Annotated in this window: 40 protein-coding genes and 2 pseudogenes (1 of these 42 only partly in view); 35 read left to right on the plus strand and 7 right to left on the minus strand. The window is 71.8% G+C overall.

What is annotated here, in order from left to right:
* From AC3EQ1_RS17365 to AC3EQ1_RS17400, 8 genes and pseudogenes are all read left to right on the plus strand, one after another.
* Window positions 1–583: the 3' portion of a UbiX family flavin prenyltransferase gene (locus tag AC3EQ1_RS17365; RefSeq protein ID WP_432095216.1), read on the plus strand. The gene continues 125 nt to the left of window position 1, outside the view; only the last 583 of its 708 coding nucleotides appear in the window; its start codon lies off the left edge, out of view; its stop codon occupies window positions 581–583.
* Window positions 584–799: 216 nt separating this feature from the next.
* Window positions 800–1,252 carry an Lrp/AsnC family transcriptional regulator gene (locus AC3EQ1_RS17370; protein ID WP_351507913.1) on the plus strand — a complete coding sequence of 151 codons (453 nt, stop codon included), beginning with the start codon at window positions 800–802 and terminating at the stop codon, window positions 1,250–1,252.
* Between the two features lie 163 nt (window positions 1,253–1,415).
* Window positions 1,416–2,579 carry an aminofutalosine synthase MqnE gene (mqnE, locus tag AC3EQ1_RS17375; protein ID WP_351507805.1) on the plus strand — a complete coding sequence of 388 codons (1,164 nt, stop codon included), beginning with the start codon at window positions 1,416–1,418 and terminating at the stop codon, window positions 2,577–2,579.
* A gap of 91 nt (window positions 2,580–2,670) precedes the next feature.
* The gene (locus AC3EQ1_RS17380; RefSeq protein WP_432095217.1) at window positions 2,671–3,198 is read left to right on the plus strand and encodes a GNAT family N-acetyltransferase; all 528 of its coding nucleotides are present in this window, start codon (window positions 2,671–2,673) and stop codon (window positions 3,196–3,198) included.
* A 158-nt stretch (window positions 3,199–3,356) separates the two neighbouring features.
* Window positions 3,357–3,641 (plus strand): DUF4229 domain-containing protein, encoded by a 285-nt coding sequence (locus tag AC3EQ1_RS17385; RefSeq protein ID WP_432095218.1) that lies wholly within the window; start codon window positions 3,357–3,359, stop codon window positions 3,639–3,641.
* Between the two features lie 395 nt (window positions 3,642–4,036).
* Window positions 4,037–4,135, plus strand: a pseudogene (locus tag AC3EQ1_RS17390) (transposase); the annotation flags it as partial.
* 431 nt (window positions 4,136–4,566) lie between these two features.
* Window positions 4,567–5,904 carry a dicarboxylate/amino acid:cation symporter gene (locus AC3EQ1_RS17395; protein WP_432095219.1) on the plus strand — a complete coding sequence of 446 codons (1,338 nt, stop codon included), beginning with the start codon at window positions 4,567–4,569 and terminating at the stop codon, window positions 5,902–5,904.
* A gap of 149 nt (window positions 5,905–6,053) precedes the next feature.
* Window positions 6,054–6,677 carry a TetR/AcrR family transcriptional regulator gene (locus AC3EQ1_RS17400; RefSeq protein WP_432095220.1) on the plus strand — a complete coding sequence of 208 codons (624 nt, stop codon included), beginning with the start codon at window positions 6,054–6,056 and terminating at the stop codon, window positions 6,675–6,677.
* 96 nt (window positions 6,678–6,773) lie between these two features.
* Here the strand turns inward: AC3EQ1_RS17400 and AC3EQ1_RS17405 are convergent, their stop codons facing one another.
* A complete protein-coding gene (locus AC3EQ1_RS17405) occupies window positions 6,774–8,006 on the minus strand; it encodes an FAD-dependent oxidoreductase (protein WP_432095221.1) in 1,233 nt (410 codons plus the stop codon).
* 421 nt (window positions 8,007–8,427) lie between these two features.
* Here AC3EQ1_RS17405 and AC3EQ1_RS17410 point away from each other — a divergent pair, with 421 nt between their 5' ends.
* Window positions 8,428–9,054 (plus strand): TetR/AcrR family transcriptional regulator, encoded by a 627-nt coding sequence (locus AC3EQ1_RS17410; RefSeq protein WP_432095246.1) that lies wholly within the window; start codon window positions 8,428–8,430, stop codon window positions 9,052–9,054.
* Between the two features lie 183 nt (window positions 9,055–9,237).
* Here the strand turns inward: AC3EQ1_RS17410 and AC3EQ1_RS17415 are convergent, their stop codons facing one another.
* On the minus strand, window positions 9,238–10,185 hold the full coding sequence (locus AC3EQ1_RS17415) for a MaoC family dehydratase (protein ID WP_432095222.1): 948 nt from the start codon (window positions 10,183–10,185) through the stop codon (window positions 9,238–9,240).
* 392 nt (window positions 10,186–10,577) lie between these two features.
* Window positions 10,578–10,781 (minus strand): cold-shock protein, encoded by a 204-nt coding sequence (locus AC3EQ1_RS17420; protein WP_351507791.1) that lies wholly within the window; start codon window positions 10,779–10,781, stop codon window positions 10,578–10,580.
* A gap of 370 nt (window positions 10,782–11,151) precedes the next feature.
* On the opposite strand from AC3EQ1_RS17420, the gene AC3EQ1_RS17425 reads away from it, so the two are divergent.
* From AC3EQ1_RS17425 to AC3EQ1_RS17455, 7 genes and pseudogenes are all read left to right on the plus strand, one after another.
* Window positions 11,152–12,048 (plus strand): menaquinone biosynthetic enzyme MqnA/MqnD family protein, encoded by an 897-nt coding sequence (locus AC3EQ1_RS17425; RefSeq protein WP_432095223.1) that lies wholly within the window; start codon window positions 11,152–11,154, stop codon window positions 12,046–12,048.
* 390 nt (window positions 12,049–12,438) lie between these two features.
* Window positions 12,439–13,635, plus strand: a complete 1,197-nt coding sequence (gene mqnC / locus AC3EQ1_RS17430; protein WP_432095224.1) for a cyclic dehypoxanthinyl futalosine synthase — start codon at window positions 12,439–12,441, stop codon at window positions 13,633–13,635.
* Window positions 13,636–13,642: 7 nt separating this feature from the next.
* Window positions 13,643–14,437, plus strand: coding sequence for an amidohydrolase family protein (locus AC3EQ1_RS17435; RefSeq protein ID WP_432095225.1), 795 nt, complete (start codon window positions 13,643–13,645; stop codon window positions 14,435–14,437).
* A 235-nt stretch (window positions 14,438–14,672) separates the two neighbouring features.
* A pseudogene (locus AC3EQ1_RS17440) lies at window positions 14,673–14,741 on the plus strand (zinc-ribbon domain-containing protein); the annotation flags it as partial.
* Between the two features lie 147 nt (window positions 14,742–14,888).
* Complete coding sequence (locus tag AC3EQ1_RS17445; protein ID WP_432095249.1) at window positions 14,889–15,935, plus strand: hypothetical protein; 1,047 nt, start codon at window positions 14,889–14,891, stop codon at window positions 15,933–15,935.
* 270 nt (window positions 15,936–16,205) lie between these two features.
* On the plus strand, window positions 16,206–16,898 hold the full coding sequence (locus tag AC3EQ1_RS17450; RefSeq protein ID WP_432095226.1) for a demethylmenaquinone methyltransferase: 693 nt from the start codon (window positions 16,206–16,208) through the stop codon (window positions 16,896–16,898).
* Complete coding sequence (locus tag AC3EQ1_RS17455) at window positions 16,898–17,815, plus strand: glutaminase (protein WP_432095247.1); 918 nt, start codon at window positions 16,898–16,900, stop codon at window positions 17,813–17,815. The genes AC3EQ1_RS17450 and AC3EQ1_RS17455 overlap by 1 nt, the downstream gene beginning before the upstream one ends.
* A 248-nt stretch (window positions 17,816–18,063) precedes the next feature.
* On the opposite strand, the gene AC3EQ1_RS17460 is transcribed toward AC3EQ1_RS17455, so the two are convergent.
* Window positions 18,064–18,519, minus strand: coding sequence for an Lrp/AsnC family transcriptional regulator (locus tag AC3EQ1_RS17460; RefSeq protein WP_432095227.1), 456 nt, complete (start codon window positions 18,517–18,519; stop codon window positions 18,064–18,066).
* A 129-nt stretch (window positions 18,520–18,648) separates the two neighbouring features.
* Between AC3EQ1_RS17460 and AC3EQ1_RS17465 the strand changes: the two genes are divergently transcribed.
* Together AC3EQ1_RS17465 and AC3EQ1_RS17470 are read left to right on the plus strand one after the other, a co-directional pair.
* A complete protein-coding gene (locus AC3EQ1_RS17465; protein WP_432095228.1) occupies window positions 18,649–19,659 on the plus strand; it encodes an asparaginase in 1,011 nt (336 codons plus the stop codon).
* A 482-nt stretch (window positions 19,660–20,141) separates the two neighbouring features.
* Complete coding sequence (locus AC3EQ1_RS17470) at window positions 20,142–21,428, plus strand: geranylgeranyl reductase family protein (protein WP_432095229.1); 1,287 nt, start codon at window positions 20,142–20,144, stop codon at window positions 21,426–21,428.
* A 150-nt stretch (window positions 21,429–21,578) separates the two neighbouring features.
* On the opposite strand, the gene AC3EQ1_RS17475 is transcribed toward AC3EQ1_RS17470, so the two are convergent.
* Entirely contained in the window at window positions 21,579–22,367 is a 789-nt protein-coding gene (locus AC3EQ1_RS17475) for a C40 family peptidase (RefSeq protein ID WP_432095230.1), read from the minus strand.
* A gap of 806 nt (window positions 22,368–23,173) precedes the next feature.
* Here AC3EQ1_RS17475 and AC3EQ1_RS17480 point away from each other — a divergent pair.
* The 15 genes from AC3EQ1_RS17480 to AC3EQ1_RS17550 all read left to right on the plus strand — a co-directional run bounded on the left by AC3EQ1_RS17480 (window position 23,174) and on the right by AC3EQ1_RS17550 (window position 40,523).
* The gene (locus AC3EQ1_RS17480; RefSeq protein ID WP_351507769.1) at window positions 23,174–23,533 is read left to right on the plus strand and encodes an NADH-quinone oxidoreductase subunit A; all 360 of its coding nucleotides are present in this window, start codon (window positions 23,174–23,176) and stop codon (window positions 23,531–23,533) included.
* Between the two features lie 10 nt (window positions 23,534–23,543).
* On the plus strand, window positions 23,544–24,098 hold the full coding sequence (locus AC3EQ1_RS17485; protein WP_351507767.1) for a NuoB/complex I 20 kDa subunit family protein: 555 nt from the start codon (window positions 23,544–23,546) through the stop codon (window positions 24,096–24,098).
* Window positions 24,095–24,853, plus strand: coding sequence for an NADH-quinone oxidoreductase subunit C (locus AC3EQ1_RS17490; protein WP_432095231.1), 759 nt, complete (start codon window positions 24,095–24,097; stop codon window positions 24,851–24,853). The genes AC3EQ1_RS17485 and AC3EQ1_RS17490 overlap by 4 nt, the downstream gene beginning before the upstream one ends.
* On the plus strand, window positions 24,853–26,187 hold the full coding sequence (locus AC3EQ1_RS17495; RefSeq protein WP_432095232.1) for an NADH-quinone oxidoreductase subunit D: 1,335 nt from the start codon (window positions 24,853–24,855) through the stop codon (window positions 26,185–26,187). The genes AC3EQ1_RS17490 and AC3EQ1_RS17495 overlap by 1 nt, the downstream gene beginning before the upstream one ends.
* Before the next feature lie 26 nt (window positions 26,188–26,213).
* Window positions 26,214–27,041: an NADH-quinone oxidoreductase subunit NuoE gene (nuoE, locus tag AC3EQ1_RS17500; RefSeq protein ID WP_432095248.1), complete on the plus strand. Its 828-nt coding sequence runs from the start codon at window positions 26,214–26,216 to the stop codon at window positions 27,039–27,041.
* Entirely contained in the window at window positions 27,041–28,441 is a 1,401-nt protein-coding gene (nuoF, locus tag AC3EQ1_RS17505; protein ID WP_432095233.1) for an NADH-quinone oxidoreductase subunit NuoF, read from the plus strand. Before nuoE ends, nuoF begins: the two co-directional genes overlap by 1 nt.
* Window positions 28,442–31,000 carry an NADH-quinone oxidoreductase subunit G gene (locus AC3EQ1_RS17510; protein ID WP_432095234.1) on the plus strand — a complete coding sequence of 853 codons (2,559 nt, stop codon included), beginning with the start codon at window positions 28,442–28,444 and terminating at the stop codon, window positions 30,998–31,000.
* A complete protein-coding gene (nuoH, locus tag AC3EQ1_RS17515; protein ID WP_432095235.1) occupies window positions 30,997–32,382 on the plus strand; it encodes an NADH-quinone oxidoreductase subunit NuoH in 1,386 nt (461 codons plus the stop codon). Before AC3EQ1_RS17510 ends, nuoH begins: the two co-directional genes overlap by 4 nt.
* A gap of 92 nt (window positions 32,383–32,474) precedes the next feature.
* The gene (gene nuoI, locus AC3EQ1_RS17520) at window positions 32,475–33,089 is read left to right on the plus strand and encodes an NADH-quinone oxidoreductase subunit NuoI (RefSeq protein ID WP_432095236.1); all 615 of its coding nucleotides are present in this window, start codon (window positions 32,475–32,477) and stop codon (window positions 33,087–33,089) included.
* Window positions 33,086–33,913 carry an NADH-quinone oxidoreductase subunit J gene (locus tag AC3EQ1_RS17525; protein WP_388849541.1) on the plus strand — a complete coding sequence of 276 codons (828 nt, stop codon included), beginning with the start codon at window positions 33,086–33,088 and terminating at the stop codon, window positions 33,911–33,913. Before nuoI ends, AC3EQ1_RS17525 begins: the two co-directional genes overlap by 4 nt.
* On the plus strand, window positions 33,910–34,209 hold the full coding sequence (gene nuoK, locus AC3EQ1_RS17530) for an NADH-quinone oxidoreductase subunit NuoK (RefSeq protein ID WP_351507750.1): 300 nt from the start codon (window positions 33,910–33,912) through the stop codon (window positions 34,207–34,209). Before AC3EQ1_RS17525 ends, nuoK begins: the two co-directional genes overlap by 4 nt.
* 12 nt (window positions 34,210–34,221) lie before the next feature.
* A complete protein-coding gene (nuoL, locus tag AC3EQ1_RS17535; protein WP_432095237.1) occupies window positions 34,222–36,117 on the plus strand; it encodes an NADH-quinone oxidoreductase subunit L in 1,896 nt (631 codons plus the stop codon).
* 1 nt (window position 36,118) lies between these two features.
* A complete protein-coding gene (locus AC3EQ1_RS17540) occupies window positions 36,119–37,714 on the plus strand; it encodes an NADH-quinone oxidoreductase subunit M (protein WP_432095238.1) in 1,596 nt (531 codons plus the stop codon).
* 56 nt (window positions 37,715–37,770) lie between these two features.
* The gene (gene nuoN / locus AC3EQ1_RS17545) at window positions 37,771–39,381 is read left to right on the plus strand and encodes an NADH-quinone oxidoreductase subunit NuoN (RefSeq protein WP_432095239.1); all 1,611 of its coding nucleotides are present in this window, start codon (window positions 37,771–37,773) and stop codon (window positions 39,379–39,381) included.
* 323 nt (window positions 39,382–39,704) lie between these two features.
* A complete protein-coding gene (locus tag AC3EQ1_RS17550; RefSeq protein ID WP_432095240.1) occupies window positions 39,705–40,523 on the plus strand; it encodes a glycerophosphodiester phosphodiesterase in 819 nt (272 codons plus the stop codon).
* 53 nt (window positions 40,524–40,576) lie between these two features.
* On the opposite strand, the gene AC3EQ1_RS17555 is transcribed toward AC3EQ1_RS17550, so the two are convergent.
* Together AC3EQ1_RS17555 and fahA are read right to left on the minus strand one after the other, a co-directional pair.
* On the minus strand, window positions 40,577–41,209 hold the full coding sequence (locus AC3EQ1_RS17555) for a Uma2 family endonuclease (RefSeq protein ID WP_388849553.1): 633 nt from the start codon (window positions 41,207–41,209) through the stop codon (window positions 40,577–40,579).
* A gap of 351 nt (window positions 41,210–41,560) precedes the next feature.
* Window positions 41,561–42,772 (minus strand): fumarylacetoacetase, encoded by a 1,212-nt coding sequence (gene fahA / locus AC3EQ1_RS17560; RefSeq protein ID WP_432095241.1) that lies wholly within the window; start codon window positions 42,770–42,772, stop codon window positions 41,561–41,563.
* A 636-nt stretch (window positions 42,773–43,408) separates the two neighbouring features.
* Here fahA and AC3EQ1_RS17565 point away from each other — a divergent pair.
* A complete protein-coding gene (locus AC3EQ1_RS17565) occupies window positions 43,409–44,419 on the plus strand; it encodes a polyprenyl synthetase family protein (protein WP_432095242.1) in 1,011 nt (336 codons plus the stop codon).
* 551 nt (window positions 44,420–44,970) lie between these two features.
* On the plus strand, window positions 44,971–46,257 hold the full coding sequence (locus AC3EQ1_RS17570) for a LolA family protein (RefSeq protein WP_432095243.1): 1,287 nt from the start codon (window positions 44,971–44,973) through the stop codon (window positions 46,255–46,257).
* Window positions 46,258–46,334: the final 77 nt, after the last annotated feature.

Here is a 46,334-nt window from a genome sequence, read left to right on the forward strand (position 1 = left end):
CGCGGGCGAGCCCGTGGACCTGGTGATCAGCCGGGCCTCCCGGCTCACCCTGCTGGACGAGACGGGCATCTCCTTCCGCGACGCCCACTGGCGCGCGGACCTCCGTACCTGGCTGGCGCGCGGCGCGGACGGCACCCCCGACTTCTTCGCGGCGGCGCTGCCGGACCTGGACGACGTGCGGTACTGGTCCGCGGGCGATCTGGCGGCCGGGCCCTCGTCGGGCTCGTACCCCGCCCGGGGCATGCTGATCGTCCCGGCGAGCACGGCCTGTGTGGCCGGGGTGGCGCTGGGGCTGTCGAAGGACCTGCTCCAGCGGACCGCGAGCGTGACCCTCAAGGAGCGCCGGAAGCTGGTGGTCGCGGTGCGCGAGACACCGCTGAGCGGTCAGACGCTGAAGCAGTTGGTGGCGCTGGACGAGGCGGGGGCCGTGGTGCTGCCGGCCTCCCCGGCGTTCTACGCGGGGGCGACCCACATCCAGGAACTGGTGGACTTCGTCGCGGGCCGGGCCCTGGACGCGGCCGGGGTGCCGCACACGCTGTACCGCCGGTGGCAGGGCGAAATCGGAGGCTCCCGGGCGGAGTAGTCGCTCCGCTCCACGAGGGAGGATGGGCGCTTCCCGCGCCGGGGGAAGCGAGGCCCGGCGGTCGTTGTACCCCTGCCCCGGTGCGGCCCCGGGCGGGACGACACCCGTACCGTGTCTTCAGGTATTGGCTGAAAGATTCACAGGCGAGTGGGGTTCCGCGCCTTAAATTTTATATATTGAACCTGAAATGACTGAATAATGGAAGGCTCCAGTTACATGGACGCGGTGGACAGGCAGCTCATCCAGGCCCTCCGGGAGAACGGCAGGGCCTCGTACGCCGAGCTCGGGAGGCTCGTCGGGCTCTCCGGGCCCAGCGTCACGGACCGGATCAACCGTCTCGAGGCGGCCGGCGTGATCACCGGCTACCGGGCGACCGTCGACTCCGCCTCCCTGGGCCTCGGGGTCACCGCCCTGATCGGCATTTCGCTGACCGACGCCACCGACCACGAGGACGTCGCGTACCGGCTGCGCGACCTGGAGGAGATCGAGGACTGTTGGTTCATCGCCGGCGACGACTCCTACATGCTCAAGGTGCGGGTCGGCAACGTCGACGGCCTGGAGAAGACCATCCGCCGGCTCTCCGGCACCAAGGGCGTCTCCCGGACCCGGACCACCATCGTGCTCTCCACCAAGTGGGAGAACCGGGTCGGCGAACTCCCCGAGGAGTGACCCCCGCTGTCCGGGACCGGGCAGCCGTCCGGGGCCGTCCGTCCACGGCCCCGGGCGCCGCGCGGGCCGGGAACGGCGGGGTCCGGGAGTGGTGCGGGCCGGTGACAGAGGGGTGGCGTACGCTCGGGTGAGCCCGATCGGAAGACGTATGGGAGGCGGCCGCATGGACGCGGGGCTCAAGCGTGAGCTGGAGGAGAAGGTCCACGCGGGGGAGCGACTGACCCGTGAGGACGGCATCGCCCTCTACGAGTCCGACGACCTCGCCTGGCTGGGCGGCCTCGCCCACGAGGTGCGGACCCGCAAGAACGGCGACGTGGTCCACTTCAACGTCAACCGTCACCTCAACATGACGAACGTGTGCACCGCGTCGTGCGCCTACTGCTCGTTCCAGCGCAAGCCGGGCGAGAAGGACGCGTACACGATGCGCATCGAGGAAGCAGTGCGCCTCGCCAAGGCGATGGAGGGCGAGAACCTCACCGAGCTGCACATCGTCAACGGTCTCCACCCGACGCTGCCCTGGCGCTACTACCCGCGCTCCCTGAAGGCCCTCAAGGAAGCCCTCCCCGAGGTCTCGCTGAAGGCGTTCACCGCCACCGAGATCCACCACTTCGAGACGATCTCCGGGCTGACGGCCTCCGAGATCCTCGACGAACTGATCGACGCCGGGCTGGAGTCGCTGACCGGCGGCGGCGCCGAGATCTTCGACTGGGAGGTGCGGCAGCACATCGTCGACCACCGCACCCACTGGGAGGACTGGTCGCGCATCCACCGCCTGGCGCACGAGAAGGGGCTCAAGACCCCTTCCACCATGCTGTACGGGCACATCGAGGAGCCCCGGCACCGCGTCGACCACGTGCTGCGGCTGCGGGAACTCCAGGACGAGACCGGCGGTTTCCAGGTCTTCATCCCGCTGCGCTACCAGCACGACTTCGTCGACATGCAGGACGGCAAGGTCCGCAACCGGCTCCAGGCCCGCACCACGATGGCCACCGGGGCGGAGGCGCTCAAGACCTTCGCGGTCTCCCGGCTGCTCTTCGACAACGTGCCGCACGTCAAGGTCTTCTGGGTGATGCACGGCGTGCAGACCGCGCAGCTCGCCCTCCAGCACGGCGCGGACGACATGGACGGCTCGGTCGTCGAGTACAAGATCACGCACGACGCCGACAACTACGGCACCCCGAACAAGCTGACCCGGGACGACCTGCTCGATCTGATCCGCGACGCCGGCTTCCGCCCGGTCGAGCGGAACACCCGGTACGAGGTCATCCGCGAGTACCCGGGGCCGGACCCGGAGCGCCGCGAGACCCCGCAGCCGATGCGCCTCTGAGGCCCGCCGCGGTCACCGCACCGGGCCGGCGGCTCCGACCGGATCCGGGAGCGGGGCCCGGTCCGCACGGGAGGCCGTAGGCTCCGTGGCCATGCCGCTCACGTTCGACCCGGACCCCGCCCTCACCCCCGGTCTGCGCGACGGCATCTGTGCCCTGTGGGCGGAGGTCTCGAACGCCGGGGGCGCCGTCGGCTTCGTTCCGCCGGTGACGCCCCAGGACGTACGGCCCGAGCTGCTCACCCATCTCGCGTCCATGGCCCGGGGTCGCACCCGGCTCGTCGTCGGCCGCGACGGGGGCGGCGCGGTCGTGGCGGCCGCCTTCCTCGCGCTCAACACCGCCGCGGTCTCCCGCCACTGGTGCTGGGCCCATACCGTCCTGGTCCACCCGTCTCAGCAGCGTCGAGGCCATGGACGGGCCCTGATGGCCGCCGTCGGACGCACCGCCCGCGCACTGGACGGCATCCACGGCATCCGGCTGACCTGCCGGAGCGGCCTGGGCCTGGAGGAGTTCTACGGTGCCTGCGGCTACCGGGAGGTCGGCCGCGTGCCGGACGGGATCCGGGTCGCGGACGGCGGCTTCCGCGACGACGTGACGTTCTGGCTCCGGCTCCGCCGGTGACCTGCGCCGGAGAGTCGCCGCCCACTGCCGCCGAATCGCCGGCACAGGCCCTGCGCCGCCTGCCCGAGGGCCGGGCGGTCCCCCTCATTTGATCCGGATCCGGACATGCTTCACTGGAGTCGGCCCCGTACCGCCACCGCAGAGAAGAAGGTCCCTCCGTGAGCAGCAAGCAGCACGCCACTCTCCGCTACACCGCGATGCGCTTCGGCATCTTCGCCGGCTGCTTCCTCGTCGTCTGGGGCCTGACCCGCCTGCAGGTTCTGCCGAGCGGCATCGGCGACTCCCACATCATCTGGGTGCTGCTGCTCGCCCTCATCCTGTCGGCGCCGCTCAGCTTCATACTCCTGCGCAAGCAGCGCGACCGCATGTCCGAGCAGGTCGCGCCGCGCGTGGAGCGGGTCAAGGAGCGGCTGACCGCCAACCAGGCCCAGGAAGACGCTTGACGTGCTCCCTGGCCTGAAGTCCAGGGATTCCGGCCTGGGTCGGTTGACCCTTCCGGGGCCTGCTTCACCGCGCTGTGCGGGCACAGGTGCCCGCCTTACCGGCGCTCCACAGGCGTTTGACGTCTCCACCCGCCCGGCGGCGACGATACGGCGTCCTTCGGTCAGGACGTTGGACGCTGCGTTGTGGTCACGCTCATGCACGGCCCCACACCGGCCGCAGGTCCACTCCCGGGTGTGCAGGGGTTTGGGGCCGTCCCGGAATCCGCACGTTGAGCAGAGCTGGGAAGAGTCTTGTAGGCAACGTCCAGGTCCCGCAGGGACTGTTGCAGGACGACTGCCGACACCTCGGCAAGCCAGGCGCGCTCGGCGGTGTGCTTGGCCTGGGTGATGCGACGGGGCACCTGTGGTCACCCTCGTACCTCTCCGCATCGTGCGGCGGAGCGCCGTTGGCGATCATCCGCCAGTACATCGAGCAGCAACAACGCCCACGCTGACGTGCACCTCAGAGCAGCCTTGGGATGCATTCATCCCTGACGTGAACGCGGGGGCCTTCTGCAAGAGCCCAGGTAACGCTCGTCACAGCACCGGGCCCTCTCCGGCACCGTCCGGCCACACCCCATCGCGGAGCAACCGCTCCACGGTGGGGTGTTCACGTTTTCCGCCGTGGTGCGCGCCGCCCCGTCATCTCAAAGAAGATCTTTGAATAGCTCAAAGTTCAAGTGTTACCGTGATGGGCATGACGACAGCAGCAGCGCACCGCATGGCCATGGGGCATCCGCTCATGGCGCGCCTGCCCGTCGATCTCTGCCGCTGTCTGCCCGCGGCCTGTTGCCGCAGCTGAGCGACAAGCATCGTCGGCGCTGCCGTCACCTCACGGCCCGCCGCACCCCGTGTCCCCCTGTTTGTTCCTTGCCGGAGTGTGCCCGTGTCCACCGAAGCCCCCGCCCCGCAGCCGGCTGCCGAGAAGAGACTCGGCAGCCTCATACCGAAGGTGCCGTTCTGGGCGCAGATCCTGCTGGGTCTCGTCCTCGGCGTCGTGCTCGGCTGGATCGCCCGCAGCGGCGACGTCGGCTGGCTGCTCACCACCCTCGACAAGACCGGCTCGATCTTCGTCCAGCTGCTGAAGCTGGCGGTGGCGCCGCTCGTCTTCTTCGCGATCCTGGTGTCCATCACCAATCTGCGGAACGTCAACAACGCCGCCCGGCTGGCGACCCGCACCCTGCTGTGGTTCATGGTCACCTCGCTGATCGCGGTCGCCATCGGGCTCGCCATCGGCCTGATCACCGACCCGGGCTCCGGCACCGGCCTCACCCCGAAGGACGGCGCCAAGCCCGATGAGGCGGGCACCTGGCTGGACTTCCTGACGGGCATCGTCCCGGAGAACGTCATCACGCCGTTCACCGAACTCAACGTGCTGCAGATCGTCTTCATGGCCGCCGTCGCCGGTGTCGCGGCTCTCCAGCTCGGCGAGAAGGCCCAGCCGATCCTGGACCTCAGCCGGTCCGTACTGGAGCTGCTGCAGAAGGCCCTCTGGTGGGTCATCCGGCTCGCCCCGGTCGGCACCCTCGGCCTGATCGGCTACGCCATCGCCACCTACGGCTGGAACCTGATCGGCAAGTACGCGACCTTCACCGCCGACGTCTACATCGGCTGCGCGCTGGTGATGTTCGGCGTCTACCCGCTGCTGCTGACGACGGTCGCCAAGGTCAACCCGCTGCAGTTCTTCCGGGGCGCCTGGCCCGCCATCCAGCTGGCCTTCGTCTCCCGCTCCTCGGTCGGCACCATGCCGGTCACCCAGCAGGTCACCGAGCGCCTCGGCGTGCCGAAGGAGTACGCCTCCTTCGCGGTGCCGTTCGGCGCCACCACGAAGATGGACGGCTGCGCGGCGATCTACCCGGCGCTCGCGGCGATCTTCATCGCGGAGATCTTCGGTGTGCACCTGGGCGTCGGCGACTACCTCCTCATCGCCTTCGTCTCCGTCGTCGGCTCGGCCGCGACGGCGGGTCTGACCGGTGCCACGGTGATGCTCACGCTCACCCTGTCCACGCTGGGCCTCCCGCTGGAGGGCGTCGGCCTGCTGCTGGCGATCGACCCGGTCCTGGACATGATGCGCACCGCCACCAACGTCGCCGGCCAGGCGCTGATCCCGGTCCTCGTCGCCGCCCGCGAGAAGATCCTCGACCGGGACGCGTACGCCGCCGCCGGCGGGGACGCCCCGCACGGCGCGGAAGCGGACGCGGAGCCGGCCCCGGTCGCCGCGTAACCTCCCTACCCAGCCGCGGAGCCCCCGATTTCCCCCCGGATCGGGGGCTCCGCTCCGTCCCGGACCACCACCGGGCGGACCGCGGCGGGTCCGGGCGCGGTGTACGGTCTGGTGTCGGCCGAAGTGCGAGGAAAGGGGAGGGCGGCGTCATGACTCCTCGACGGAGCCCCGGCCCCGACGCACCGACCTTCACCGAGCTGGCCCGCCGTCAGCAGATCATCGAGTGCACCATCGACCTGATCTCCACCCGGGGCTTTCCGGCGACGTCGCTGTCCGCGATCGCCGAGGAGGCCGGGATCTCCAAGGCCGCGGTGCTGTACCACTTCGCGTCGAAGGACAACCTCACCCGGGACACGCTGTCCTACGTGCTCCAGCAGTTCACCCGCTATGTGAACGAGTGCCTGGCGCACCAGGCGGACCCGCGTGCCGCCGTCCTGGCCTACGTCCGCGCGATGATCTCCTACCAGCAGGCCAACCGCCGCCACGTCCGGGTGATCACCGAGATGCTGCTGGACGACGCCGGCGGTACGCGGCTGAAGACACCCGGCTCCCATGACACGGCCGGCCGCTGGCAGGCGCTGGCCGATCTGCTGGCCCAGGGGCAGCGGGCCGGCCAGTTCCGGGAGTTCGCTCCGCAGGCCGTGGCGCTGGCGATCGGCGGCGCGATCGACGGCGTGGTCGCCCACTGGCTCTCGGACCCCGGCCTCGATCTCGACGCGGCGGCGGACGAGTTGGAGGTCTTCACCCTGCACGCCATCGAACGCCGCGACTGAGCCTTCCGCCCGGAGCCCCCCTGAGTCCTCCTCCCGTGAGCGGACCGGCTCCCCGCGGCGGCTCGCACCTGAGCGGCGGCCCCTATGTGGTGGCCCCTACGCGTCGGCCCGGGCGAAGTCCGGTGCGTGCTCGGGGCGGACGCCGATGCCGCCGAAGTAGCCGATCACGGTGCGCAGCGCCGGCACGCGCCGCACCAGCCGCATCGGCACCGGCAGCCGGTCCCCGTCGAGGGTGCCGTCCAGGGCGGGCCGCAGCAGCATCTCGTGCTCGCCCGCCTGCGACTTCTGGGTCAGGGCCATCGGCCAGTGGCGACGCCGCTGCACCCGTGCCAGGTCCCGTACGCCGACGGTGCCGCGGCGCAGCGGATCCGCGAGGATCCGGGCGGCCGCCACGGCATCCTGCACCGCGAGGTTCACCCCGACACCGCCGACCGGCGACATGGTGTGCGCCGCGTCCCCGATGCACAGCAGACCGTCGGTGTACCAGCGGCGGAGCCGGCCCACCGTCACCTCCAGCAGCTTGACGTCGTCCCAGGAGCGGATCGCGTTCGTCGCATGGTGGTCCCAGCCGAACAGGGCGCCCAGCCGCTGCCGCAGCCAGTCGATGTCGTTCTTCCGCAGCTGAGCGTCCTGTCCCTTCCTGATGAGGTAGGAGGCCTGGTAGTAGTCGCCGCGGTCCACCGTGACCGCGGCCTCGCCGTCCCCGAACAGCGCGAACACGCGGCCGCGCCCCGCTCCGGCGGCGTCCTGTCGCGGCACCCGTACCCACCAGACGTCCATCGGGACGTCGAACCAGTCCGAGCGCAGGCCGGCCGCCCGGCGCACCACCGAGTCCCGGCCGTCGCAGCCGACCGTCAGAGCCGCGGAGAGCTCACCGGGCGAACCGTCCGCGTCGACGTACGTCACCCCCGTCACCCGCCCGTCCGCGCTGCGCAGCCCGGTGACGGTGGTGCACATCCGCAGGGTGAACGACGGCTCGGCGGCGGCCGCGGTCGCGAGCAGGTCGAGGAAGTCCCACTGCGGGACCATGGCGATGTACTTGTGCCTGCCGGGCAGGCGCCGGAAGTCGGCGAGGGTCACCGGCGTCCCGCCGATCACCATGCGCATCTCCTCCAGCCTGCGCTGCGGCAGTCGGGCGAAGCGCTCGCCGAGGCCGAGCTCGTCCAGCAGCCGGAGCGTCGACGGATGCACGGTGTCCCCGCGGAAGTCGCGCAGGAAGTCCCGGTGCTTCTCCAGGACCGTCACCTCGATCCCCGCCCGGGCGAGCAGCAGCCCGAGCATCATCCCCGCCGGGCCGCCCCCCACCACGCAGCACGTCGTCTTCTCCATGGACCGCCCCTCTCGTCGAAACGCCCGTCCCACGGATCGGGTCGGCTCGTCCGGCCGCCCCGGTGTGACCGTCCGGTCAGCAATCTAACCGATCGGTCAGGAGTGCGAGGGGCGAACTCCGAAATCGACGTTCTGCGCCTGATGGTTCGTCCGACAGGCCGGCGTTTCCTCCTGGGAGCACGTCAACAGGGCGGATCTCGGCCGACATCCGGCACGGGTTCGGGCGCGACAACGACGGAGGCGGACCCGGCCCGACCGCGCCGGAACGCGATGCGCGGACAGGCGCTGAGCCTGCGGCGGATGCCCGCGCAACGGCGGTGTACTGGCCGGTCGGCCCCGGTGCAGCCGGGCGCCACCGTAGGCTTACCCGCGAGTAGGAATTGGTGGGGAGGCGGCCAGGGTGGGCGGGAAGACCAAGCGAATGCCCCGGGCGGTGAGAGAGCGGCAGATGCTGGACGCGGCGGTGACCACGTTCGCGCAGCGGGGGTACCGGGCCGCCTCGATGGACGAGATAGCGGAACTGGCGGGCGTGTCGAAGCCCCTGGTGTACCTGTATCTCAACTCCAAGGAGGAGCTGTTCGGCGCCTGCGTCCGGCGGGAGGCACAGGCGCTGGTGGAGGCCGTGCGGAGCGCGGTCGAGCCGGAGTGCGGGTCGGCGTCCCGGCAACTCTGGAACGGACTGCGGGGCTTCTTCGCGCACACCGCCGACCACCCCGACGGCTGGGCGGTGCTCAACAGCCAGGCGCGCACCCACGGCGAGCCCTTCGCCGACGAGGTGGCCGCCATGCGCGAGCAACTCGTCGCGTACGTGCGGCGGCTCATCGCCGCGGCCGGCTGCGAGGCCCGGGGCGCCCCGGAACCGGCCGAGCGGGAGACCGCCGGACTGGCCCACGCGCTGGTCGGCGCGGCCGAGTCCCTGGCGAGCTGGGCCAACGCCGCTGCCGGTGAACGCCCTTCGGCGCAGGAGACCGCGACCATCGCGATGAACTTCGCCTGGGCGGGGCTGCAGAACCTGATGGACGGCAACCGCTGGTCACCCGCTCCCTGAACGGCCTGCCGACCCGGACCGCTTCGTCGGTGACGACCTCGCCGACGGGGCGGTGCCCCGGATCCCGCCCCGCGGGCGGCTCGTTACGGCCGTCGGCCGGTCAGGAGGGGCAGCAGCGTTCGGCCTCCGCCTCGCCGTCCCCGGCGTTCTCCACCGACGGCCCGCGTCCCGCGGCGCCTTCCGTCAGCGGTCCCCGGGGCGTGCGGCCACCGGTCCGGTGCCCGCCGCCGCCCGCCCGGAGCGGTTCCCGGCGCCGTCCGCTTCGGTGGCGCCCCGGACGACCTGCCCGGCGAGGTGGATCCGCCGGCCGTCCGGACCGCCGCGCAGCTGAAAGGCCTGGCCGGCGGCGGCGTAGGTGACCGTCGAGGGGAGCAGGACCGGCGAGCGGAACTCGGCCCGGACGAAGACCTGTTCCGCCAGGGATGCGCCGGACTCGGCCACACAGCGGGCGAAGCTCCAGATGCCGTGGGCGATGGCCCGGGGGAAGCCGAGCGGCTTGGCGGTCCAGGGGTACAGGTGGATCGGGTGGTAGTCACCGGTCGCCGCGGCGTGCCGGCGCCCGAGGTCGGCGGGGAGCGCCCAGGTGGCGCGGGCCGGCAGCAGCTCCGCCGCGCGGGCGGTGCGGCGGGCCCGGTCCGGCCGGGCGGGATGTCCGCGGCGGGCGAGATAGGTGCAGCGGCCCTGCCAGACCAGCTCGCCGTCGCGCCGCGCCTCGGTCACGATCGTCGCCGTGGTGCCCCGGCGATGGGCCCGGAGCCCCTCCGCGTGCACCCCCAGCTCCAGGACGTCCTCCGTGCTCAGCGGGGCCCACTGCCGGATCTCCGCGGAGGTGTGGACCAGGCCCAGCAGCGGGAGCGGGAAGGCACGGTCGGCGATCAGCCGGGCGGTCAGCGGAAAGCCCAGGACATGCGGATAGGTGAGCGGCAGCGGCCGCGTCTGCGAGAAGCCGCACACCCGGGCGTAGGCACAGAGGCGGCCGAGGTCGATCCGGGCCTCGGGGATGACGAGCCGGGTGCCCGGCAGCGGGGCGTCCGCTCTCGGCCGCTTGCCGATGCCGGTCATGACGCCCTTGCCGAGGGCCGGCATCAGCCGCGGCGGGCGGGGCAGTCGGACAGCGGTCGAATCGGCCATGGGCCAACTCCTCACCATGGCTTGGGTGGCGCCGATTTACTTTCCAGTAAGGCTACTGAAACGGTCATGATCGGGTCGAGGGGCGGGAGCCCCGCGTACCGGGCATCGGGGGCGCCCATGACCGGATCGAGTGATCCGGGGGCCGCCGTCCGGCCGAACCGGGGGTCCGCACGGTTCGCCAGGGGATGTCCGGGAGCCCGCTCCGGGCCGGGCCCGGCGTCCCGTGCAGGCGGGGCGGATCTCGCCAGGGGCCCCCGCGCCGGGGCAGCGGAGATCGCCGGGGGCGCCACGCAAGGCAGGAGCCCCGCTCCACCGCCGAAGCGGTGGAGCGGGGCTCCTTGGGTACTGCTGCGTCGACCGCGATCGGCCGACCCCGGGGGAGATCCGAAGGATCAGACCGGGGTGACGTTCTCCGCCTGCGGGCCCTTCGGGCCCTGGGTGACGTCGAAGTTCACGGTCTGGTTCTCTTCCAGGGAGCGGAAGCCAGTCGCGTTGATCGCGGAGTAGTGGACGAAGACATCGGGGCCGCCGCCGTCCTGGGCGATGAAGCCGAAGCCCTTCTCGGCGTTGAACCACTTGACGGTTCCGGTAGCCATAAGCCCTCCTTGGGCCAAAGGGTTGCCCTGCTCCAGAACCTGCAAGAAGTCTGAAAACTACAAAAGCCTGCGGCGTCACATGCTCCGCAGGCTCTGTACTGCAAGGGAAACCAAACTGCAACTTGCCGTGAGCGTAGCACGGGGCGCTCAGCCGGAGAAAGAGGCGAAGATCACCCGAGGGTGGGGTTTCGTGCTGAGACTGCCCCCGTGGCCCGCTGTGGCATGGATTTCCCTGGTTTCAGGTGATCTGTGGTGACGTGTCCCGACCCTTTGTGTCCCGGCGTGTCGGGCGTGTCCCGCTCGCGCCCCCGCCACGCGCACCGGGGCCCCGGGTCCGGTGCCGCACGGCCCCTGGGGCTAGCCTCGCGCTGTGGACCATCCTGAGCGAGCTGCTGCCCCCGCCGTTGACGATCATCCTCGCACCCGGCCCCGGGTCGGCCACATCCAGTTCCTCAACTGCATGCCCCTCTACTGGGGCCTCGCCCGTACGGGCGCCCTGCTCGACTTCGAGCTGAGCAAGGACACCCCCGAGAAGCTCAGCGAGCAGCTGATCCGCGGCGATCTCGACGTCGCGCCGGTCACCCTCGTGGAGTTCCTGCGCAACGCCGACCGGCTGGTGGCCTTCCCCGATCTCGCGGTCGGCTGTGACGGGCCGGTCATGTCCTGCGTGATCGTCTCCCAGGTGCCGCTGGACCAGCTGCACCGGTCCCGGGTGGCGCTGGGCTCCACCTCCCGTACGTCGGTGCGGCTCGCCCAGCTGCTCCTCGCGGAGCGGTACGGCATCGAGCCCGACTACTACAGCTGCCCGCCCGACCTCGGCGTGATGATGCAGGAGGCGCAGGCGGCGGTGCTGATCGGGGACGCCGCGCTGCGTGCCTCCCTGCACGACGCGCCGCGCCTCGGCCTCCAGGTCCACGACCTGGGGCAGATGTGGAAGGAGTGGACCGGGCTGCCGTTCGTGTTCGCGGTCTGGGCGACCCGCCGCGACTACCTCGCCCGGCATCCGCGGATCGTGTCCTCCGTCCACGAGGCCTTCCTGGAGTCGCGTGATCTCTCGCTGGAGGAGGTCACGAAGGTCGCGGAGCAGGCCGCCCGCTGGGAGGACTTCGACGCCGGGCTGCTGGAGCGGTACTTCACCACGCTCGACTTCCGGCTGGGCGCCGAGCAGCTGAAGGGCATCGCCGAGTTCGCCCGCCGGACGGGGCCCACGACGGGCTTCCCGGCGGATGTCCGGGTGGACCTGCTGGGCGGCAGCCCGGCGGTGTAGGGGCTCCCGCGACGGAGTAGTGGCGCTCCGGCCGCTCCTTCGCAACCGGTGCGGGTCCTTGGCCCGGCCGGGCCGGGACTCACGGGTTGCCCCGTCTCGGAGGCCGTCGCGGTGGCGGTGGCCGTGTTCCGGACGAGCGGCCCGGCGCTGTAGGCGCAAGCCGGCGGGCCCGGCCCGCGCCCGGGGCCCGCTCGCGGCGACCGGTCCGTCCGGCCGTACCCGGGGCCGGAGTTCCGGGCTTCCGGAGCGGGTGGCGGCGGAGGGCGGGCGGCGCCGCGCCGGGGGCCACCGGGGCCGTCCGACCCCTGGCGTACGCTGGATCGGTCCGACTGTGCCATTTCGGGGGGCGACCCCCGGACGCCCGAAAACCCTCCGGAAGGGACGTCCCCGGTGAGCGAGAGCGCCGACCTCCAGTCCGTCCTCGACCGCGCCGCAGCCGGTGGCCGCATCACCCCGGAGGAGGCGCTCGACCTGTACCGGTCGGCGCCGCTGCACGCGCTGGGCGCTGCCGCCGACGCCGTGCGCCGCCGCCGCTACGCCGGCACCGAGCACATCGCGACGTACATCATCGAGCGCAACATCAACTACACCAACGTCTGCGTGACGGCGTGCAAGTTCTGCGCCTTCTACGCCCCGCCGAAGAGCGACAAGGGCTGGACGCGCGACCTCGACGACATCCTGCGCCGCTGCGCGGAGACCGTCGAACTCGGCGGCACCCAGGTGATGTTCCAGGGCGGCCACCACCCCGACTTCGGCGTCGAGTACTACGAGGAGCACTTCTCCGCGATCAAGAAGGCGTTCCCGCAGCTGGTCATCCACTCGCTCGGCGCGTCCGAGGTCGAGCACATGGCCCGGATCTCCGGGGTGTCGGTGGAGGACGCCATCACGCGCATCCACGCCGCCGGGCTCGACTCCTTCGCCGGAGCCGGTGCCGAACTGCTCCCCGCCCGCCCCCGCAAGGCCATCGCCCCGCTCAAGGAGTCCGGCGAGCGCTGGCTGGAGATCATGGAGACGGCGCACGGGCTGGGCGTGGAGTCCACCTCGACGATGCTGATGGGCACCGGGGAGACCAACGCCGAGCGGATCGAGCACCTCCGGATGATCCGCGACGTCCAGGACCGTACGGGCGGCTTCCGCGCCTTCATCCCGTACACCTACCAGCCGGAGAACAACCATCTGAAGGGCCGGACGCAGGCCACGCTCTTCGAGTACCTGCGGATGATCGCCATCGCGCGGCTCTTCCTCGACAACGTCGCCCACATCCAGGGCTCCTGGCTCACCACCGGCAAGGAGGTCGGCCAGCTGTCGCTGCACTACGGCGCGGACGACCTCGGTTCGGTGATGCTCGAGGAGAACGTGGTCTCCTCCGCGGGCGCCAAGCACCGCTCCAACCTGCGCGAGATCATCGACATGATCCGGGCGTCCGGGCGGGTCCCCGCGCAGCGCAACACCACCTACCAGCACCTGGCCGTGCACGACGACCCGGCGAACGACCCGGTCGACGACAAGGTCGTCTCGCACTTCTCCTCGACGGCGATCGCCGGCGGCACCGCGCACCCGGAGCTCAAGCTCATCGACGCGAGCTGAGCACCGCGTGCTGACCGTCCACACCGCCGACGCCCTCTGGCCGGGACCCGGCCGGGAGCCGGTGCCGGGCGGTGCGGTCGCGGTCAGCGGCACGCGGGTGGCGGCCGTCGGGCCGTACGCGGCGGTGGTCGCGGAACACCCCGGCGCGCGCGTGCGGCGCTGGCCGGGGCTGCTCACGCCCGGGCTGGTCAACCGCCGCGCCCCCGAACTGCTCGAAGCGATCTACCACCCCGATCCGCGGGAGGCCGACCGGCTCGGGACCGAGCCGGTGCGGTCCCCGGACCTTCTCGACGCGCTCGCACTGACGCCCGCGCAGTGGGCGGGCAGCGCCCGGCGCGGACTGCAGCGGATGCTGGGGCACGGCACGACCGCGGTGACCGGCCCGTTCCGCTCCCCGGCGGTCCGCACCGCGGTGACGCGCGCCGGGCTGGTCCTGCTCGCCCCGTCTGTGGGTGCGGGTGCGGGTGCCGGGGCTGCGGTTGTCGGTGCGGGGAGTGCCGGCCATGCGTCGCTCGACCCGTTGGACGCGGTGGGAACCGGGGTGCCGGGGGAGCTGCCGGAGGCGGTCCTCGCGGGGAGCCTGGAGCCCGGCGCGCGTGCGGACTTCGCCGTTTTCGACGTGCCGGTCGGGGAGTTCGACGTGCCGGTGGGGGAGGGTGCCGTCGGCGGGTACGCCGCCGAGGGGGCATCGGCCGTACCGGACGTGGACGTACTCGCCGCGGTGACCGAACTGGTCGAGCGGGGAGCGGGCAGCTGCGTCGCCACGGTGCTCGGCGGGCGGCTCGTCCACCGGCAGCGCTAGCCCGCCTGGGGGTCTCCTTCGCCGGCAGGGCTCGTTCGCGCGTCCGCGTGGGGTTCCGGAGCCGGACGAGCGCGTCGGCCGAACGGATTTCTGCGCTTTCCGTAGGACAGCGGCGGGTGTCAGTGGCCTGACGTACGCTCATATGTCCCGGAACACACGGTCGTTGCCGGGAACCGGCAGGGTGGTGGCATGAGTCCGTACCGACGTCGGTGATCTCCTAGTCACGGAGGGCGATATGCCGCCGTTCTGCCCCCACTGCGCAACAGAACTTCCCGCTGAGGCCCGTTTCTGCATGGCGTGCGGACGGGAAGCCGGGCAGGCGGCCGACACCTCCACACCCCCGCCGTCGCGCGGAGGGGCCGCCGACCAGGAGGGGATAGGCGGGGAGCAGGGGCCGGACGGCGCGGCGGATCACGGGCCCACGGCGTCGGTGTCCACGACCCCGGGGTGGGTGGAACGTGAGCCCGCCGCCCCCGAGTCCGCGGACCGTGCGTCGGTGGACCAGGAGTCCACGAGCGGTGAGTCCGCGCGGGACGGCGAGGACGATCACGAGCCGACGGTGGTGGCTCCCGCCGCGGCGCAAGCCGTCGGGCCGCCCGCCGCTCAGCCCGGTGAGGTGGACCCCCACAGCCCGACCGTGGCCGGGATGCAGCATCCGGCGCCGACGTTGATCGGGCCCCGGGCGCAGCCGCCGCCGGCCCAGGGCGGTGTGCCGGCTCCGCCGACGCTGATAGCGCCGCCCTCGCCCCGGCCGCCCGCCGCCCGTAACCGCCTGGTCACCTGGGGAGTCCTGGTCCTGGCCGCCTTCGTGGTGGGCGGCGCGGCCACGGCGGGGGCCCTCGTCCTGCGCGGCGGTGACAAGGGCGGCACGGTGGCCGGGCCCGGGGGCGCCAAGCCCCCGGCGGCGCGGAGCGCGGCCCCGGCCACGCCGGGGCCCGGTGCTTCGACGGCGGACGCCGTCCCGTCGGTCTCGGCCGGCGTTTCCCTGCCGGTGCAGTCCCCGTCGTCGACCGCCCCCGCCGCGGTGCCGGCCACCTCCGGCCCGGCCTCGGAGGCCGGGCTCCCCGAGAACTACCGGCTGGCCCGCGATCCGCAGGGCTTCTCCCTCGGGGTTCCCCGGTTCTGGCAGCGGGAGGTCAACGGCGGTCAGATCGACTACCGGGGCACGACCGGCAACTCGTATCTGCGGATGGGCATCCGCAGCACCGCCCAGTCCTCCTACGACCACTTCCTGGAGCTCCAGGACATCGTCAGGAAGAAGAGCGCCGACTACCGGAACGTGGAGCTGACCGAGAACACGTTCCAGGGGCGCCCCGGCGCGCGCTGGGAGTTCACCTGGACCGAGAAGGGCACCGGACGGACGATGCACGCCATCGACCAGTCGTACGTGACCGAGGACGGCACCGAGTACGCGATCTACTTCCAGGAGCGGGACGACATGTGGCGCGTGGCCCGGGAGGTCTTCGACGTCGCGCTGAACACCTGGTCCGTGGGCTGACACTGCCCGGGGAGCGGGGAGCGGGGAGCGGGGAGCGGGGAGCGGCGAGCCGGGCTGGCCGGCCCCTCCTCCGTCCCGCGCCCGCCCCGCTCGTCCGCCCAGCGCCCGAGGACCGGCCGCGCAGGCGCGCCACCTCGGCCGCCGTCTCCGCGCCCGCGCGCCCGCCCCGCTCGCCCGCCCCGCGCATCCGCGAACCGGGCCGGCGCCGTTCCGTCGGGCCCGCCGAGCCCCTGCCGTCGCCGGCCGGGGCCGCCTGCCAGAATGGGGCGCGTGACCCGAGCCTCCCTGGACAAGCAGCCGCACGAAGTCGCCGCGATGTTCGACGATGTGGCGGCCAAGTACGACCTCACCAACGATGTGCTGTCGCTCGGCCAGGCACGGCTCTGGCGCAGGGCGGTGGCCCAGGCCGTCGCCGCCCGCCCCGCCGAGCGGGTCCTGGACCTTGCGGCCGGGACGGCCACCTCCTCGCAGCCCTTCGTCGAGGCCGGGGCCTACGTCGTGCCCTGCGACTTCTCCATCGGCATGCTGCGCGAGGGCAAGAAGCGCCACCCCCACATGCCGTTCACCGCGGGGGACGCCACCCGGCTGCCGTTCGCGGACGCCTCCTTCGACGCGGTCACCATCTCCTTCGGGCTGCGCAACGTGCAGGACACCGACACGGCCTTCGCCGAGCTGCTGCGTGTCACCAAGCCGGGCGGCCGGGTCGTGGTGTGCGAGTTCAGCCACCCCACCTGGCAGCCGTTCCGCACCGTCTACACCGAGTACCTGATGCGGGCCCTGCCGCCGATCGCGACCGCGGTCAGCAGCAACCCCGACGCGTACGTCTACCTCGCCGAGTCCATCCGGTCCTGGCCGGACCAGCCCGCGCTCGCGGCGCGGATGCAGAAGGCCGGCTGGTCGAAGGTGGCGTGGCGCAATCTCACCGGTGGCGTCGTGGCGCTGCACCGGGCCGTCCGTCCCTGATGGAGCCGGACTACCAGGCCGTACTGGAGCAGGTCGCGGAGGACATCGCGCCGCAGATCGGCCACGGCCGCCCCGCGGAGTACATCCCGGCCCTGTCCTCGGTCGACCCCCGGCGGTTCGGTATGGCGCTCGCCGATGTGCACGGGCAGGTGTACGGGGTGGGGGACTGGCAGGAGCCGTTCTCCGCGCAGAGCATCACCAAGGTCTTCACGCTGGCGCTGGCCCTGGCGCGCGGCGGCGACAGCCTGTGGCAGCGGGTGGGCCGCGAGCCGTCCGGCAACCCGTTCAACTCGTTGGTGCAGCTGGAGTACGAGAACGGCATTCCGCGCAATCCGTTCATCAACGCGGGCGCTCTGGTGGTCACCGACCGGCTGCATGGGCTCACCGGTGACGCGCGGGGCGCCCTGCTGGACTTCCTGCGCACGGAGAGCGGCAACGACCGGCTGGACTTCGCGCCCGAGGTGGCCGAGTCGGAGGCCGGGCACGGCGACCGCAACGCCGCCCTGGGCTACTTCATGGCCAGCTGCGGCAACATGGACAACCCCGTGCCGACCGTCCTCGACCACTACTTCTGGCAGTGCTCCATCGAGATGAGCTGCGCCGACCTGGCGCTCGCCGGGGGCTTCCTGGCGCGGCACGGCGTGCGGGCGGACGGCACGCGGCTGCTGACCCGGAGCGAGGCCAAGCAGGTCAACGCGGTGATGCTGACCTGCGGCACCTATGACGCCGCGGGCGAGTTCGCCTACCGGGTGGGCCTGCCGGGCAAGAGCGGCGTCGGCGGCGGCGTCCTCGCGGTGCTGCCGGGGCGGGCGACGCTGTGCGTGTACAGCCCGGGGCTGGACGCGCGGGGGAACTCGGTGGTGGGGGTGGCGGCCCTGGACCGCTTCACCACCCTGACCGGGCTCTCCGTCTTCTGACCTCCGCCCCGGCGGGCGCATCGCAGGATCGTGCGCGCCGCCGGCGCGCAAGCCCCGCCGGAGTGCGAGCCCCGCTGTGTCGGGAGCTTCGCAGGATCGCGCGCCCCGCCGAATCGCGTGCACGGCCGGGCCGGGGGCTCCGCCGGATCGCGCCCCACCGAAACGTGCGCCCCGCCGGAACGCGCGCCCCGCCGGGTCCCGCGCCGGCCGGGCCGCCTGCCGGGCCCCGCCGGGCCCGGCGCCGGACGTCATCTTCCGATGGGCAGCCCCACCGGCTCTTTGATCCGCTTCATCACGATCTGCGAGTTCACCTCCGTCACCCCCGGCAGCGCCGTGATCCGCTCGATCCACAGCCGCTCGTAGGTGTCGATGTCGGCGACCGCGATCCGCAGCAGACAGCCGGGGCTGCCGAAGAGCCGGTACGCCTCGACGACGTCCGGCAGGTTCTGGAGCGCCTCCTCGAAGGCCTCCACGCTCTCCCGGTCCCGCCGCACCTCCACCGAGACCAGCACCTCGAAGCCCCGGCCGACGGCCTTCGGGTCGACCACGGCGCGGTAGCCCTGGATCACCCCGTCGTGCTCCAGCTGCCGCACCCGGCGCAGGCAGGGGGAAGGGGTCAGGCCGACCCGCTGGGCGAGCTCCTGGTTGGTCAGCCGGCCGTCCCGCTGGAGCTCGCGCACAATGCTGCGATCGATCTCGTCCATGTGAGCAATTATCTGCCACGTTCCTTCAATGGAATGTGAAATTCAGCCATCCAATGCCAAGCAGAAACGCCTATTCTTGCCCGTTGGCCGTATGCAGCACGGTATGGACGGGAAGAGGGTGAGCAGGGCATGCGACGAGTCGTCGTGGTGACCACCGGCGGGACGATAGCCAGCCGCTGGCAGGGCAACGGGTACGCCGCCGACGCGGCCGGACAGGACGTGCTCGCCACGGCCGCCCTCCCCGAGGGCGTCGAGGCCCGGGTCGTCGATCTCTTCACCGTCAACAGCCCCCGGCTGACCACCGGCCATCAGCTCGTCCTGCTGCACACCGTCCACGAGATCCTTCAGGACCCGGCCGTCGACGGCATCGTCGTCACCCATGGCACGGACACCCTGGAGGAGTCGGCGTTCCTGCTCGACCTCCACCACGGCGACCGCCGCCCGGTCGTCTTCACCGGCGCCCAGCGCCCGCTGGAGGCCGCCGACGGCGACGCCGCCGGCAACCTCTACGACGCGCTGCTCACCGCGGCGCACGTTCAGGACCTCGGCACCCTCGCGGTCTTCGCCGGCCGGGTGCACGCCGCCCGGGGCACGGTGAAGACCCAGACCGTGGCCGCCGACGCCTTCGCCGACCCGTCGAACGCCGCGGTCGGAAAGATCGGCTTCGGCCGCGTCGAGGTGCTGCGCCGGCCGGTGCGCTCCGAGCCGCTGGCGCTGCCCGCCGCGGCCGCCGAGGTGCCGCGCGTCGACATGGTCATGCACCACACCGACGCCGACCCGATGCTCTTCGACGCGGCCGTGCAGGCCGGGGCGCAGGGCATCGTGCTGGTGGCCACCGGCGCGGGCAACGCCACCCCGGAGTTCACCGAGGCCGTGGACCGCGCGGTCGCCCGCGGGGTGCTGGTGGCGCTGACCACCCGGGTCCCGGCGGGCCCGATCACGCCGATCTACACCGGTGGCGGCGCGGTGGACCTGATCGCCGCGGGTGCCGTGCCGACCGGCACGCTGCGGGCGGGCCAGGCCCGGATCGCCGTGCTCTCCGCACTGCTGTCCGCCAAGGACCCGGCCGAGCGCACCGCCGTCCTGCAGCGCATCGCGGACCCCAGCACCTCCGACGTCCCGGTGGTGGAAGCCGGCTGACGGGCCGAGGCGCGCGCCCGTCTCCCGCGCCTCCGACCGCCACCGCCGACCGCCTCCGGTGCCCGCTCGTCCCCGTTCCCCAGCAGCCGCCCGCCCGGTGCCCGGCCTCCGCCCCGTCCAACTCCCCGCACCTCGGCGGCTGCGGACGCTCGCCCGACTCCCGGCACCCCGGCGGCTGCGGACGCCCGCCCAACTCCCGGCACCCCGGCGCTTCCGGACGCCGGCCCGACTCCCCGCACCCGGCGCCGTCCGGACGTCCGCCGACGCTCCGGAACGGCCCACGCTCCGGACGGCCCACGCTCCGGACGGCCCACGCTCCGGAACACGGGCGAAAGCCGCCGTGCCTCCGGGCCCCGGCCCCTCCGCGGACGGGCCGGGGCGACCGGGTGCCGTGCCACCGTCCGGAGGGCCCGTTCTAGACTGCGGAGATCCCGTTTTCTCCGCCGTGAGCGACGCCCGCCGAGAGCACCAGGAGTGCCGACGTGACCGACACCGACCTCAACGAGCGCAGCGCCGATGTGATCGTCGTCGGGGCCGGGCCAGCCGGGTCCACCACCGCCTACCACCTCGCGAAGGCCGGACTCGACGTCCTGCTCCTGGAGAAGACGGCCTTCCCCCGGGAGAAGGTCTGCGGTGACGGCCTCACCCCGCGGGCCACCAAGCAGCTCGTCGCCATGGGCATCGACATCTCCGAAGAGGCGGGCTGGCTGCGGAACAAGGGCCTGCGCATCATCGGCGGCGGCGTCCGGCTCCAGCTCGACTGGCCGGAGCTCGCCTCGTTCCCGGACTACGGACTCGTCCGCAAGCGCGACGACTTCGACGAGCAGCTCGCCCGCCAGGCGCAGAAGGCCGGCGCGCGGCTGTACGAGCGCTGCAACGTCGGCGCCCCGGTGCTCGACGCCCGCACCGGCCGGATCACCGGAGTCGAGGCGAAGCTCGGCGAGGAGAAGCTGCCGGTCACCTTCCACGCGCCGCTGGTGGTCGCCGCCGACGGCAACTCCACCCGGCTGTCCCTGGCGATGGGGCTGCACCGGCGCGAGGACCGGCCGATGGGCGTGGCGGTGCGGACGTACTTCACCTCGCCCCGGCACGACGACGACTACCTGGAGTCCTGGCTGGAGCTGTGGGACCGGCGGGACGGCGCCGAGCGGCTGCTCCCCGGCTACGGCTGGATCTTCGGCATGGGCGACGGCACGTCCAACGTCGGCCTCGGCGTGCTCAACACCTCCGCCTCCTTCAAGGAGCTGGACTGGCGCGAGGTGCTCAAGGCCTGGTGCGCGTCGATGCCGGAGGACTGGGGCTACACCCCGGAGAACATGACCGGTCCGATCCGGGGCGCCGCGCTCCCGATGGCGTTCAACCGGCAGCCGCACTACACCAAGGGCCTGCTGCTGGTCGGTGACGCGGGCGGGCTGGTCAACCCGTTCAACGGCGAGGGCATCGCCTATGCGATGGAATCCGGGCAGATCGCCGCGGACGTCATCACCCAGGCACACGCCCGCGCGACGCCCGCGCAGCGGGAACTCGCGCTGCGCGCCTACCCGAAGATCCTCAAGGACACCTACGGCGGCTACTACACGCTCGGCCGGGCCTTCGTGAAGCTCATCGGCAACCCGAAGGTGATGAAGGTGGCGACCCAGCGCGGTCTGACCCACCCGATGCTGATGAAGTTCACGCTGAAGATGCTGGCCAACCTCACCGACCCGTCGGGCGGGGACGCGATGGACCGCATCATCAACGGACTGAGCAAGGTGGCGCCGAAGGCGTAGCGCGCGCCCGCCGCACAGGGCCGCCGGACATCGCGGCGGCCCGTCGGCGGCGCCGCGCACCCCGTCCGGGACGCGTAACGCCGAGGGCCCGACCGGAAGTCCGGTCGGGCCCTCGGCGTGTCCGGGCGCCGGGCGCCCGTTCCGCTCTGCTCAGAGCACGCGGCGCGCGCTCGTCGGCGGGTAGTCGTCGAGGTTCTGCTTCACGACGCCCTTGCTGGGGTTGGCGGCGTCGATGTACTGGCCGTCGCCCACGTAGACGGCCACGTGGTAGGCGCTGCCGGTGCCGCCCCAGAAGAGCAGGTCGCCCTGCTGGAGGGAGTCCAGGGACACCTCGGTGCCGGTGGTCGACTGGTCCTGGGAGACGCGCGGCAGGTCGACACCCACGGACTTGAACGCGGCCTGGGTGAGGCTCGAGCAGTCGTACGCCGACGGGCCGGTGGCGCCCATGACGTACGCCTTGCCGAGCTGGGCCTCGAGGAAGCTCAGCACCTGCGCGGCGCTGCCGGTGGCGGAGGAGGAGGCGGCGGGGGCGCTCAGGGTGGTGCGCTCCGCGGAACGGGAGGCCCGCTCCTTGGCGGCGGCCTCCGCCTTGCGCTCGGCCTCAGCCTTGCGGTCCGCCTCCTGCTTGGCCTTCTTGGCGGCCTTGCGGGCGACGTCCGCGGCCCGGTCCTGCTGTTCCTGCAGCTCGGCGCGCTGCTGGTAGTCCAGGGCGGCCTGCTCGGTCGCCGCGGAGGACTGGGCGGCCGCGTCGGCGATCGCGGTGGTGACCGTGGGGAGTTCCGCGGTCTCGGCCGCCGCGGGCTCGGCGGCCTGGGCGCCCGACGCGCCGGTCACGGCCAGGGTGCTGAGGACGCCGCCGGCAACTCCGGAGCGCAGCACCCACGAGGTGGCGGTACGGCGGGGCTTCCGGCGGCTGGGTATGTGAGCGGTGTGGGACATGGAACCACGGGTATCAGGGGGCCGCGGTTACCTTCAAGAAACGTGTGCTGCGCCACACTTGTCGCGTACGCGTCGAGATTTGACCCCTATGGATCTTCGCGGGCGCCGTGCGGCACGGAGTCCGCTGTTCCGCTCACATCCACGATCTAGGCGTTTCGTCGTTTCGCCCGAATTGCTCGCCGCTTACCACCGCTTGCCGTCGGTGGCCAAGCAATGGATTTCCGGCGGGTGAACCGGGGTGGGATAGCTAACAGATCGCCCGCGAATTGAATGCGGTGTCCCCGTCTGTGAACGCATGCACGTACCGGCGATCTTGTCCGCTTCGCGGCCTGTTTCCGTCACGTCCGGTCACGCCCGGTCACATCCGGCACCGGTTCATGCGCTCGACCCCGCTGCCCCCTTGGGTGCCCGGCGACGGCCCGTCGACCCCTCCGTCGCGATCTTCACGCGGGCGGGTGGCGTCTATTTATCAGCTGACGGCGTCCGGGGCGAATTTGCCAGTAAGGCTGCCCTTTGCTAGGGAACCCCTCGCCTGACCAGCGGCAACACCCATGATTGTCACACCTGGTAACGGCTCGGACGCTTCGCGTATGAAGATCACCGCTCATCCGCCTTCATGATCGTTCGTCAGGTGGTGGAGATCACAAACTCCCTGCCTCACCCGTGTCGCAGATCACAGACCGACGGGCATAGGATGCAGGCGACTCGGGCTTGTGAACTGCCTCACATAGCAGCGATCTTCGTGTCGGCAGTGCGCATGTCCGGTCACGGTCCGCAGTCATCGTCGACTGGAAGGAGCGAGGAGCGTGAACGCCTATGCGCCCATCCTCGTGCTCGGCGCCCTCGGGGCAGGCTTCGCGATCTTCTCCGTGGTCATGGCCGGCCTCATCGGCCCCAAGCGCTACAACCGGGCCAAGCTCGAGGCATACGAGTGCGGAATCGAGCCGACCCCGCAGCCGGCCGGCGGCGGGCGTTTCCCGATCAAGTACTACCTGACGGCGATGCTCTTCATCGTCTTCGACATCGAGATCGTCTTCCTCTATCCCTGGGCGGTCAGCTTCGACGCCCTGGGACTGTTCGGGCTCGTCGAGATGCTCCTCTTCGTGCTCACCGTCTTCGTCGCCTACGCCTACGTCTGGCGTCGTGGCGGCCTGGAATGGGACTAGGGGCCACAACATGGGTATCGAGGAGAAACTGCCGAGCGGTTTCCTGCTGACGACCGTGGAGCAGGCCGCGGGCTGGGTGCGCAAGTCCTCCGTCTTCCCGGCCACGTTCGGCCTCGCCTGCTGCGCCATCGAGATGATGACCACCGGCGCCGGGCGCTACGACCTCGCCCGCTTCGGCATGGAGGTCTTCCGCGGCTCCCCCCGCCAGGCGGATCTGATGATCGTGGCCGGCCGGGTGAGCCAGAAGATGGCCCCGGTGCTGCGGCAGGTCTACGACCAGATGCCGAACCCCAAGTGGGTCATCTCCATGGGCGTCTGCGCCTCCTCCGGAGGCATGTTCAACAACTACGCGATCGTGCAGGGCGTCGACCACATCGTCCCCGTCGACATCTATCTGCCCGGCTGCCCGCCCCGTCCGGAGATGCTGCTGGACGCGATCCTCAAGCTCCACCAGAAGATCCAGGGCGAGAAGCTCGGCGTCAACCGCGAGCAGGCGGCCCGCGAGGCCGAGGAAGCGGCGCGGGCGGCCCTGCCCACCATCGAGATGAAGGGGCTGCTCCGGTGAGTGAGAACAACGGCGTCAACCCCGACCAGGACCTCAACGCCCAGAACCTGCCTGGCCAGCGGGGGGACCACGGCGAGGTCATCGGCACCCGCCGCGGCATGTTCGGCGCGAACAACGGCGGTGACACCAGCGGCTACGGCGGGCTCGTCCGGTCGGTGCGGCTGCCCGGCGCCGCCACCCGGCCCTACGGTGGGCCGAAAGGCGGTGACGGGGCCGGGGAGTTCGACGAGATCGCCGACGAACTCGAGGGCGCCCTGGAGGAACAGGGCCTGGCCCCCGGGAACGCCATCGAGAAGACCGTCGTCGACCGCGACGAACTGACCTTCCACATCGCGCGCGAGCACCTGCCCCAGGTGGCCCGGACCCTCCGCGACGACCCGGCGCTCCGCTTCGAACTGTGCACCGGGGTCAGCGGAGTCCACTTCACGGGGGACAAGGGACGGGAGCTGCACGCCGTCTACCACCTGCGCTCGATCACCCACAACCGGCTGCTCCGGCTGGAGGTGAGCGCCCCCGACAGCGATCCGCACATCCCGTCGATCGTCCCGGTCTACCCGACCAACGACTGGCACGAGCGCGAGACGTACGACTTCTTCGGCATCGTCTTCGACGGCCATCCGGCGCTGACGCGGATCATGATGCCGGACGACTGGCAGGGCTTCCCGCAGCGCAAGGACTACCCGCTCGGCGGCATTCCCGTCGAGTACAAGGGCGCCCAGATCCCGGCTCCCGACCAGCGGAGGTCGTACACCTGATGTCTGCATCGCACGCGACGCCTCCCGCCAGCGCACGGGAGACCACCGAAGGCACCGTCTACACCGTCACCGGCGGGGACTGGGACGAGGTCGCGGCCGCCGCCGCCAAGGCGGACGACGAGCGGATCGTCGTCAACATGGGCCCGCAGCACCCGTCCACCCACGGCGTGCTCCGGCTGATCCTGGAGATCGACGGCGAGACGGTCACCGAGGCCCGCTGCGGCATCGGCTACCTCCACACCGGTATCGAGAAGAACCTCGAGTACCGGACGTGGACCCAGGGCACCACGTTCGTCACGCGCATGGACTACCTCACCTCGTTCTACAACGAGACGGCGTACTGCATGGCGGTGGAGAGGCTGCTCGGCATCGAGGACGAGATCCCGGACCGGGCGACGGTCATCCGGGTGCTCCTCATGGAGCTCAACCGGCTCTCCTCCCACCTGGTGTGCATCGCCACCGGCGGCATGGAGCTCGGCGCCACCACGATCATGATCTACGGCTTCCGCGACCGCGAGATGGTCCTGGACCTGTACGAGCTGATCACCGGCCTGCGGATGAACCACGCGTACATCCGGCCCGGCGGGCTGGCCCAGGATCTGCCGCCCGGCGCGGTCGACGCGGTCCGCGAGTTCGTCAAGAAGATGCGGAAGAACCTGCCGGAGTACGACAAGCTCGCCACCGGCAACCCGGTCTTCAAGGGCCGCATGCAGGACGTCGGCCACCTGGACCTCGCCGGCTGCATGGCCCTCGGCGTCACCGGACCGATCCTGCGCTCCGCCGGACTCCCGCACGACCTGCGCAAGGCGCGGCCCTACTGCGGTTACGAGACCTACGACTTCGAGGTGCCGACCACCGACACCTGCGACGCGTACGGCCGCTTCCTGCTCCGGCTGGAGGAGATGCGGCAGTCGCTGCGGATCGTCGAGCAGTGCCTGGACCGGCTGGAGCCCGGGCCGGTGATGGTCGGCGACAAGAAGATCGCCTGGCCCGCCCAGCTCGCGCTCGGGCCCGACGGCCTCGGCAACTCGCTCGACCACATCAAGAAGATCATGGGCACGTCGATGGAGGCCCTGATCCACCACTTCAAGCTCGTCACCGAGGGCTTCCGGGTGCCGCCCGGCCAGGCCTACGCGGCCGTGGAGTCGCCCAAGGGCGAGCTGGGCGTGCACGCGGTCAGCGACGGCGGCACGCGCCCGTACCGGGTCCACTTCCGCGACCCGTCGTTCACCAACCTCCAGGCCATGGCGGCGATGTGCGAAGGCGGCCAGGTCGCCGACGTCATCGTGGCCGTGGCCTCCATCGACCCCGTGATGGGAGGCGTCGACCGGTGACAGACGTCAGCTTGGGCCTTCCGCAGATGCCCGCCCCCGACTTCCCGGCCGAGGTGCGGTCCCGGCTGGAGGAGGACGCGCGCGAGGTCATCGCGCGCTACCCCGACAGCCGTTCCGCGCTGCTGCCGCTGCTGCACCTCGTCCAGGCGGAGGAGGGGTACGTCACCCGGACCGGCGTCCGGTTCTGCGCCGAGACGCTGGCGCTGACCACCGCCGAGGTCACCGCGGTCGCCACCTTCTACTCCATGTACCGGCGCAAGCCGTCGGGGGAGTACCAGGTCGGGGTCTGCACCAACACGCTGTGCGCGGTGATGGGCGGCGACGCCATCTTCACCGGACTCCAGGAGCACCTCGGCGTCGGCAACGGCGAGACCACCGAGGACGGCAAGGTCACCCTGGAGCACATCGAGTGCAACGCGGCCTGCGACTTCGCCCCCGTGGTGATGGTCAACTGGGAGTTCTTCGACAACCAGACCCCGCAGTCCGCCAAGCAGCTGGTGGACGACCTGCGGGCGGGCCGCACCGCCGAACCCACCCGGGGCGCCCCGCTGTGCACGTTCCAGGAGACCGCCCGGATCCTGGCCGGCTTCCCGGACGAGCGGCCCGGCGCGGTGGACGCCACCGGCGGCGCCGGAGCCCCGTCGCTGGTCGGCCTGCGGCTCGCCAAGGGCGAGACCGCCCCCGGGCGGATCGTCTCGCCGCGCTCCGCGCCCCCGCAGGGCACGGACGAGCAGCAGCCCCCGGCCGGCGGCGAAGCGCCCGCCGGGCACCCCAGCTCGCACGACGCGCCGCACACGACGGCGGCGTCCGACCCCCAGCACCCGGCCGGACCGGTGTCCGAGGAGGGTGAGTGATGACCGTGTCCACCGAACACGACGGCACCGGCGGCACCTCCCGGCCGGAGGCCGGCGGCGGAGCGGCCCCGGAGAAGCTGCTGTCCCCCGTGCTGTCGGCCTTCTGGGACCAGCCGGACTCCTGGACCCTGGAGACCTACCTGCGCCACGACGGCTACGAGGGGCTGCGCGCGGCCCTGGCCATGCCGCCGGACGACGTCATCGCGCTGGTCAAGGACGCGGGCCTGCGCGGCCGCGGCGGCGCGGGCTTCCCCACCGGCATGAAGTGGCAGTTCATCCCGCAGGGCGACGGCAAGCCGCACTACCTCGTGGTCAACGCGGACGAGTCCGAGCCGGGCACCTGCAAGGACATCCCCCTTCTCTTCGCCAATCCGCACTCCCTCATCGAGGGCATGATCATCGCCTGCCACGCGATCCGGTCGAACCACGCGTTCATCTATCTGCGCGGCGAGGTCGTGCCGGTGCTGCGCCGGCTGCACCACGCCGTGGCCGAGGCGTACAAGGCGGGCTACCTCGGCAGGAACGTCCTGGACAGCGGCTTCGACCTGGACATCACCGTGCACGCCGGCGCCGGCGCGTACATCTGCGGTGAGGAGACCGCACTGCTCGACTCGCTGGAGGGACGGCGCGGACAGCCCCGGCTGCGGCCCCCCTTCCCCGCGGTCGCGGGCCTCTACGCCTGCCCCACTGTGGTGAACAACGTCGAGTCCATCGCGTCGGTTCCCGCGATCCTGCACCGGGGCAAGGACTGGTTCCGCTCGATGGGCAGCGAGAAGTCCCCCGGCTTCACGCTCTACTCGCTCTCCGGGCACGTCGCCCGCCCCGGCCAGTACGAGGCGCCCCTCGGCATCACCCTGCGGCAGCTGCTCGACATGAGCGGCGGCATGCGCAAGGGCCACCGGCTGAAGTTCTGGACCCCCGGCGGCTCCTCCACCCCGCTCCTCACCGAGGAGCACCTGGACGTACCGCTCGACTACGAGGGCGTCGGCGCGGCCGGCTCGATGCTCGGCACCAAGGCGCTGCAGTGCTTCGACGAGACGACCTGCGTCGTCCGGGCGGTGACCCGCTGGACCGAGTTCTACGCCCATGAGTCCTGCGGCAAGTGCACGCCCTGCCGCGAAGGCACGTACTGGCTGGTCCAGTTGCTGCGCGACCTGGAGGCCGGCAAGGGGCGGATGGCCGACCTCGACAAGCTCAACGACATCGCCGACAACATCAACGGCAAGTCGTTCTGCGCCCTCGGCGACGGCGCCGCCAGCCCCATCTTCTCCTCGCTGAAGTACTTCCGCGAGGAGTACGAGCAGCACGTCACCGGCGGCGGCTGCCCCTTCGACCCGGCGAAGTCCACCGTCTGGGCCGACGACCACAAGACCGCCACCCACAAGGGGGTGCACGCGTAAATGACGATCACGACGAACGCCCCCTCCGGAGGCGGCGAGGCGGCAGTGCCGCCGGAGGACCTCGTCTCCGTCACCATCGACGGCATCGAGCTCTCCGTCCCCAAGGGCACCCTGGTGATCCGCGCGGCCGAGCTGCTCGGCATCGAGATCCCGCGCTTCTGCGACCACCCGCTCCTCGACCCGGCCGGCGCCTGCCGGCAGTGCATCGTCGAGGTCGAGGGCCAGCGCAAACCCATGGCGTCCTGCACGATCACCTGTACGGACGGGATGGTGGTGCGGACTCAACTCACCTCGCCCGTCGCCGAGAAGGCCCAGCGCGGGGTGATGGAGCTGCTGCTCATCAACCACCCGCTGGACTGCCCGGTCTGCGACAAGGGCGGCGAGTGCCCGCTGCAGAACCAGGCGATGAGCGCCGGGCAGGCCGACACCCGCTTCGAGGGGAAGAAGCGCACCTTCACCAAGCCGGTGCCGATCTCCACCCAGGTGCTGCTGGACCGGGAGCGCTGCGTGCTGTGCGCCCGCTGCACCCGGTTCTCCAACCAGATCGCGGGCGACCCCATGATCGAACTCCTGGAGCGCGGCGCCCTCCAGCAGGTGGGCACCGGCGAGGGCGACCCCTTCCAGTCCTACTTCTCCGGCAACACCATCCAGATCTGCCCGGTGGGCGCGCTCACCTCCGCCGCGTACCGGTTCCGCTCCCGTCCCTTCGACCTGGTGTCGTCGCCGAGCGTCTGCGAGCACTGCGCCGGCGGCTGCGCCACCCGGACCGACCACCGGCGCGGCAAGGTGATGCGGCGGCTGGCGGCCGACGACCCCGAGGTCAACGAGGAGTGGATCTGCGACAAGGGCCGCTTCGCGTTCCGCTACGCGCAGCGGCCGGACCGGCTCACCACCCCGCTGGTGCGGAACGCGGAGACCGGTGAGCTGGAGCCCGCGAGCTGGCCGGAGGCGGTGGAGGTTGCGGCCCGCGGGCTGGCGGCGGCCCGTGAGCGGTCCGGCGGCGCCGGTGCCGGGGTGCTCACCGGCGGGCGGCTCACCGTCGAGGACGCCTACGCCTACGCCAAGTTCGCCCGGGTCGTGCTCGACACCAACGACATCGACTTCCGCGCCCGGGTGCACAGCGGCGAGGAGGCCGACTTCCTGGCGGCGTACGTCGCGGGCCGCGGCCGGGACCTCGACGGCGGCGGACCGACCTACGCCGAGCTGGAGAAGGCCCCGGCGGTGCTGCTGGCCGGCTTCGAGTCCGAGGAGGAGGCGCCCGGCGTCTTCCTCCGCCTCCGCAAGGCGCACCGCAAGCACGGCCAGCGGGTGTTCTCGCTGGCCACCCACGCCACCCGGGGGCTGGTGAAGACCGGCGGCACGCTGCTGGGCGCGGCGCCCGGCACCGAGACCACCTGGTTCGCCGCGCTCGCGCGGGCGGACGCCGGCACCGAGCGGGACGGCCTGGACAGCGACGGGCTGCTGGCCGCCGAGGCGCTCCGCACCGAGGGCGCGGTGATCGTCGTCGGCGAGCGGCTGGCCGCGGTGCCGGGCGCGCTCACCGCCGCCGTGGGCGCCGCGGGCGCCACCGGAGCCCGGCTGGTGTGGATTCCGCGCCGGGCCGGTGAGCGCGGCGCGCTCGAGGCCGGGGCACTGCCCGGGCTGCTGCCCGGCGGCCGGCCCGCCACCGACCCGCGGGCCCGCGAGGAGACCGCCGCCGCCTGGGGCGTCGACGGGCTCCCGGAGCGGCCCGGCCGCGACACCGGCCAGATCGTCGAGGCCGCGGCGAGCGGTGAGCTGTCCGCGCTGCTCGTCGCCGGCGTGGAGGTCGCGGACCTGCCCGACCCGCAGCGGGCCCGCCGGGCCCTGGACGAGGTCGGCTTCCTGGTCAGCCTGGAACAGCGGCCGAGCGAGGTCACCGAGCGGGCGGACGTCGTCCTTCCGGTGGCCGCCGTCGCCGAGAAGTCCGGCACCTTCCTCAACTGGGAGGGCCGGGCCCGGCCGTTCGAGGCCGCGCTCAAACCGGACCAGATGACCCGGCGCCACGTCCTCCCGGACGCCCGGGTGCTGCACATGATCGCCGACGCGCTGGCCGGCACCGCGGACGCCCCGCCGACCCCGGCCCTGGACCTGCCCGACGTCCGGGCCGCCCGGCGGGAGCTGGACCGGCTCGGCGGCTGGCGCGGCCCGTACGCCACGGCGCCCGGCCGGCCCGCCCAGCCGCTGCCCCGCCCCGACGCGGGCCAGGCGGTGCTCGCCGGCCACCGGCTGCTGCTCGACCGGGGACGCCTCCAGGACGGCGACGAGGCCCTGGCCGGCACCCGGCACGCGGCGGTCGCCCGGCTCTCCGCCGCCACCGCCGCGGAGGCCGGGGTCGCGGACGGCGACCCGGTGCGGGTGACCGGCCCGGCCGGATCCGTCGAACTGCCCCTGCTGATCACCCCGATGCCCGACCGGGTGGTCTGGCTGCCGATGAACTCCGTCGGGCACGGCGTGACCGACGGCACCGGGGCGCGCCCCGGCGAACTGGTCACCCTCGGTGCGGGCACCGGGGCCGAGACGGCGGAGGTGCGGTCATGAGCGCAGTGACGTCCTGGCCGACCGGGCCGCTGACCTCGCTGGCGGCCGAGGACCTGTCGATGTTCGGGCGGGACCCCTGGTGGCTGGTGCTGATCAAGGCGGTCTTCTGCTTCGCGTTCCTGATGGTGACGGTGCTGTTCTCCATCGTCTGGGAGCGCAAGGTCGTCGCCTGGATGCAGCTGCGGATCGGCCCCAACCGGCACGGCCCCTGGGGCCTCCTCCAGTCCCTCGCGGACGGCATCAAGCTGATGCTCAAGGAGGACGTGGTCGTCAAGCGGGCCGACAAGGTCGTCTACGTCCTGGCGCCGGTCGTCGCCGCGATCCCCGCCTTCATGGCCATCGCGGTGATCCCCTTCGGGCCCGCCGGCAACGAGATCTCGATCCTCGGCCACCGCACCACGATGCAGCTCACCGACCTGCCGATCGCCGTCCTGTACATCCTGGCGGTCGCCTCGGTCGGGATCTACGGCATCGTGCTGGCCGGCTGGTCCTCCGGCTCGACGTACCCGCTGCTCGGCGGCCTGCGCTCCTGCGCGCAGATGATCTCCTACGAGATCGCGATGGGCCTGTCCTTCGCGGCGGTCTTCCTCTACTCCGGGTCGATGTCCACCTCGGCGATCGTCTCCGCGCAGGAGGACCGCTGGTTCGCGGTGCTGCTCCCGGTGTCGTTCCTGATCTACATCGTGGCGATGGTCGGCGAGACCAACCGCGCCCCGTTCGACATGCCGGAGTCCGAGGGCGACCTGGTCGGCGGCTTCAACACCGAGTACAGCTCCATCAAGTTCGCGATGTTCATGCTGGCCGAGTACGTCAACATGGTCACCGTCTCGGCCGTCGCGGTCACCCTGTTCCTGGGCGGCTGGATGGCGCCGTACCCGATCAGCGCGTTCTGGGAGGGGGCGAACCACGGCTGGTGGCCGATGCTCTGGTTCGTCGTCAAGGTCCAGCTGCTGCTGTTCTTCTTCATCTGGGTGCGCGGCACGCTCCCGCGGGTGCGCTACGACCAGTTCATGAAGCTGGGCTGGAAGGTGCTCATCCCGGTCTCGATGGTGTGGCTGATGCTGGTCGCCACGGTCCGGGCGCTGCGCAACGAGAACTACGACTTCCAGGACATCGTGCTCTACGTGGGCGGCGCCGTCATCGCGATCCTGCTCCTCTCCTTCGTCTTCGACATCTTCCGCCACCGCGCGGAGCAGAAGGCCGGGGCCGAGGAGGAACCGCCGGCCGCGTTCGACCCGATGGCGGGCGGCTACCCGGTGCCGCCGCTGCCCGGACAGACCCTGCCGCCCGTGCCCCGGCGCCGTTCCCGTCAGGAGCGGACGCTCGTCGGGAACGGTCCGGCGGAGACCCCCGCCGAGGGCAAGGAGGCCGACGGTGCCTGAGTTCCGCGGCGCGGACCGCCGTCCACGGGCCCGAGCCCGTGCGACGACGGCCGCGGCGACCCCAGTGACCCACGCCGGTGAGGAGGCATCCCGTGCCTGACTTCCAGAATCCCGTGGCCGGCTTCGGCGTGACCTTCAAGGCCATGTTCAAGAAGCGGCTGACCGAGCAGTACCCGGAGGAGAAGAAGCCCACCGCGCCCCGTTTCCACGGGCGGCACCAGCTCAACCGGCACCCGGACGGGCTGGAGAAGTGCGTGGGCTGCGAGCTCTGCGCCTGGGCCTGCCCCGCCGACGCGATCTACGTGGAGGGCGCGGACAACACCGAGGAGGAGCGCTACTCCCCGGGCGAGCGCTACGGCCGCGTCTACCAGATCAACTATCTGCGCTGCATCCTGTGCGGACTGTGCGTGGAGGCGTGCCCGACCCGGGCGCTCACCATGACCAACGAGTACGAACTCGCCGACCGGTCCCGCGAATCGCTCATCTACACCAAGGAGGAGCTGCTCGCCGGGCTGGAGGAGGGCATGGTCGACTCCCCGCACGCGATCTTCCCCGGGATGACCGAGAAGGACTACTACCGCGGGCTGGTCACCGAGGCAGCGCCCGGCACCGAGCAGCAGCCGATCACCCACGGCGACAAGCCGCAGGAGGCGGCGGCGGACTTCGGGCCCGACGAGCCCGCGTCGGGGAAGGTGGTCGACGCATGAGCGCCCTCGCAGCCGCGGTGACCGGCGCGGCCTCCACCGGTGAGGCGGTCCAGTTCTGGGTGCTGGGCACGGTCGCCGTCATCGGGGCCCTGAGCACCGTCCTGATGAAGAAGGCGGTGCACAGCGCCCTCAGCCTGGCCGGCACCATGATCGTGCTGGCGGTCTTCTACCTCGCCAACGGGGCCTACTTCCTCGGCGTGGTGCAGATCGTCGTCTACACCGGCGCGGTCATGATGCTGTTCCTCTTCGTCGTCATGCTGGTCGGCGTCACCGCCGCCGACTCGCTCAAGGAGACCCTCAAGGGCCAGCGCTGGCTGGCGGCGGGCTGCGGCCTCGGGTTCGGCATCCTGCTGATCGCCGGCATCGGCAACGCCTCCCTGCGGAGCTTCAACGGCCTCGGGCAGGCCAACTCCGGCGGCAACGTCCAGGGACTCGCCGCGCTGATCTTCACCAAGTACGTGTTCGCCTTCGAGATCACCGGTGCCCTGCTGATCACCGCGGCCGTCGGCGCGATGGTGCTCACCCACCGGGAGCGCACCGAGCGCGCCGCGAGCCAGCGCGAGCAGGCCGAGGCCCGGGTGCGCACCGGCACGCAGGTGCCGCCGCTGCCCGCCCCCGGGGTGTACGCCCGGCACAACGCCGTGGACATCCCCGGTCTGCTGCCGGACGGCACGCCGTCCGAGCTCACCGTCAGCCACACGCTGCGCGCCCGCGGCCAGATCCGCGACGTCTCCGGTGAGGCGCTCGCCGACCTGGCCGCTCTGGAGCAGCGCGCCGAGGAGCGGCTCGGGCGGCTGGAGCGCAACGAGGAGGCGAGCAAGTGAATCCGGTCAACTACCTCTACCTCGCGGCGCTGCTGTTCAGCATCGGCGCCGCGGGGGTGCTGATCCGGCGGAACGCCATCGTGGTGTTCATGTGCGTCGAGCTGATGCTGAACGCCTGCAACCTGGCCTTCGTCACCTTCTCCCGGATGCACGGCAACCTCGACGGCCAGATCATCGCGTTCTTCACGATGGTGGTGGCCGCGGCCGAGGTCGTCGTCGGTCTGGCGATCATCGTGACGATCTTCCGCTCCCGCCACTCGGCCTCGGTCGACGACGCCAGCCTGATGAAGCTGTAAGGGGTCGCAACAGTGGAGAACCTCATCGGATTGCTCGTCGCGGCCCCGCTGCTCGGCGCGGCCGTCCTCTTGTGCGGCGGACGGCGGCTGGACCGCAGCGGCCACTGGATCGGCACCGGTCTGGCGGCCGTCTCCTTTGTGCTCGGCGTGGTCCTCTTCGCCGACATGCTGGGACGGCAGGGCGAGGAGCGCACCGTCCACCAGTACCTGTTCAGCTGGATCCCGGTGGAGGGGTTCCAGGCCGATGTGGCCTTCCAGCTGGACCAGTTGTCGATGACGTTCGTGCTGCTGATCACCGGGGTGGGGTCGCTGATCCACCTCTACTCGGTCGGCTACATGGAGCACGACGAGCGGCGCCGCCGCTTCTTCGGCTATCTCAACCTGTTCCTCGCGGCGATGCTGCTGCTCGTCCTCGCCGACAACTACCTGCTGCTGTACGTCGGCTGGGAGGGCGTCGGCCTCGCCTCGTACCTGCTCATCGGCTTCTGGCAGCACAAGCCGAGCGCGGCGACCGCGGCGAAGAAGGCGTTCATCGTCAACCGGGTCGGTGACGTGGGGCTGTCGATCGCCATCATGCTGATGTTCACCACCTTCGGGACCTTCGCCTTCGGGCCGGTGCTGGAGGAGGCCGGGGAGGCGTCCAGTGGCACGGTCACCGGGATCGCCCTGATGCTGCTGCTCGCCGCCTGCGGCAAGTCCGCCCAGGTGCCGCTGCAGTCCTGGCTCGGGGACGCGATGGAGGGCCCGACCCCGGTCTCGGCCCTGATCCACGCGGCGACGATGGTGACCGCGGGCGTGTACCTCATCACCCGCTCGTCGACGATCTTCAACGCCTCGCCCGACGCCCAGCTGGTGGTGGTGACGGTCGGCGCGGTCACGCTGCTCTTCGGTGCGATCGTCGGTTGCGCGAAGGACGACATCAAGAAGGCCCTGGCGGGTTCGACGATGTCGCAGATCGGCTACATGATCCTGGCCGCCGGCCTCGGCCCGATCGGCTACGTCTTCGCGATCATGCACCTGGTCACCCACGGCTTCTTCAAGGCGGGCCTCTTCCTCGGCGCCGGTTCCGTGATGCACGGGATGAACGACGAGGTGGACATGCGGAAGTACGGGGCCCTGCGCACGTACATGCCGATCACCTTCGTCACCTTCGGGCTCGGCTATCTGGCGATCATCGGCTTCCCGGGGCTGTCCGGGTTCTTCTCCAAGGACAAGATCATCGAGGCGGCGTTCGCCAAGGGCGGCACGGAGGGCTGGATCCTCGGCGGCACGGCCCTGCTGGGCGCGGCCATCACCGCGTACTACATGACCCGGGTGATGCTGCTGACCTTCTTCGGCGAGAAGCGGTGGCAGCCGGACGCGGACGGCAACGAGCCGCATCCGCACGAGTCGCCGCGCACGATGACCATCCCCATGATCGTGCTGGCCTTCGGATCGGTCTTCGCCGGCGGGCTGTTCAGCCTCGACGAGTCGTTCCTGAAGTGGCTTGAGCCGGTCACCGGGTACAGCCACGGCCACTCGCCGGTCAGCGCGCTGACCGTCACCCTCGCCACCGTGGTGGTGCTGGTGATCGGGGTCGCGGTCGCCTGGGCGCAGTACGGCAGGCGCCCGGTCCCGGTGACCGCGCCGCGCGGCAGCCTGGTCACCCGGGCCGCCCGGCGGGACCTGCTCCAGGACGACTTCAACCATGTCGCCCTGGTCAAGCCCGGTGAGTACCTGACCCGTGGCCTGGTCTACCTGGACCACTCGGTGGTCGACGGCGTGGTGAACGGCACCGCGGCCTCGGTCGGCGGGCTCTCCGGCCGGATGCGCAAATTGCAGAACGGCTTCGCCCGCTCCTACGCGGTCTCGATGTTCGGCGGTGCGGCGATCCTGATCGCCGCCACCCTGCTGATGAGGGCGGTCTGACATGTCCTTTCCCCTGCTGACGGTCACCGCGGTGACCCCGGCCGCCGGTGCCCTCCTCACCGCCGCGGTGCCCGCCGCCCGGCGCACCGCCGCCAAGTGGCTGGCCCTGGCCTTCTCGCTGGCCACGCTGGTGCTGGCGGCCGTGGTGCTGGTCCGCTTCGAACCGGGCGGCGGCCGGTACCAGCTCACCGAATCGCACGCCTGGATCGCGGACTTCGGGGTCCGGTACGAGCTCGGGGTGGACGGCATCGCCGTCGTCCTCGTGGCGCTGACCGCCCTGCTGATCCCGTTCGTCATTCTGGCGGGCTGGCACGACGCCGACCCGCTGGAGGAGCGGAACCCCAACCGCCGCTGGCGGCCCACCCAGGGCTTCTTCGCGCTGATCCTGATGGTCGAGGCGATGGTGATCCTCTCCTTCGAGGCCACCGACGTCTTCCTCTTCTACATCTTCTTCGAAGCGATGCTGATCCCGATGTACTTCCTCATCGGCGGCTTCGGGGACCGGGCCCACGAGCACGGCGACGAGGCGGCGGCGACCCAGCGGTCGTACGCCGCGGTGAAGTTCCTGCTCTACAACCTGGCCGGCGGTCTGATCATGCTGGCCGCGGTGATCGGGCTCTACGCGGTGACCGCCGATGACCTCGGCACCGGGACGTTCTCCCTCCAGGAGATCGTCAAGGCCCGGGCGGACGGCTCGCTCGACATGGCGGCCAACACCGAACGGGCCCTGTTCCTGGGCTTCTTCTTCGCCTTCGCCGTCAAGGCGCCGCTGTGGCCGCTGCACACCTGGCTGCCCAACGCGATGGGGGAGTCCACGGCCCCCGTCGCGGTGCTGATCACCGCGGTCGTCGACAAGGTCGGCACCTTCGCGATGCTCCGGTTCTGCCTCCAGCTCTTCCCGGAGGCGTCCACGTGGGCCACCCCGGCGATCCTCGTCCTCGCCGTGATCAGCATCATCTACGGCGCGCTGCTCGCGGTCGGGCAGCGGGACATCAAGCGGCTGATCGCTTACGCCTCGATCTCCCACTTCGGCTTCATCATCCTGGGCATCTTCGCGATGACCAGCCAGGGGCAGGGCGGCGCCACCCTCTACATGGTCAACCACGGGATCTCGACGGCGGCGCTGATGCTGGTCGCCGGCTTCCTGATCTCCCGCCGCGGCTCGCGGCTGATCGCCGACTACGGCGGGGTGCAGAAGGTCGCCCCGGTCCTCGCGGGCACCTTCCTCATCGGCGGTCTGGCCACCCTCTCGCTGCCGGGCCTGGCGCCCTTCGTCAGTGAGTTCCTGGTGCTGGTCGGCACCTTCAGCCGCTATCCCGTCCTCGGCATCGTCGCCACCGCCGGCATCGTGCTGGCCGCCCTCTACGTCCTGGTGCTCTACCAGCGCACCATGACCGGGCCGGTGAAGGAGGAGGTGCGCACCATGCCGGACCTCCGGGTGCGGGAGCTGGTGGTGGTGGCTCCGCTGGTCGCGCTGCTGCTGTTCCTCGGCGTCTATCCGCAGCCGCTGACCGAGATCGTCAACCCGGCCGTGCAGCACACGCTGTCCGACGTGGACCAGAAGGACCCCGAGCCCGAGCTGGAGGCCGCGAAGTGAACAGTGCGGTGACTGTCCACAGCCTGTGGACAACCTTGGCGGAAGCCCCGACTCCGATGGCCGCGCCGGACCGCATCCCGGCGCCGCGCATGGAGTACGGGCAGCTCTCCCCGACGCTGATCGTGCTCGGTGCCGCCATCGTGGGGATCCTCGTGGAGGCGTTCCTGCCGCGCCGCAGCCGCTACTACGCGCAGCTGCTGCTGTCGGTGGTCGCGCTCGCCGCGGCCTTCGCCGCCGTCGTCGGCCTGGCCGCCGGCGGCTACGCGACGGGCAAGTCCCGGATCTCGGCGATGGGCGCCGTCGCCGTCGACGGTCCGGCGCTGTTCCTCCAGGGCACGATTCTGCTGGTCTCCCTGGTCGCGGTCTTCACCTTCGCGGAGCGGCGGCTCGACCCGGCCGCGCACGGCAACAAGGTCGACTCCTTCGTCGCCCAGGCCGGATCCGTACCGGGCGGACCGGCCGAACGGGCCGCCGTCAAGGCCGGGTTCACCACCACCGAGGTCTTCCCGATCCTCCTCTTCGCGGTCGGCGGCATGCTCGTCTTCCCCGCCGCCAACGACCTGCTGACCCTCTTCATCGCGCTGGAGGTCTTCTCCCTCCCGCTGTACGTGCTCTGCGCGCTGGCCCGCCGGAAGCGGCTGCTCTCGCAGGAGGCCGCTGTCAAGTACTTCCTGCTCGGCGCCTTCTCCTCCGCCTTCCTGCTGTTCGGCATCGCCCTGCTCTACGGCTACGCGGGCACGGTCACCTACGCCGGGATCGCCGATGTCGTCGACGGCACCGTCCGGCGGATCGACCCGGTCCTCGCGACCACCATGGGCAACGACGTCCTGCTGCTCATCGGCGGGGCGATGGTGCTGATGGGGCTGCTGTTCAAGGTCGGCGCCGTGCCGTTCCACATGTGGACCCCGGACGTCTACCAGGGCGCCCCCACCCCGGTCACCGGCTTCATGGCGGCGGCCACCAAGGTCGCGGCGTTCGGTGCCCTGCTGCGGCTGCTCTACGTGGTGCTGCCGGGGCTGCGCTGGGACTGGCGGCCGGTGATGTGGGGCGTCGCGATCATCACCATGCTGATCGGCGCGATCGTCGCGGTCACCCAGACCGATGTGAAGCGGCTGCTCGCCTACTCGTCGATCGCGCACGCCGGCTTCATCCTGGCGGGCGTCATCGCCGCCACCCCGAGCGGGATCTCCTCGGTGCTCTTCTACCTGGTGGCGTACTCGTTCGTGACGGTCGGCGCGTTCGCCGTGGTGACGCTGGTGCGGGACGCGGGCGGGGAGGCCACCCACCTGTCCAAGTGGGCCGGGCTGGGCCGCCGTTCGCCGCTGGTGGCGGCGGTCTTCGCGGTGTTCCTGCTGGCTTTCGCCGGGATCCCGCTGACCTCCGGGTTCTCCGGCAAGTTCGCGGTGTTCAAGGCGGCGGCGGAGGGCGGCGCGGGCACGCTGGTGATCGTCGGTGTGATCTCCTCGGCCATCGCCGCGTTCTTCTACATCCGGGTGATCGTGCTGATGTTCTTCAGTGAGCCGAAGCCGGAAGGGCCGACGGTCGCGGTGCCCAGCCCGCTGACGACGACCGCCATCGGGGTGGGCGTCGCGGTCACGGTGGCGCTGGGAGTCGCCCCGCAGTACTTCCTGGACCTGGCGAGCCAGGCGGGGGTCTTCGTGCGGTGACACGGGCGGCTCCCGTCGACGGCGGTGCCCCGGGGTTCGAAGCCCCGGGGCGCCGTCGTGTATCGGGGTGGTGCCGCGGGCGACCGCCGTGTGCTGGGGTGGTGCCCCGAGGCGCAGCCGCGTACCGGGCGGCTGGTCCGCTCCGGCACGCGGTGGGGCGGCGGGCCGATTCGGCAGACGTGGCGCGGGGCGCCAGGCCGGTCCGGCAGACGTGGCGCGGGGCGCCAGGCCGGTCCGATCGTGCCATCACGTGTCATTCAGGGACGTTCCGCGCACTACGGGGCGTTGGGTGGGCGTTCACCGTCGGATGGCAGCCTGCTTCCGTGAACCTCCCACAGCCCAAGCGCCTGCGCCGCACCCCGGCCGTGCCCCCTGACCGGGCCGCCGAGGTCGTCGCCCACCGCGGCGCCTCCCACGACCGCCCGGAACACACCCTCGCCGCCTACGAGCAGGCGATCGCCGACGGAGCCGACGCACTGGAGTGCGATGTGCGGCTGACCGCCGACGGGAGACTGGTGTGCGTCCACGACCGGCGGGTCGACCGCACCTCCGACGGCCGGGGCGCCGTCTCCGCGATGACCCTGGCGGAGCTGGACCGGCTCGACTTCGGGTCCTGGCGGGGCGAGGGCGCCGAGCCGGCCCGGGCGCTGGCCTTCGACGAACTGCTGGCCCTGGCCACCTCCGCGCCGCGCCCCGTGGCGCTGGCCGTGGAGACCAAGCACCCCACCCGCTGGGCGGGCCGCGTCGAGCAGGAACTCGTCCGGCAGCTACGGCTGTTCGGGCTCGACCGGCGCGTCCCCGGTGAGCCGCCCCGGGTGCGGCTGATGAGCTTCTCCCGGCTCGCGCTGCGCCGGATGGCGGTCCTGGCGCCCGACCTGCCGCGGGTGCTGCTCACCGAGCGCCGGTGGCCGCTGCCGGGGCGGGCCGCCGCGCTGCCGCGCGGGGTACGGATCGCCGGGCCGGGCATCGACCTGGTCCGGTCCCGGCCGGAGCTGGTGTCCCGGCTGCGGGCGGCCGGGCACCGGGTGCATGTGTGGACGGTGGACGAGCCGGAGGACGTGGAGCTCTGTCTCCGGCTCGGCGTGGAGGCCCTGATCACCAACCGGCCGCGGCAGGTGCTGGAGCAGATCGGGGACCGGTGAGGGGGCGCTCCGCCCGACGGGAGGGGCCGTCTGTCCGTCGGTCCTCTTTCGGTCTATGTGTTGGCGTTGGTGTTGCGGCGCGGGGTGATCTCGGTGAGGTCGAGATCGATGGTGAAGGGGACGGAGACCTTGAGCCGGTCGTGGAAGATCCCGGTGGGTACGTAGACGCCGGTCGCGGGCTCCAGCTCGAAGACGTAGGCGACGGCCCGGCCCTCGTCGTTCTCCACCCGCCAGTAGTGGCGGATGCCGGCCTGCGCGTATTTGATCGGTTTCGCCTTGCGGTCGCGGGCCGTGGAGTCGGGGGAGACCACCTCGACGGCGAGCAGGACGTCACCGGGGACGTAGGTGGTCTGCCCGAGTCCGTCATCGGCTTCCGCGCGGACCACCATGACGTCGGGCTCGGGGCGGTCCTTCTCGCCCAGCCGGACGGTCATCTCCCGGACGACCTCCCATTCCGGTGGTGCTGCCGCGACCAGGCCGGATTCCAGCAGACGCAGGACCCGCATGTGGAACTTGCTCTGCGGACTCACGAAGACGAGGCTCCCGTCGATCAGCTCCGTGTGCGGAGGCAGGTTCGGAAGCCGGTCCAGGTCGTCCGCGGTCCAGCCGCCCTCGGGAGGGATCGGCCATGTCGGCCCCGAGGCCTCGGGCCGGGGCTCGGGCTCGCGCTCGGGTTCGACACTCATCAGTGCTCCCATGGCTGGAGTCTCGCCGGTTCGTTCAGCGTATCGGCGGAGAACGGGTCAGGCCCCCACGCACGTGTGAACGAGTCGCGCGCCGTTGACCCGCGCCGATGCTCGGGCGCCCCCGCACCCTCCCCGGGAGGCGAAGGCCCGCACATCCGCGTCCGTGTCGGTGACCGCCGTGGCCAGGGCGGTCCGTCAGGGGCATCCCGGGAGCGCCCCCAGCCGCACACCCGCGGGTGTGCGGCTGGGGGCGGTCGCACTGCCCGGGCGCCGGGGCCGGTCAACGCCGAGAGCCCCGCCGGGCACACCCCCCGAACGCCCCGCCCGTCACACCCGGAGCGTCCCGCTCCGTCACACCGCCGGAGCGACCCGCCCCGTCACCTCGCCCAGCCCGACCCGCACGCCGTCCGGGCCCGGTGCCCAGGCGGTCAGGGTGACCTCGTCGCCGTCCTCCAGGAAGGTGCGCTTGCCGTCCGGCAGGTCCAGCGGGTCGCGGCCGCCCCAGGTGAGCTCCAGCAGGCAGCCGCGCTGCTCGACGGCGGGCCCGCTGACGGTGCCGGAGGCGTACAGGTCGCCGGTGCGCAGCGACGCGCCGTTCACCGTCATATGGGCCAGCTGCTGCGCCGCCGTCCAGTACATGGTGGAGAACGGCGGCTCGGACACCGGGTGCCCGTTGATCGCCACGGTGATCCGCAGATCCAGCCCGCCGGGCTCCAGCGCGCCGTCGTCCAGGTAGGGGAGCAGCTCGTGGTCGCGCGGCGGAGGGGCGGTGCGGGCCTCGTCCAGGGCGTCCAGCGGGGTGACCCAGGCGGACACCGAGGTGGCGAAGGACTTCCCGAGGAAGGGGCCCAGCGGTACGTACTCCCACGCCTGGATGTCCCGCGCCGACCAGTCGTTGAGCAGGCAGACGCCGAACACGTGGTCGCGGAAGGCGGACTGCGGGACCGTTTCGCCGAGCGCCGTCGGGGTGCCGACGACGAAGCCGACCTCGGCCTCGATGTCGAGCCGCCGGCTGGGGCCGAAGACGGGCACGGTGTCGGCCGGGGACTTGCGCTGCCCGTGGGGGCGCCTGACCGGGGTGCCGGAGACGACGACGGTGCCGGCCCGGCCGTGGTAGCCGATCGGCAGGTGCTTCCAGTTGGGGGTGAGCGGTTCGCTGTCGGGCCGGAACATCCGGCCGACGTTCGTGGCGTGGTGCTCACTCGCGTAGAAGTCGACGTAGTCGGCGACCTCGAAGGGGAGGTGCAGGGTGACGTCGGAGAGCGGGTGCAGGAACGGTTCGATGGCCGGGTAGCCGAGCCAGGTCCTGATCCCGGCCCGGACGGCCTGCCAGGTGGGGCGGCCCGCGGCCATCAGGGCGTTCAGCGTGGGGTGCGCCAGCACGTCGGAGTGCGGGGAGCCGAGAGCGGTGCCCGCGGTGTGGACGTCCAGCACGTGGTTCCCGTAGCGGACGCCGATACGGCGGCGGTCCGGCTCGTCGGCGGTGCTGAAGACGCCGTAGGGGAGGTTGTGCAGGCCGAAGGGGTCGTCTTGTGCAAGATCGAGCGGGCTCTGCTGGGGCATCGTCGCTGCCTCGCCTTCCTGTCCGCCGTGGGTCGATCCACAGGCTACGGCCTGATCGCGGGCCGTGGACCGGTGGGCATTGAATACTAAAGTCCTCGCAATTGCCCGGAAAGGCCCCTGTGTCAGGGCAGGTTGCCCAGAAGGGCCGGCGAGAGGCGGTGCCCGGACGTCTCGCGGGTGGCCCCCGGCGGGCGTTTCCGTGGCTGTCTCCGGAGGTGTCTCCGGCGGGCGACGGGCCCTTGGGGCGGCGGACGCCGTGGGCCGGGGGCGCGTCGGTCCGGAGGGCTCGGCCCGCCGCCGTCGGCCCGGAGGCGGTCGCGGGCCGGTCCGACGGCTTTCGTTCGGGGGCTTCCGCAGGGTTGCTGCCTGTCGCCGGCCGGGTGCTCCGCCTCTCCGGAATCCCGTGCGCCGGGCCGCCCGGACGCCGGTGACGCCCGCCCCCGGTTTCCGCGGGAGATGAACGCAGAGATGATCAAGGTCGTATGGGGTACCGCCCCCCTGGTGCCGCTCGCGCGGGTGAGGGGCACCGGTCGGGGCAGGCGCCCGCTGTGATCGCCAGGCGACCGGATACGCTGCCACTGGTGACAGCGACACATCGACATTCCGCGTAGTCGTCCGCAGACAGGAGAACCCCTCGTGACCGTCGTCGGGCCGTTCGGGCTGATCTTGCGGGACCAGGCTCTGGAAGCCGACGTCCGGGCCGCGTTGGCGGCCGTCGAGGAGGGCCTGACCGAGGCCACCAAGAGCGACGTCCCGTTCATCACCGAGGCGGCGCAGCACCTCGTCCGGGCCGGCGGGAAGCGGTTCCGCCCGCTGCTGGTGGCGCTGGCCTCGCACCTCGGCGACCCGAACGCCCCGGGTGTGGTGCCCTCCGCCGTGGTCGTGGAGCTCACGCACCTCGCGACGCTCTACCACGACGACGTCATGGACGAGGCCGATGTGCGGCGCGGGGTGCCCAGCGCCAACGCGAACTGGGACAACTCGGTCGCGGTGCTCACCGGGGACTTCCTCTTCGCCCGCGCCTCGCACATCCTGGCCGACCTCGGCCCGGAGGCCGTCCGGATCCAGGCGCAGGCGTTCGAGCGGCTGGTCACCGGGCAGATCCTGGAGACCGCCGGGCCGCGCGACGGCCAGGACCCGGTCGAGCACTACCTCGACGTGCTCGCCGGCAAGACGGGCTCGCTCGTCGCCGTCTCCTGCCGGTTCGGCGCGATGATGGCGGGCGCGGACGAGGCCGTCGTGGACACCCTCACCCAGTACGGCGAGCGGCTCGGCACCGCGTTCCAGCTGTCGGACGACGTCCTCGACATCGCCAGCGACAGCCACGAGTCCGGCAAGACGCCCGGCACCGACCTGCGCGAGGGCATCCCCACGCTGCCGGTGCTCCACCTGCGGGCCCGGGCCGCGGCGAGCGGCGATCCGCGCGACCGCGAGCTGTGCGAACTGCTCGACGGGGACCTCACCGACGACGCCCGGCACACCGAGGCCCTGCGTCGGCTGCGCCTCCACCCGGCGCTGGAGCAGGCCCGCCGGGACACCATCCGCTACGCGGAGGAGGCGCGCGCGACTCTGGCGCCGCTGCCGGAAGGCCCCGCGAAGGCCGCCCTCGAAGCGCTGTGCGACGCGGTGGTCCACCGGGCGGGCTGACCCGGCACCGGGTGAGCTGCCCACGGACGGCCCGGCAGGGGGCGCAGCCCGGCGAGCCGCACCGTCCGGCGAGCTGCACCGTCCGGAGACCGTTCGGCCCGGCGCACCGCACCGTCGGACGAGCCGCACCGTCGGACGGGCCGTACCGTCGGACGAACCGCACCGTACGGAAGACCCCACAGCCCGAGACGCGAGTACCGGCGGCGGGTGCGGGGTACGGGCACGGCTGCGGCCGCAGTGTGAAGGCGCGGCCGGATGCGGGGACGGCGCACGCGGTGTAAGCACCGCGGCCCGGTTGCCGGGCACCCGGGCCACGCACGCGCGGAACCCCTAGTGGATGCTCCGCGCCCCCAGCGGTATGTGCTCCGCCGAGCGGACGGGGCGTCTCATCCTGTAGGCGTACACCGAGTTGATCCCGTCGGGTGACGCATTCCCCCCGGTCCGTTTGATGGGATTAGTAGCACAACAGCGGCGGGCACAGTGTCACTGTCCGCGAGACGAGCCCCACGGGTGCCATCGACCAACCGCCGCCGACGACGGAGGTAGAGCAGATGCTCAGGAAGCGACCGGCACAGGTCAGCGACGCATGGGAAGCGGAAGAGGACGACACCGCAACGGGCCGCAGGGCCGGACGTTACGTGGTCCCGGTCATCGGGGTGGCGGGGGTGGCGGCCCTCACGATCGGGCTCGTCCCGGCCTTCGCCGGCGTGGGTGCCCCGGACCTTCCGAAGGTGTCGGCCGAGAAGCTGATCGCGAAGATGGCCGCCTCCGACGTCCAGCAGGTCTCCGGCACCGTGAAGATCGACACCGACCTCGGGCTGCCCTCGATGCTCAGCGGCTCGGGCGGCGGCCTCGTCGGTGACGCGATGAAGAATGCTGCCGGGGGCAAGGGCGGCGGTGGCGAGGACGGCGCCGCCCTCGACCCGCAGGCCAAGCTGATGGAGCTGGCCACGGGGTCGCACACCCTCAAGATCGCCGCGGACGGGCCGGAGAAGCACCGGCTCTCGGTCATCGACGGCGGCGACGAGTACACCATGGTCCACAACGGCCAGGAGATCTGGGCGTACGCCTCGGCCGACAAGGCGGTGTTCCACGCCAAGGGGCCCAAGGCCGACGCCGGGGACTCCGACCGCCGGGAGCTGCCGGACCGGGCCACCCCGCAGGCCCTCGCGAAGCAGGCGCTCAAGGCCGTGGACAAGACGACCCGGGTCACGGTCGACGGCACGGCCAACGTCGCCGGGCGGGATGCCTACCAGCTGGTGATCCAGCCCAAGCAGGCGCAGTCCACGGTCGATTCGATCCGGATCGCGGTGGACGCGGAGAACGGCGTGCCGCTGAAGTTCACGCTGTCCCCGAAGAGCGGCGGCAAGCCGGTCCTCGACGCGGGCTTCACCTCGGTCGACTTCGGCAAGCCCGACGCGGGCACGTTCAACTTCACGCCGCCGCGGGGCGCCAAGGTCACTGAGGAGGGGGACCTGGACAAGAAGGCCGAGAAGGACGGGATGTCCGCTCCGGACCTGGGCCTCCCCTTCGACCCCTCGGCCGGTTCCGGTGACGGAGGCGAGCCGAAGATCATCAACGAGGGCTGGGCGTCCATCGCCGAGCTCCAGGCCCCGCGCTCCGGCTCCCACAAGGGCGGTTCCGGCGACGACAAGGCACGCTCCGAGGCGTCCGGTTCGCCTCTGGACAGCTTCGGCGACAAGGTCAGCGGGAAGTTCGGCAAGGGCACGGTGTTCAGCACCCGCCTGGTCAACGCCCTGATGACGGAGGACGGCGGGGTCTACGTCGGCGCCGTCGACAAGGCCGCACTGATCAAGGCCGCGAACGCGGCCCACTGAGCAAGGCCGCGAACGCGGCCGAGCAGGCGCAGCCGAGCGGACAGGGCTGCTGCTGCAACCGCGTGGACGCCGTGGTG

The organism is Streptomyces sp. bgisy100 (assembly GCF_057709105.1).

Bases quoted from the DNA above. Each gene is read 5' to 3' on its own strand.
- fahA (WP_432095241.1), bottom strand. From the start codon at position 42,772: ATGCCCCAGCAGAGCCCGCTCGATCTTGCACAAGACGACCCCTTCGGC.
- mqnE (WP_351507805.1), top strand. From the start codon at position 1,416: ATGGACGCGGGGCTCAAGCGTGAGCTGGAGGAGAAGGTCCACGCGGGG.
- AC3EQ1_RS17410 (WP_432095246.1), top strand. From the start codon at position 8,428: ATGCCCCGGGCGGTGAGAGAGCGGCAGATGCTGGACGCGGCGGTGACC.
- AC3EQ1_RS17455 (WP_432095247.1), top strand. From the start codon at position 16,898: ATGGAGCCGGACTACCAGGCCGTACTGGAGCAGGTCGCGGAGGACATC.
- AC3EQ1_RS17420 (WP_351507791.1), bottom strand. From the start codon at position 10,781: ATGGCTACCGGAACCGTCAAGTGGTTCAACGCCGAGAAGGGCTTCGGC.
- AC3EQ1_RS17495 (WP_432095232.1), top strand. From the start codon at position 24,853: ATGTCTGCATCGCACGCGACGCCTCCCGCCAGCGCACGGGAGACCACC.
- AC3EQ1_RS17465 (WP_432095228.1), top strand. From the start codon at position 18,649: ATGCGACGAGTCGTCGTGGTGACCACCGGCGGGACGATAGCCAGCCGC.
- nuoF (WP_432095233.1), top strand. From the start codon at position 27,041: ATGACCGTGTCCACCGAACACGACGGCACCGGCGGCACCTCCCGGCCG.
- nuoH (WP_432095235.1), top strand. From the start codon at position 30,997: ATGAGCGCAGTGACGTCCTGGCCGACCGGGCCGCTGACCTCGCTGGCG.
- nuoE (WP_432095248.1), top strand. From the start codon at position 26,214: ATGCCCGCCCCCGACTTCCCGGCCGAGGTGCGGTCCCGGCTGGAGGAG.
- AC3EQ1_RS17570 (WP_432095243.1), top strand. From the start codon at position 44,971: ATGCTCAGGAAGCGACCGGCACAGGTCAGCGACGCATGGGAAGCGGAA.
- AC3EQ1_RS17415 (WP_432095222.1), bottom strand. From the start codon at position 10,185: ATGGCCGATTCGACCGCTGTCCGACTGCCCCGCCCGCCGCGGCTGATG.
- AC3EQ1_RS17370 (WP_351507913.1), top strand. From the start codon at position 800: ATGGACGCGGTGGACAGGCAGCTCATCCAGGCCCTCCGGGAGAACGGC.
- AC3EQ1_RS17525 (WP_388849541.1), top strand. From the start codon at position 33,086: ATGAGCGCCCTCGCAGCCGCGGTGACCGGCGCGGCCTCCACCGGTGAG.
- AC3EQ1_RS17485 (WP_351507767.1), top strand. From the start codon at position 23,544: ATGGGTATCGAGGAGAAACTGCCGAGCGGTTTCCTGCTGACGACCGTG.
- AC3EQ1_RS17510 (WP_432095234.1), top strand. From the start codon at position 28,442: ATGACGATCACGACGAACGCCCCCTCCGGAGGCGGCGAGGCGGCAGTG.
- nuoN (WP_432095239.1), top strand. From the start codon at position 37,771: ATGGCCGCGCCGGACCGCATCCCGGCGCCGCGCATGGAGTACGGGCAG.
- AC3EQ1_RS17380 (WP_432095217.1), top strand. From the start codon at position 2,671: ATGCCGCTCACGTTCGACCCGGACCCCGCCCTCACCCCCGGTCTGCGC.
- AC3EQ1_RS17460 (WP_432095227.1), bottom strand. From the start codon at position 18,519: ATGGACGAGATCGATCGCAGCATTGTGCGCGAGCTCCAGCGGGACGGC.
- AC3EQ1_RS17475 (WP_432095230.1), bottom strand. From the start codon at position 22,367: ATGTCCCACACCGCTCACATACCCAGCCGCCGGAAGCCCCGCCGTACC.
- AC3EQ1_RS17400 (WP_432095220.1), top strand. From the start codon at position 6,054: ATGACTCCTCGACGGAGCCCCGGCCCCGACGCACCGACCTTCACCGAG.
- AC3EQ1_RS17405 (WP_432095221.1), bottom strand. From the start codon at position 8,006: ATGGAGAAGACGACGTGCTGCGTGGTGGGGGGCGGCCCGGCGGGGATG.
- AC3EQ1_RS17555 (WP_388849553.1), bottom strand. From the start codon at position 41,209: ATGAGTGTCGAACCCGAGCGCGAGCCCGAGCCCCGGCCCGAGGCCTCG.
- AC3EQ1_RS17540 (WP_432095238.1), top strand. From the start codon at position 36,119: ATGTCCTTTCCCCTGCTGACGGTCACCGCGGTGACCCCGGCCGCCGGT.